The organism is Pseudomonas sp. KD5, assembly GCF_012932895.1.
Classification (GTDB): Bacteria; Pseudomonadota; Gammaproteobacteria; order Pseudomonadales; family Pseudomonadaceae; genus Aquipseudomonas.
The window spans coordinates 343,822-401,492 of the sequence record NZ_JDWJ01000002.1 but is presented as its reverse complement, the minus strand read 5'-3'; the positions used below and the strand labels follow the sequence as shown (position 1 = coordinate 401,492).

Here is a 57,671-nt window from a genome sequence, read left to right as displayed (position 1 = left end):
ATGTGCGCTGCTGTCGGTGGTGTCGCCGAAATGGCTGGACGAAGTGATCAGCCGTTTGATGGATGCCTTTATATCCATCCCGAGCAAGATGCTGGCGTTGATCATGGTCTCGGCGTTCGGTTCTTCGGTGCTGTTGCTGATCTGCACCGCAGTCTTGAGCTTCACCCCAGGCGCGTTCCGCATCGCCCGCAGCATGGCGGTGAACATCGAAGCGCTGGAGTACGTGCAAGTGGCCCGCACCCGTGGCGAGCGTCGGTTGTACATCGCCTGCGTGGAAATCCTGCCGAACATGCTCAACCCGGTGCTGACCGATCTGGGGCTGCGCTTCGGCTTCATCGTGCTGCTGCTCAGTGGCATGAGCTTCCTCGGCCTCGGCGTACAACCGCCGGACGCCGACCTGGGCTCCCTGGTGCGCGAGAACATCGGCGGCCTCAATCAGGGCGCGCCGGCCATCGTGATTCCGGCGCTGGCCATCGGTACCCTGACCATCGGCGTGAATCTGTTCATCGACCGATTGTCGTCACGGCGTAGTCGACGTACGGGAGGTCATTGAAATGAGTGATTTGATTCGAGTCGAAGACCTGCGCGTGGTCGCTTGCGGCGAGCGTGGCGAGGTGGAGATCGTGAAAGGCGTGAGCTTCTCCCTGGCCAAAGGTGAAGTGCTGGCGTTGATCGGTGAGTCCGGCTCCGGCAAGACCACCATAGCGCTGGCGTTGCTCGGCTATGCCCGACGCGGTTGTCGATTGGCGTCCGGCGTGGTGCAAGTCGGCGAACACGACATGCTGGCGTTGAGCGAAAGCGAACTGCAAGGCCTGCGCGGCAATCGGGTGTCGTACATTGCCCAGAGCGCCGCCGCTGCGTTCAACCCGGCGAAAAAACTGATCGATCAAGTGGTGGAGGGCGCATTGATTCACGGCCTGGGTAGCCGGGCCGTGCTGGAAGCCAAAGCCATCGAACTGTTCCGCGATCTGGCCTTGCCGGATCCCGATCACATTGGTCAGCGTTACCCGCACCAAGTATCCGGCGGGCAGTTGCAACGGGTGATGGCGGCCATGGCGCTGATCAGCGATCCGCTGCTGGTGGTGCTCGACGAGCCGACCACCGCCCTCGACGTGACGACGCAGATCGACGTGCTGCGCGCTTTCAAACGGGTGGTGCGCGAGCGAGGCGCGACGGCGGTCTATGTATCCCATGATTTGGCGGTCGTAGCGCAAATGGCCGATCAGATTGTGGTGCTCAACGGCGGACAGATTTTCGAGCAGAGCGCCACCGCGCCGCTGCTCAAGGCCCCGGCCCACGAATACACCCGCAGCCTGCTGCTGGCGGCCCGCCCGGACACGACGATCCACCCACCTTGCGGCATCGCTGAAGAAACACCGCTGCTAACCATCCAGGGGCTGACCGCCGGTTACGGCAACAAGAACCTGCAAGGCATGCCGTCGATTCGCGTGCTGGAAGATATCGACCTGACCGTGCGCCGGGGCCAGGCCATTGGTGTGATCGGTGAGTCGGGCTCCGGCAAGTCGACCCTGGCGCGGGTGGTGGCCGGGTTGCTGACGCCGGCCTTGGGCGGCCTGACCTTCGATGGCCAGCCACTGGGTGGTAGCCTGTCCGAGCGCACCGATGAACAGTTCCGCCGGATTCAGATGGTGTTCCAGAATGCCGACACTGCGCTCAACCCGATGCACAGTGTCAGCACTATTCTGAGCCGTCCGCTGAAAATGTACTTTGGCCTCAAGGGCGCCGCGCTGCGCGAGCGTATCGGCGAACTGCTGGACCTGGTGCGCTTGCCGCGCGCCATGGCCGAACGCCGTCCGAATGAACTCTCCGGCGGGCAAAAGCAGCGGGTCAACCTGGCCCGAGCCCTGGCAGCCAAACCGGACCTGATCCTCTGCGACGAGGTGACCTCGGCGCTGGACACCGTGGTCGGCGCGGCGATTCTCGAACTGCTGCGCGACCTGCGTCAGCAACTGGGCGTGTCCTACCTGTTCATCAGCCATGACATTTCCACGGTGCGCGCGCTGTGCGACGACATTGTGGTGATGTACAGCGGCCACAAGGTTCAGGCCGGCAGCCGGCAGTCGTTTGCCCAGGCACCGTTCCATCCTTACACCGACCTGTTGATCCATTCGGTGCCGGAACTGCGTCAGGGCTGGCTGGAAAACTGCGGCACCACCTGCGGCACGCTGCCGCCGATTGGCGCCAAGGCCAATGTGCCAGAGCTGTGCACCTTTCTCAGTCGCTGCCCGGTGCGGGTCGACGGTCTGTGCAATCGCACCGCGCCGAACCGGCGGATCATCGACGGCGGTAGCGAAATTCTTTGTCATCACGACAGTGCCGAGTTGCTGAAAACACAGCAGGGTTTATCCACCATGAGCCTGGGAGCTTATGCATGAAAGGGCGTTTTGTGAGGCTGGCCGAGCAGGGCCGGCCGACCGTCAAGCTGACGGTGGACGGTTCGCCCATTGAGGCGTTGCAGGGCGACACATTAATGGTCGCGTTGCTGACCCAGGGCTCGGCGCTGCGCCAATCGGAATTCGACTCGGGCCGCCGCGCCGGTTTCTGCCTGATGGGCGCCTGCCAGGATTGTTGGGTCTGGACCCGCAGTGGCGAGCGTTTGCGCGCCTGTTCCAACGAAGTCCGCGAAGGGCTGGACATCGTCACCACACAACCGGAGGCAATATGGCCACTGCACGGCTGAGCGCTCAACGAGTGGTTATTGTCGGCGCCGGACCGGCCGGCATCCGCTGTGCCGAAACGCTGCTGGCGGCTGGCTTGAAACCGATCCTGATCGATGAGAATCGCCGGGATGGCGGGCAGATCTACCGGCGCCAACCCGAAGGTTTTACCCGGGACTACGCCACCCTGTATGGCACCGAAGCGGCCAAGGCCAAGAATCTGCACCAGAGTTTCGACCGATTGCGCGGGCAAATCGACTACCGCCCCGACACGCTGGTGTGGAACCTGACGCCGGGGCAATTGTGCTGCGTCAGCCAGGGCAAGCACTCGACGGTGGATTACGATGCGCTGATCCTCTGCACCGGTGCCACCGACCGCTTGATGCCGATCGAAGGCTGGCAGTTGGCAGGCACCTACAGCCTTGGCGGGGCGCAAATCGCGCTCAAGTCCCAGGCGGTTTCCATCGGCCACCGCGTGGTGTTCATGGGCAGCGGGCCGTTGCTGTATCTGGTCGCCAGCCAATACGTCAAAGCAGGCGCCAATGTGGCGGCGGTGCTCGACACTTCGCCGTTGATCAAACGCATGGGCGCCTTGCCGAAATTGCTGGCTCGGCCTGGCGTGCTGTTCACCGGATTGAAACTACTGGCGCAGTTGTACCGGGCAAAAATCCCGGTGCACTTGGGGATCAACCCTCTGCAAGTGCTGGGTGACGCCGCCAGTGGGGTCAGTGGTGTACGGATCAGCACGGCGAAAGGCGAAACCCTGACGGTCGATTGCGACGCCGTGGCCCTGGGTTATCACTTGCGCCCGGAAACCCAACTGGCCGATCTGGCCGGTTGTCGCATGCGCTTCGATGAGGCCTCCAGCCAGTGGTGGCTGGCCGTCGATGAAGAGGGCCGCACCTCGGTCAACGGTGTGTATGCCGCCGGGGACGGCTCGAAGATTCGCGGTGCCGATGCCGCCGAACATGCCGGGCGCTTGGTGGCGATGGCGTTGATGGAAGATCTGCAGCAACCGGTGAACGCCGGTTTGCGCGACGAACAACGGCACGCGCTGGCGGTGATGGATGAGTTTCGCCTCGGCCTGGCCCAGGCGTTTCCCTGGCCGGCGGCGCAAGCCAAAGCCTTGCCGGACTCAGCCATCGTCTGTCGCTGCGAGATGATCAGCGCCGGCGAGTTGCGCCGTACCGTGAGCGAGAAGGGGGCCTGTGAAGTCAATCGGGCCAAGGCCTTCAGCCGGGTCGGCATGGGCCGCTGCCAGGGGCGTTATTGCTCCCAGGCCGGGGCCGAAGTGATCGCGGCGGCGGCAGGCGTCAGTGTGCAACAGGTCGGTCGGCAGCGTGGACAGGCGCCGGTCAAACCCCTTTCGATGCTCACCGAGGAGGTGTCGCCATGACACTACACAAAGCCGATGTAGTGATTGTCGGCGGCGGCCTGATGGGCTCGGCGGCGGCGTTTTTCCTGCGCCAGCGCGGGCAGTCGGTGATTCTGCTGGAGCGCGACCAGATTGGTCAGTACGCCAGCGGCGTCAATTTCGGCAACGTCCGGCGTCAGGGACGCTTCCTCGGTCAACTGGAATTGGCCAACCGTTCCTGGGCGCTGTGGAAACGCTTGCCAGAGCTGATCGACGACGACCTCGAGTTCATCGCCAGCGGGCACATGCGCGTGTGTTACCGCGAGGATGAAATTCCCGAACTGGAAGCCTATGCGGCAGCACCCGAGGCGGCGCAGCTGGATTTGAAAATCTATCGTGGCGCCGAGCTGCACGAACGTTTTCCGTTCCTCGGACCGGACGTGAAGGGCGGTTCCTATGCGCCCCACGATGGCCACGCCAACCCGCGTCTGGCCGCGCCGGCGTTTGCCCGGGCTGCCCGCCGCCTCGGGGCGCGGATCGAGGAACAGACTGAAGTCGCCGAGGTGCAGAAAATTGCCGGCGAGTTCACGGTGACTACCACCGACGGTCGCCAGTTCAGCGCCGAGCGCTTGTTGATCACCGCCGGCGCCTGGGGCCAGAAACTCTCGGCGCAGTTCGGCGAACCGGTGCCGCTGGATACCAACGGCCCACAAATGGCCGTGACCGAACCGGTGCCGTACGCCTTGCCAACGGTGATCGGCGTGTACACCAAGATCCCCGAAGAAGTGATCTACTTCCGCCAGATCCCGCGCGGCAACATCATCATCGGTGGCGGCTACCGCAGCAAACCGGACATGCTCAACCGCCGCGCCTATGTCGAGCCGCGCAGCATTCTCAATCAGATGGACCAGATGCGTCGCCTGCTGCCGGGCGTCGGCAACCTGAACATCATCCGCGTGTGGAGCGGCATTGAAGGCTACTTGCCCGATTCCCTGCCGGTGATGGGCCCCAGCGGCAACGTTGACGGTTTGTACTATGCGTTCGGCTTCTGCGGTCATGGCTTCCAGCTCGGCCCAGGCGTCGGCGACGTGATGGCCGAACTCATCAGCACCGGCAGCACCAGCACTTCGATTGAGCCGTTCTCGATCCGCCGGTTCACCTCTTCAGCCGAGCAACGGACAACCGAGCAAAGGAGCAGGGCCTCATGAAACCCCGTGTACTGGATATTCTCAAACGCTTGATGGCCTTCGACACCGTGTCTTCGGAGTCGAACATGGCCCTGATCGAGTACGTACGCGACTTGCTGCTGACCAAGGGCATCGAGTCACTGATCGTCAAGGACGAAACGGGTAAAAAGGCCAACCTGTTCGCCAGCACCGGCCCTAAAGAGTTACCAGGCATTCTGTTGTCCGGCCACACCGACGTAGTGCCGGCGGCAGGCCAGGCCTGGACCTTGCCGGCGTTTGAGGCGACGGTGCAGGACGGGCGGATTTACGGGCGCGGCAGTTGCGACATGAAGGGGTTTATCGCGTTGGCCATCGACGCCATGCTCGATGCCGCCGACCATTCGTTGAGCCGACCGCTGCAAATCGCCTTGTCCCATGACGAAGAAACCGGCTGCGTCGGTGTACGACGTTTACTCGACGTGCTGCACCTGGCGCCAGTGCGGCCGTTTTTGTGCCTGATCGGTGAGCCGACCAACATGCAGTTCGTGCTGGGGCACAAGGGCAAGGGGTCTTACCGCACTTACTGCCGTGGCCTGGAAGCGCATTCCTCGTTGGCGCCGCGTTCGGTCAATGCGATTCACGTGGCCTGCGATTTCATCGCGGCTCTGCGCCAGAGCCAGCAGCAACTGCAAGAGCAGGGTGCGCAGGATGCCGATTACGACGTGCCTTACAGCACCGTGCACGTCGGGCAGATTGTCGGCGGCAAGGCGCTGAACATCGTGCCGAACCTGTGCACCCTGGATTTCGAGGTACGTAACTTGCCGGCGGACGATCTGGATCAGTTCCTGGAGCAGATGCGCGAGCGTGCAGAAGTGATCGTGCGCGAGGCGAAAAAGCTGTCCAGCGTGGCAGACATCGAGATCGAAACCCTCAACGTCTATCCGGGCCTCGATACCCACCCGAGCGTTGAAGCGGTGCGCTTCCTGAAAAACTTCGCCGCGCCGGACACCGGCACCGCCAAAGTCTCGTTCGGCACCGAGGGCGGGTTGTTCAAGCAGCGTCTGGATGTACCGGTAGTAGTCTGCGGCCCGGGTTCGATCGAACAGGCGCACAAGCCGGACGAGTTCATCGAGATCAGCCAGATGCAGGCTGGGGAGCGGTTTCTGGAGGGATTGCTGGGCTCCCTGAAACTTTGAGATCGTCAAGATCTTTTGATTTCTGCTTGCCGGTAGAGCCTGCCGTCCCACCGCGAATTTCAGCATCCAACACTGCCCATCAAACGCTTTCAGCATCCTTATCCGTGGCACCTCCCTAGACTGGAAATGTCTCGGATCAGGACTCGACCATGCTCAAGAATCGTTTGAAAGACCCCAGCCTTCTGGCAGAACTCGCTTATGTGGACGGGCAGTGGATCGGCGCCGATAACGCCGCGACCCTGGACGTCATCGACCCGGCCACCGGCCAGTTGCTTGCCCGGGTGCCGGCCATGCAGGGCGCAGAAACCCGACGCGCCATCGAAGCCGCCGAGCGGGCCTGGCCGGCGTGGCGCGCACGGCCTGCGGCAGAACGGGCGGCGCTGTTGGAGCGCTGGTACCAGGCGATGATCGACAACCTCGACGACCTCGCCTTGATCATGACCTGCGAGCAGGGCAAACCGCTGAACGAAGCCAAGGGTGAAATCCGCTACGGTGCCGGGTTCGTCAAATGGTTCGCCGAAGAGGCCCGCCGGGTTTATGGCGAAACCATGCCGGCCCCCAGCGGCGACCGCCGCCTGTTGACCCTCAAGCAACCGGTCGGCGTGTGTGCCGCGATCACCCCCTGGAATTTCCCCAACGCGATGATCACCCGCAAGTGCGCGCCGGCCCTGGCCGCCGGGTGCCCGATCATCGTCAAACCCTCGGACCTGACCCCGCTGTCGGCCCTGGCCCTGGCGGTACTCGCCGAACGCGTCGGCATTCCGGCCGGGGTGTTCAACGTGCTGACCGGCATGCCCGCTGGCATCGGCGAAGAACTGACCGGCAACCCAACGGTGCGCAAGATCTCCTTCACCGGCTCCACTGCGGTCGGTCGACTGCTGATGCGCCAGAGTGCCGAACACATCAAGCGCTTGAGCCTGGAACTGGGCGGCAACGCGCCGTTCATTGTGTTCGACGATGCCGACCTGGAGCAGGCGGTAACCGGGATCATGCTCAGCAAATTCCGCAACGCCGGGCAGACCTGCGTCTGTGCCAACCGCATTCTGGTGCAGGATGGCATCTACGAACGCTTCGCCCAGCGACTGGTGGAGGAGGTGGGCAAACTCAAGGTCGGCAATGGTCTGGACGCCGACGTGACCATCGGCCCGCTGATCAACCCGGCGGCGGTGAGCAAGGTCGCGCGGCACATCGACGATGCCCTGAGCCAGGGTGCGCGTTTGCTCTGTGGCGGCATTCCTGAAGGCGACAACCAGTTCGTTCAGCCGACCGTCCTTGGCGACACCCACGCCGGCATGCTGCTGGCCAACGAAGAAACCTTCGGCCCGGTGGCGCCGTTGATGCGGTTTACCTCTGAGGCCGAAGCGCTGGCCTTGGCCAATGCCACGCCTTTTGGTCTGGGGGCCTACTATTTCACTCAGGATTTACGCCGTTCCTGGCGGTTCGGCGAGGCGCTGGAGTTCGGCATGGTCGGCCTCAACACCGGGCTCATTTCCATGGAAGTCGCGCCGTTCGGCGGCATCAAGCAGTCTGGGCTGGGTCGTGAAGGCAGCAAGTACGGGCTGGATGAATACCTAGAAGTCAAAGCCTTCCATATCGGTGGGCTGTAACCCGGCAACGATTGCACAGCCATTTTGCGAGGCATGATTGATGAGTAAACCATTCAGAATCGCCGCGATTGCCGGCGATGGCATCGGCAAGGAAGTCCTGCCGGAAGGGTTGCGGGTACTGGAGCAAGCCGCGAAGAAGTGGCAGTTGGAGCTGAGCATCGAAGTGCTCGACTGGGCTCACTGCGATTACTACCTGGAACACGGGCAAATGATGCCCGACGATTGGTTCGACCAGCTCAAGGGGTTCGATGCGATCTACTTTGGCGCCGTCGGCTGGCCGGACAAGGTGCCGGACCACATTTCTTTGTGGGGCTCACTGCTGAAGTTTCGTCGCGACTTCGACCAATACGTGAACATTCGCCCGGTACGTCTGTTTCCTGGCGTGCCGTGCCCGCTGGCCGGGCGCAAACCAGGGGACATCGATTTCGTAGTGATCCGCGAGAACACCGAGGGCGAGTATTCCTCGGTCGGCGGCAAGATGTTCGAAGGCACCGAACATGAGTTCGTGCTGCAAGAGTCGGTGTTCACCCGACGCGGCGTGGACCGGATTCTCAAGTTCGCCTTCGACCTGGCCCAGACCCGACCGCGCAAACGCCTGACGGCGGCAACCAAGTCCAACGGGATATCCATCAGCATGCCGTACTGGGACGAACGCACGGCATTGATGGCCGCGCAGTACCCGGACATCACTTGGGACAAACAGCACATCGACATCCTGTGCGCGCGTTTTGTACTGCAACCGGACCGGTTCGATGTGGTGGTGGCGTCGAACCTGTTCGGCGACATCCTGTCCGACCTGGGACCTGCCTGTGCCGGCACCATTGGCATTGCACCATCGGCCAACCTCGATCCCGAGCGGCGTTTTCCATCGCTGTTCGAACCGGTGCACGGTTCGGCCCCGGACATCTACGGGCGCAACATTGCCAACCCGATCGCGATGATCTGGTCCGGCGCGTTAATGCTGGATTTTCTGGGCAACGGCGATGAGCGCTATCGCGCTGCGCACGACGGGATTCTGCAGGCGATCGAACGGGTGATTGCCGAGGGACCGATCACCCCGGACCTGGGCGGGCAGGGCTCGACTCAGGAGGTCGGCAAGGCGATCGCGCAAGCGCTTTAAAGCCTGCGACGCACTCCTTGTGTAGCAGCTGTCGAGCCTGCGAGACTGCGTTCGGCTGCGCAGCAGTCGTGAAATCAGGCACTGCGGTGTTTCAGCTAAACCGTGGGCAGGATTTACGACGACTTCGTCGCCGATCGCAGCCTCGCAGGCTCGACAGCTGCTACGGCCGAACGCAAGGGATCAGTCTTCCTTGCGAATCGTGGCCACGTCATCGGCGCGGACTTTCACTTTCGCCCCGGAAATATCTTCGAACTCGAAGAAGCCATCCTTGCCCTTGGTGTTCGGCATGTCCTTGGTCAAATACTGGGTGCCGTTCTGCAGGGTCACGACTGTTGGCGTCGAGCAACCGGTCAGGGCCAGAAAGGCCGCTACCACCAGGGGCAAACCCAGAGTCTTGATATTCATACACACCTCCATCACTCAATAAAAACAATGTGAACGCCTCATTCGAGATCAATCCTCACTGTGCTTCTAACGCGGTTGGTGCGATGGAATGGCAGAAAGTTCGATGGTCACCCGAAAATTGCCCGATAGCGTCGCCACTTATCCTTTTCCGTTTGCACCGGGTGGGGCATAGCTGGTATCTGTACGCATAACCAGTATTCGCTTGCCATGGCCCGATTGCCCGTGATTGTAAATCCGCTCGATGACCCGTTCTATTACTTGAACAACTTCATGCAAGTGCTTGATTGGCTTGAGCATCGTTATGCCGATGTACTCAGCATCGAAGAGCAGGACTTCATCCGCGACTTCAATCGACTGCCCCGCGAGTCCCAGGCTTTGTTGGTCAGATTGGTGATGCGCAAAGGCGTGCATTTCAGGGTCGGCAAACTGAGTTACGTCGAAATCGGCGACATCGCCAGCGCCGCCGCGCCGCTCCTGGCCCTGGGCTGGATCGACGAGCAGTTGCCGCTGCCTGTCGAGGAGGTGTTCGAGGTGCTGCTCAAGGCCGAGATTCTCCAGTGTTTTGGCGATGCCATCGATCAACCGAAAGGCAAAAAGAGCGATTGGCTGCCGGCCCTGAGCGAGCAGTTTCCTGAAGAGCAAAGTTTTGCCCAGTGGTGCCCGGCACTGGATGACCGGCTGTTCAGCCTGACCGTCATGGGCCTGTGCGATCGGTTGCGCCTGATGTTCTTCGGCAATCTTTACCAGGATTGGTCGGAATTCGTTCTGGCTGACCTGGGCATCTACACCTACGAGAAAGTCGAGTTTTGCGCCGAGTCCCGAGGCTTGCGCAGTCGCGAAGACGTCGACGCCTGCCTGTTCCTGCACAGCTGTCAGCAGCATTTTGAGGCCGGTGAAGAGGTGGCGGTGGTTGTCGAGCAGATCAACAGGCTGGAACTCGCCAACCCCTGGCTGCAAAGACGTCGGGCCAAGCTGCTGTTCCAGATCGCTCAGCACTGCGAACGCATGGCGGATTTTTCCACCGCCCTGGGCCTCTACCGCGATTGCGCCTATCCCGGCGCACGCCTGCGGCTGATTCGCGTGCTGGAGCGCTGTGGTGAATTTCAACTGGCCATGGATTTGGCGAGCCACGCCGAGCAAACCCCGGAAAGCGCCACCGAACATCAGCATTTATTGCGTGTGTTGCCCAGGCTGCGGCGCAAACTGGGCGGGCCGCCGATCAAGCGGCCAGCCCCGCGGGCCATGCAGCGTCTGGACCTGCAATTGCCCAGGCACGACCCGGCATTGTCGGTGGAGTATTACGTTCAGGCGCATCTGGCGGACGAGTCGGCACCGGTGCATTACGTCGAGAACAGCCTGATCAACTCGCTGTTCGGGTTGCTGTGCTGGCCGGCGATCTTCGCCCCGTTGCCGGGGGCGTTTTTTCACCCATTCCAGCGCGGCCCGGTGGACCTGCACAACGAAGACTTTCATGCTAGGCGCGCGGATTTGTTCCAGGCTTGTCTTGCCGAACTCGATGACGGGCGTTACGCCCAGACCATCCGCGAGCGTTACAGCGCCAAGTGGGGCGTGCAGTCGCCGTTCGTATTCTGGGGCGCGCTGAGCGAGGAACTGCTGGAGCAGGCGCTCGACTGTCTGCCCGCCGAACACCTCAAGCACTGGTTCAATCGACTGCTGCTCGACATCAAGGCCAACCGCGCCGGCATGCCGGACTTGATCCAGTTCTGGCCGCAACACAAGACCTACCGAATGATCGAAGTCAAAGGCCCCGGCGATCGCCTGCAAGACAACCAATTGCGGTGGCTGGAGTTCTGTCACGAGCACCAGATGCCGATTGCCGTTTGCTACGTGCAATGGGTGGAGCAGGGCGCTTGAGCTACAGCATCGCGGTGCGGGCGTTGTGTGAATTCACCGCCAAGGTCGGCGACCTCGACCTGCGCTTCACCCCGTCGCCAACCGCGCTGGAAGGCATTGTCGGCCATCGCACCGTGGCGTCACGACGCAGCGAGGGTTACCAGAACGAGGTCGCGCTCGAAGGCCAGTATCGAACCTTGACCGTGAAAGGCCGGGCGGACGGCTACGATCCGGGGCAAAACTGCCTCGAAGAAATCAAAACCTATCGGGGCGACCTGAGCAAGCAACCGGCCAACCACCGGCAGTTGCACTGGGCGCAGGCGAAAGTCTATGGCTGGTTGATGTGTCAGAAACTGGATTTGGCGCAGATCGACCTGGCGCTGGTGTACTTCGACATCGTCAGCGAGAAGGAAACCTGTCTGGTCGAGACCTTCAGCGCCGCCGACTTGCAGCTGTTCTTCGAGCACCACTGCGGGTTGTTCCTGCACTGGGCCGAGCAGGAAATGGCCCATCGCGAAGGGCGCAATCTGGCGGCTCAACAGCTGAGCTTTCCCCATGCCGATTTTCGCCCCGGCCAACGGCATCTGGCCGAATCGGTGTTCAAGGCGGTCAGCACCGGCCGCTGTCTGATGGCCCAGGCGCCGACCGGTATCGGCAAGACGATTGGCACGCTGTTCCCGATGCTCAAGGCCCTGGCGCCGCAGCAACTGGACAAGGTGTTTTTCCTCACGGCGAAAACCCCGGGGCGCAAATTGGCGCTGGACGCCGCTCAGGTGATCCTCGACAGCGCCGATGCGCAGCCGTTGCGAGTCCTCGAGATGATCGCCCGGGACAAGGCTTGCGAGCACCCGGACAAGGCCTGTCATGGCGAATCCTGCCCGTTGGCGCAGGGTTTTTATGATCGTCTGCCGGACGCGCGTCAGGCCGCCAGTCAATTGAGCCTGTTGAACCAGAGTGCCTTGCGTGAGGTTGCCCTGCAGCACGAGGTTTGTCCTTATTACTTAAGCCAGGAAATGGCCCGCTGGGCGGACGTGGTGGTCGCCGACTACAACTACTACTTCGACTTCAGCGCGTTGCTGTTCGGGCTGGCCCAGGCCAATAACTGGAACGTCGCGGTGCTGGTGGACGAGGCCCACAACCTGGTGGAGCGCGGCCGGCAGATGTACAGCGCCAGTCTCGACCAGGCGACTTTGAACGGCGTACGAAAAACCGCGCCCGAGTCGTTAAAGAGATCCTTGCAGCGAGTCAATCGTGAATGGAATGCCTTGCACGATCAGCAACTCGGCCCCTATCAGGCCTACGACAAAGCCCCGGAAAAACTGCTTCAGGCCTTGTCCTTGTGTTGCGCGAGCATCGGCGACTACCTGAATGAACACCCTCAGGGCCTGAACAGCGGGTTGCAGAATTTTTACTTCGACATGCTGCAATTCGGCCGCGTGGCTGAACTGTTCGACGAGCATTTCCTGTTCGACATCAGCAAGCGTGACCTCGAGCGCAAGCGCAATCTGTCGCAGCTGTGCCTGCGCAATGTGGTACCCGCCGGTTTCATCCGCCCGCGCCTGACCGCAGCGCGCAGCACGGTGCTGTTTTCCGCGACCTTGAGCCCTCGGCATTACTACGCCGACCTGCTGGGCACCCCGGCGAACACGGTTTGGATCGATGTGGAATCGCCATTTCACGCCGATCAGCTGCAAGTGCACATCGTCAGCCAGATCTCCACGCGGTTCGTCCACCGTCAAGCGTCCCTTGCGCCCATCGTCGAGCTGATCGCCAAACAGTTCAGCCAACGCCCCGGCAACTACCTGGCGTTTTTCAGCAGTTTCGATTATTTGCAGCAAGTGGCGCAGCTGCTGGCCGAGCGGTATCCGCAGATCACGCTGTGGTCGCAGTCCCGGGGTATGGGGGAAGCGCAGCGTCAGGACTTTCTCGACCAGTTCACCGCCGACGGGCAGGGCATCGGGTTTGCAGTGCTGGGTGGCGCGTTCGGTGAAGGCATCGATTTGCCCGGCGCCCGATTGATTGGCGCCTTCATCGCCACCCTGGGGCTCGCGCAACTCAATCCGGTCAACGAGCAACTGAAACAGCGCATGGCGGCGATTTTCGGTGCCGGTTATGACTACACCTACCTGTTTCCAGGTGTGCAGAAAGTGGTGCAGGCGGCAGGAAGGGTGATCCGTACGCGGGAGGATCAAGGGGTGGTGATGCTGATCGACGACCGGTTTGGCGAGAGTAAGGTCAAGCAATTACTGCCGCGTTGGTGGGCGGTCGAGAAGGCACACAAACCCCCTTGTGGGAGCGAGCCCGAGTAGAGTCAGGCCTTGCGGTTACGCAAACTACGCTCCATCCGCGCAATCCCTTCTTCCAGCAACGCCCGTGGGCAGCCGAAGTTCAGGCGCACGAATTGCTGGGCGTGATCGCCGAAATCCAGCCCGGCGCTCAGCCCGACTTTGGCTTGTTCGAGGAAGAACTGCTGCGGGTTGTCCAGCCCCAGTGCTGTGCAATCAAGCCACGCCAGATAGGTGCCCTGAGGAACGCTCATGGTCACACCCGGCAGCCGCGTGCGAACTGCCTCCACCAGATAGTCCCGATTGCTTTGCAGGTAGGCCATGAGTTCGGTCAGCCAGGGGCGGCCTTCGCTGTAGGCGACGCGGGTGGCTTCCAGGCCCAGCGGGTTGACGCTGTCGACCATGCCGCAGCGGGCATGGTTGACGCGATGGAGCAGCGCTGCGTCTTGAATGATCATGAACGCAGTCTTCAGGCCAGCGATGTTGTAGGCCTTGCTGGCTGACATCAGAGTGATGGTGCGCTTAGCGATCTGCGGGCTGAGCGAGGCGGTCGGAATGTGCACGCGCCCGTCGAAGCACAGCTCGGAGTGGATCTCGTCGGAGATGATCCAGGCATCCTGTTCCAGGCAGATGTCGGCAACCGCTTGCAGTTCTTCCCGGGGGAAGACCTTGCCCAGCGGGTTATGTGGGTTGCTCAGCAACAGCGCGCCGCCTCCTTGCAGTGCCTGGCGCAAGGCATCGAGTGGCGTGGCGTACGTGCCATCGGCCAGCGCGTTGAAGTCCAGTTCGACCTTGTTCAGCTGCCAGTGGCCCGGCGCATGGCGCAGCGGCGGGTAGTTGGGTGTTTGCACGACCACGTTTTGTTGCGGCTGAACCAGTGCATGCAGGGCCATGTTGAAGCCTGATTCGATACCCGGCAGGAACACCAGTTCCTGGGGCTGCACACGCCAAGCGTACTTGTCCCACAGGTCGGCGACGATGGCGTCACGCAAGTCATCCTGGGCCACGCTGTAACCGAGCATCGGGTGTTCCAGGCGTTTTTGCAGAGCCTGAATGATCGCCGGCGGTGCGGCGAAGTCCATGTCGGCGACCCACATCGGCAATACATCGGCCGGGTAACGGCTCCATTTGGTACTGCCGGTGCCATGGCGGTCGAACACCTGATCAAAATCGAAAGTCATGCTCAGTCTCATAAAAGGCAGAGGGGGGTAATCCGGCGGCCATGATAAGCGCCAACCTTCACCGCTGGCGAGTTGTGCAACAGAGCATGACCGGCAAGCCGCCGACGGTCGGTTTTCAGACCGCGCAGCACAACATTGTCTAAAGTTCTAATTGGCGGTAGTTCCGTTGCCGTCACTGTGATCGTCCAGAAAAACCCGGCCAACGCACCGGGTTTCCACCTGATCAGGAGTGCACGATGGACCTCAACCGTCGTCAGTTCTTCAAGGTCGCTGGTCTCGGCCTTGCAGGATCCACCCTTGGCGCGCTGGGCATGGCCCCGACGCCAGCCTTCGCCGAACAAGTGCGTCATTTCAAGCTCGCCCATACCCATGAAACCCGCAACACCTGCCCGTACTGCTCGGTCGGCTGCGGCTTGATCATGTACAGCCAGGGCGACAATGCGAAGAATGTCGCCCAGAGCATCATTCACATCGAAGGCGATGCCGACCACCCGGTCAATCGCGGCACCCTCTGCCCCAAAGGCGCAGGCCTGCTCGACTTCATTCACAGCCCCAGCCGTCTGCAATACCCGCAGGTGCGCAAGCCCGGCACCAAGGAGTGGACGCGGATCTCCTGGGATGAAGCGCTGGACCGCATCGCCGACCTGATGAAGGCCGACCGTGACGCCAACTTCATCGAGAAGAACGCCCAGGGGCAAACGGTGAACCGCTGGCTGACCACCGGTTTCCTCGCGGCCTCGGCCTCGTCCAACGAAGCGGGTTACATCACCCACAAGGTCATTCGCAGTCTGGGCATGCTGGGGTTCGATAACCAGGCACGTGTCTGACATGGCCCGACGGTGGCAAGTCTTGCCCCGACGTATGGCCGTGGTGCCATGACCAACCACTGGACCGATATCGCCAACGCGAATCTGGTTCTGGTGATGGGCGGCAACGCAGCAGAAGCGCACCCTTGCGGTTTCAAATGGGTGACCGAAGCCAAAGCCCACAACAAGGCGCGGCTGATTGTGGTCGACCCGCGTTTCACCCGTACGGCCTCGGTGGCGGACTATTACGCACCGATCCGCACCGGCACCGACATCGCCTTCATGGGCGGGCTGATCAATTACCTGCTGACCGAAGACAAGATCCAGCACGAATACGTGCGGAGCTATACGGACGTGTCGTTCATCGTCAAGGCCGGCTACGGTTTCGAGGATGGCTTGTTCAGCGGTTACGACGCGAGCAAGCGCAGCTACACCGACAAGTCCGGCTGGGGGTATGAGATCGGCGAGGACGGCTTTGCCAAAGTCGACCCGACCTTGCAGGATCCACACTGCGTCTATCAATTGATGAAGCAGCATTACAGCCGCTACACCCTGGAGCTGGCCAGTCAGGTCTGTGGCATGCCCACCGACGCGATGAAGAAAATCTGGGAAGAGATTGCCACGTGTGCGCAACCGGGCAAGACCATGACGATTCTCTATGCCCTGGGCTGGACCCAGCACTCGATCGGCTCGCAGATGATCCGCAGCGCGGCCATGGTGCAACTGCTGCTGGGCAACATCGGCATGCCGGGCGGGGGCGTCAACGCTTTGCGTGGGCACTCCAACATCCAGGGCCTGACCGACCTCGGCTTGCTGTCTAACCTGTTGCCCGGTTACCTGACCCTGCCGTCCGAAGCCGAACAGGACTACAACGCCTACATCGCCAAACGCGCACTCAAACCGCTGCGTCCCGGGCAGATGTCCTACTGGCAGAACTACGGCAAGTTTCACGTCAGCCTGATGAAAGCCTGGTACGGCGCCAATGCCACCGCCGAGAATCACTGGGGCTATGACTGGCTGCCGAAACTGGATATTCCCGGCTACGACATCCTGAAAATGTTCGACATGATGGGCAAGGGCCAGGTCAACGGCTACATGTGCCAGGGCTTCAACCCGATTGCCGCCTTGCCGGACAAGAACCGGGTGATGAAGGCACTGGCCAAACTCAAGTGGCTGGTGGTGATGGACCCGCTGGCCACCGAGACCTCGGAGTTCTGGCGCAACGTCGGGCCTTACAACGATGTGCAAACGGCCGACATCCAGACCGAAGTCATCCGCCTGCCCACCACCTGTTTTGCCGAAGAAAACGGCTCGCTGGTCAACAGCGGCCGCTGGCTGCAATGGCACTGGAAGGGGGCCGACGGCCCGGGACAGGCGCGCACTGACGTGAAGATCATGAGCGAGCTGTTCATGCGTCTGCGCCAGCGTTACCAGGCCAATGGTGGCGCCTGGGCCGAGCCGATCCTCAAGCTCGACTGGCCCTACAAAGTACCGGATGACCCGACACCGGAAGAACTGGCCCGGGAATTCAACGGCTACGCCATCGCCGATGTCACCGACGCTTCGGGCGCGGTGGTCAAGGCCGGTCAGCAGCTGTCCGGTTTCGCCCAGCTCAAGGACGATGGCAGCACGGCCTCCGGTTGCTGGATCTTCTGCGGCAGTTGGACCGAGCAGGGCAACAACATGGCCCGTCGTGACAACAGTGATCCTTACGGCATGAAGCAGAACCTCGGCTGGGCCTGGGCCTGGCCGGCGAACCGACGGATTCTCTATAACCGCGCCTCTTGCGACCCTCAAGGCAAACCGTGGGATGCGAAAAAGCGGCTGGTGTGGTGGAACGGCAAGGTCTGGACCGGCACCGACGTGCCCGACTACAAGGTCGATGTGCCGCCGGAAGCCGGGATGAACCCGTTCATCATGAACCCCGAAGGCGTGGCGCGGTTCTTCGCCCTCGACAAGATGAACGAAGGGCCATTCCCCGAACACTATGAACCGTTCGAGACGCCCATCGGCATCAACCCGATGCACCCCAACAACAAACAGGCGACCAGCAACCCGGCCGGGCGGATCTTCGATTCGGTCTGGGACACCCTGGGCCAGGCCAAGGACTTTCCTTATGCAGCGACCAGCTACCGGCTGACTGAACACTTCCACTTCTGGACCAAGCATTGCCCGATCAACGCCATAACCCAGCCCGAGCAATTCGTCGAAATCGGCGAGGCGCTGGCCAAGGAGAAGGGGATTGCCGCCGGCGACCGGGTGCGGGTCAGTTCCAAGCGCGGGCATATCGAAGCAGTGGCGGTGGTGACCAAGCGGATTCGTCCGCTGCAGGTCAACAATCAGGTGGTGCACCAGATCGGTATCCCGTTGCACTGGGGTTTCACCGGCGCCACCCGTCACGGTTACCTGACCAACACCTTGGTGCCGTTCCTCGGCGATGGCAACACACAGACCCCGGAATCCAAGTCATTCCTGGTCAACGTGGAGAAAATCTAAATGGCCAGCCAAGACATCATCGCCCGTTCGGCCACCACCACCGTGCCGCCCTCGGTGCGTACCCAAGGGGAAGTGGCCAAGCTGATCGACACCACCAAGTGCATTGGCTGCAAGGCTTGCCAGGTCGCCTGCTCGGAATGGAACGAGCTACGTGACGACGTCGGTCACAACCTGGGCACCTACGACAACCCGCACGACCTCAGCGCAGACACCTGGACCCTGATGCGCTTCACCGAGCATGAAACCGACGCCGGCAACCTCGAATGGTTGATCCGCAAGGACGGCTGCATGCACTGCGCCGAGCCCGGCTGCCTGGCGGCATGCCCGAGCCCCGGCGCGATCATCAAGCACGCCAACGGCATCGTCGACTTCGATCAGGACCATTGCATCGGCTGCGGCTATTGCATCACCGGTTGCCCGTTCAACATTCCGCGCATCTCGCAAAAGGACCACAAGGCCTATAAATGCACGCTGTGTTCGGACCGGGTGGCGGTGGGGCTGGAACCGGCCTGCGTGAAAACCTGTCCGACCGGCGCCATCGTGTTCGGCAGCAAGGAAGACATGAAGGAACACGCCGCCGAACGCATCGTCGACCTCAAGAGCCGCGGCTTCGACAACGCCGGTTTGTATGACCCCGCGGGCGTCGGCGGCACCCACGTGATGTACGTGCTGCACCATGCCGACACGCCCAGGTTGTACGCCGGGTTGCCGGATCACCCGGCGATCAGTCCGCTGGTGGACCTGTGGAAAGGCCTGAGCAAACCCCTGGCGCTGTTGGCCATGGGCGCGGCGGTGCTGGCCGGGTTCTTCCACTACGTGCGCGTCGGGCCACAACTGGTCGAGGAGGACGAACATCCGACCACCGTCGACCCTGCCGTGCATGAGTTCGATCCGTCGGTGCACACCTTCGATCCAAGCAAACCCGGCGGGGAGGACAGGCCATGAACGACAAACCGATCGTGCGCTACACCGTCAACCAGCGCACCAACCACTGGCTAGTGGCGATTGTGTTCCTGATGGCTGCGCTGTCGGGGCTGGCCTTGTTCCATCCGGGCTTGTTCTGGCTCAGCAACCTGTTTGGCGGCGGTCCGTGGACGCGCATTCTGCATCCGTACCTGGGCCTGACGATGTTTGTGCTGTTCCTCGGCCTGGTGTGCAGTTTCTGGCGGGCGAACTACTTCATCACCAACGACCGGCTGTGGCTCAGGCGTGTCGGGCTGGTGATCCGTAACGAGGAGGAGGGCGTGCCGCCGATCGGCAAATACAACCCGGGGCAGAAGCTGCTGTTCTGGGTATTGCTGATCTGCATGCTGGTGCTGCTGTTCAGCGGATTGGTGATCTGGCGTGCCTGGTTCAGTGCGTACTTCGGCATCACCAGCATCCGCTGGGCGATGCTGCTGCATGCGTTGGCGGGATTCATCCTGGTGCTGAGCATCATCGTCCATGTCTACGCGGGTATCTGGATTCGCGGTTCGGTCGACGCCATGGTGCATGGCCGGGTCAGCCGCGCCTGGGCGAGAAAACACCATGGGCTCTGGTACCGGGAAGTGACCGGTGACGAGACGCCTGAGCGACCGATCAGCAAAAAAGGATGATCCCTTGGCCACAATCCTCGAGCCCGGGCAAATAGAAGCGGCGGCGAGTTCACCGCCGTTTCTGTACCTGCCGCCGAACAACCTGTTCACCCTGCGCGCGTTGCGCCTGGAACGTTTGGCCGACGGCCATCCCATGGCGGACTATCTGCGTTTGATCGCGGGGTTGTGTCATGTCCAGCAGCAGCTGATGGACGATCCGCCCGTGGCGACCATGCCCGACCCCGAACGCCTGCGATTGTGCGTAGAACATGGCTTGCCGCCGTTCGCTGCCGACAGCCTGGTGCGCGAAAACGTTTGGCTGCCATACCTCGAGGCCTTGTTGCAGCGCTATCAGCCATTGCCACACTCGGCGGTAGAAAACGCCGTGGCGACGTTGCGCAGCGCGAACCCTGGGTTGCTCAAGGCGTGGGCGATTGCCCTGGTCAGCGGCCAGTACTCGATGCTGCCGGCAGCGCTGGTGCCGTTTCTCGGCGCCGCGCTGCAAGTGGCCTGGAGTTATTGGCTGCTGAGCACGCCCAACCTTGAACTGACGCGCGGCGACAGCCTCAGCCAATGCCCATCCTGCGGTTCACCGGCGATGGCCGGGGTGATTCGTCATCGCGGCAAATACAACGGTTTGCGTTATCTGGTGTGCTCGCTGTGCGCCTGCGAATGGCATGTGGTGCGGGTCAAATGCGTGTATTGCGAACAGAGCAAGGGGCTTGAATACGTCAGCTTCGAGGATGATCGCCACGCCGCCAATCAGGCACCGCTGCGGGCGGAGGTCTGTCCCGGCTGCAACAGCTACCTGAAACTGATCTACCTGGAAAACGACGCCGAAGCCGAAGCCCTGTCGGCGGACCTGTCCAGCCTGATGCTGGACATGCGTCTGGAGCAGGAAGGTTACCAGCGGCCAGCGCCCAACTTGATGCTCGCACCCGGAGGCGACTGAGCTTATCGATCCCAGAGGCTACACTCAGACGCGACGGTCACTCGCTTCCGGGAGCCTCTGATGCCCGCAACCCTCGCCGGCCAAACCTTGCGGCTGCCTTCCATCGACAGCCTGCTACGCCATCCTGCCTGCCAACCGCTGGCCGAGCGTTACGGACACGACGCACTGCTGGCCGGCCTGCGGCAATTGCTCGATGACTTGCGCGAGCCGGTGCACAACGGTGAACTCGCCGCCATTGAAATCGCCCCCGACGTATTAGCGGGGAGGGCAGGTGAGCGTCTGGCGATTCAGCATCGCAGCCAGATCCGCCGGGTGTTCAACCTCACCGGTACGGTGCTGCATACCAACCTCGGGCGGGCATTGTTACCGGAGGAGGCCATTGAAGCAGTGCAACTGGCCGCCCGTTATCCGCTCAATCTGGAATTCGACCTGCACAGCGGCAAGCGCGGCGACCGGGACGATTTGATCGAAGGCTTGATCCGCGAACTGACCGGCGCCGAAGCAGTCACCGTGGTCAACAACAATGCCGCCGCTGTGTTGCTGACGCTCAACAGCCTGGGCGCACGCAAGGAAGGGATCATTTCCCGAGGTGAGCTGATCGAAATCGGCGGCGCGTTTCGCATTCCCGACATCATGGCCCGCGCCGGGGTGCGGTTGCATGAAGTGGGCACCACCAACCGCACCCATGCTCGCGATTACGAGGCCGCCATCGGCCCGCGCAGTGGTCTGCTGATGCGCGTACACGCGAGCAATTACAGCATCGAAGGCTTCACCGCGAGAGTGCCGACGGCGGAATTGGCGCAGCTGGCTCACCGCCACGGACTGCCCTTGCTCGAAGACCTCGGCAGCGGCAGCCTGCTGGACCTGACACGCTGGGGGTTGCCCGCCGAACCGACGGTGCGCCAGGCGTTGCTCGACGGCGCGGACATCGTCACCTTCAGCGGCGACAAACTGCTCGGCGGGCCTCAGGCCGGATTGATCGTCGGCCGCAAAGACCTGATCGCCAGGATCAAGAAAAATCCGCTCAAGCGTGCCCTGCGGGTCGACAAATTGACCCTGGCGGCCCTCGAAGCCGTCTTGGCGCTGTACCGCGATCCCGATCGTCTGGCCGAACGACTGCCGAGTCTGCGTCTATTGACCCGGCCCCAAGCCGACATCCTCGCCCAGGCCGAACGCCTGCAACCGTCATTGGCGCAGGTGCTGGGCGATGGCTGGAGCGTCAGCGCGATTCCGGCGTTAGGCATGATCGGCAGCGGCAGCCAACCCGTGGCCCGGTTGCCCAGCGCGGCGTTATGCCTGCGGCCAAACGTTTCGAAACGCCTGCGTGGGCGACGGTTGCTAGGGCTGGAGGCAGCATTGCGGCAACTGCCCATTCCGGTGCTCGGCCGCATTGACGATGACGCCTTGTGGCTCGACGTGCGTCAACTCGATGACGAAGCGGCATGGCTGGCGCAGCTCAATCAGCTGGCGCAATTCGATCAACTGCAGGAGGAGGGCCGGGACGGGTGATTGTCGGCACGGCGGGGCATATCGATCACGGCAAGACTTCCTTGCTGCAGGCACTGACCGGGCAGGCCGGTGATCGTCGCCGCGAAGAACGCGAACGCGGCATGACCATCGACCTGGGCTATGTCTATGCGGCGCTGGAGCCGGGCGCCGCCCTGACCGGTTTTATCGACGTGCCCGGCCATGAGCGCTTCACCCACAACATGTTGGCCGGCGCTCAAGGGATTGATCTGGTGTTGCTGGTGGTAGCGGCCGATGACGGCGTCATGCCGCAAACCCGTGAACACTTGGCGATTGTCGAGTTGCTGGGCATCCCTCGGGCTCTGATTGCAATCAGCAAGTGCGACCGGGTTGACTCGGCTCGGGTGCAGGCTGTTCGTGAGCAGATCGAAGCATTACTGGCGCCCGGACCGTATGCAGGCGCGCCGCAAATCGCACTGTCGAGTGTGACCGGCGAGGGCATCGAGACTCTGCGTCAGGCTTTGCTGGAGGCACAGCATGAGGTTGTTCAACGCAGCGCCAGCGGCGGTTTTCGTCTGGCGATTGATCGGGCCTTCAGCGTGGCCGGCGCCGGCATCGTGGTGACCGGTACGGCGTTGTCCGGCCAGGTGGCGGTGGGCGATACGCTGATGTTGAGCCCGCAGGGCAAACTGGTGCGAGTACGTGGCCTGCATGCGCAAAACCAGGCCGCTGACAACGCAATGGCCGGGCAGCGCGTCGCGCTGAACCTGAGTGCCGAGCGTCTGGCCCTGGAGCAGATCCACCGTGGCCACTGGCTGGTGGCCGAATGGCTGCATGCGCCGACCCAGCGTCTGGATGTCCAGATGAGCGTGTTGGCCAGCGAAGCGCGAAGCTTCGAACACTTTCAACCGGTGCATGTGCATCTCGGCACTCAGGACGTGACGGGGCGGGTGGCCTTGCTGGAAGGTTCCAGCCTGGCACCGGGCGGGCAGATGTTCGCGCAACTGCTGGTCAATGCGCCGGTGTTGGCGGTGAAGGGCGACCGCTTGATCCTGCGCGACCAAAGCGCCCAACGCACCCTTGGCGGTGGCCGAGTGCTGGACCCGTTCGCCCCGGCCCGACATCGTCGCAGCCCTGCGCGATTGGCGCAGCTACAAGCGCTGTCCACTACCATTAGCCTGGAAGCGGCGCTGCCGGCGCTGCTGGCCAACAGCGACACCGGGCTCGATCCGCTGCGCCTGGAGCGTCAGTTCAACCGTCCGCGCGAGACTTGGGAATTGCCCGATGACGTGCGTCTCATCGATACGCGGCAGGGGCCATTTTTGTTCAGCGCGGTGCGTTGGGAAGCGCTGAAAGCGCCGCTGCTGGAACACCTCGCACGCTTTCATCAACTCGAACCGGACCAGATGGGACCGGACCGCGATCGCCTGCGTCGTTTCGCCGGCAGCGTGCTGGAACGGTCGACCTTTATCAGCCTGCTCGACGAATTACTGGCCAGTGGTGCAATGGCGGCCAGCGGTCCGTGGCTGCATTTACCCGATCACCAGGTGCGCTTGAGCGAGGACGACGAAACCCTCTGGCAACAATTGCAGCCGTTGTTCGAACAGGCGGGTTTCGATCCGCCGTGGGTGCGTGATCTGGCCAAAGCCACTGGCCATGACGAGGCTGCCGTGCGCCTGCTGCTGCGCAAGATGGCCCGGTTGGGACTGCTGCATCAAATCGTCCGTGACCTGTTTTACACCGAAACACTGGTGCGCCGATTGGCGGCTATGCTGGTGCAACTGGCCAGCGAAAACCCGGTGATTCAGGTCGCCGCATTTCGCGATGCCGTGGGCCTGGGGCGCAAGCGCAGTATTCAGATTCTTGAATACTTCGACCGGCTCGGCCTGACCCGCCGCTTTGGCGATCGACGCCATATCCGGCTCGACAATGCACTGGCCCAACAAACCGCAGTCTGACTTCAAGGAAGGCAATCGCGCCCGGTGGCGCGGCCGGGCTTCAAACCCGGTTGGGGACGGCATCCGTTCCCGGGCAGGTTCGACTCCGGCTGCCTTCCGCCATTTCCACGGTGACGTCGATCACAGGTGCCCGAAGGTCAGCGGGTACTGGATGACGACGTAAACCCTGTCGATGTCATCGCCCGCCTGAGCGGTGTTGGCCCGATGAGACACATGGGACAGTTGCAGTGACAAACCTTTCGCGGAACCTGACTGCACGATGTAGCGCAGGTCGATATCGCGCTCCCAATGCCGCCCGCCATCGCCCTGTTGAGGTACGTACTCGCCGATGGTCGGGTCGAACGGGTTGTAGGCCCCACCCTTGGGCGCACGGGTGCCGTCGATGTCGCTGCCCCGGACATAACGCGTCATGAAGCTCAGGCCGGGGATGCCATAAGCGCCGAGGTCGAGGTCGTAGCGTGCCTGCCAGGAGCGTTCATGGGCGCCGTTGAAGTCGGCGTACTTGATCGAGTTGGCCAGGTAAATCGAGTCGCCACCGACGAAGTCGAACGGTGTGTCGCCATTGATGCGTTGCCAGGCCAGGGTAAAGGCATGGGCATCAAGGGTGTATTTGCCCGAGAGGCTGTAGGCGGTGTTGTCGATGGCACCGGCCAGTGCCTTGCCGGTGTCCTGCGTGCGGTACAGGTTGGCGTCGAGGAACACGGCGGACTGTTTCAGGTGCAGGTTGGCGTAATACTGGCGCCAGGTGTCGCTCAGCTCGGAGGCGTACAACGCGCCGCCGACAGGACTGTTTGTGAACAGGTCGGTGCCCAGAAACGTGATGCCACCGGCTTCGGTGTTGGCACCGTAGCCATAAAAGTTGCCCTTGCTTGTTGTGTTGTCCTGATTCTTGAACGCCGTGAAATGACCAGCCACCAGTTTCATGTTGTCGATTTCGTTGCTGTTCAACAGAAAGCCCGTGGCGTATTCCGGTTGCAGGCGTTTGTCGGAGGTGTCGAACACCGGGGTTTCCACGGTCATTTCACCGAAGGCCAGGGTGGTTCGGGAGGCCCTGATTTTCAGCGCGCCACCGGCACTGGAATAGTTGTCTTCGCTGCGACCGTCACTGTCCAGCGGCAGTAACCCGGTTCCCGAATGCCCTTTGCCGCCGTCGAGCTTCAGCCCCATAAAAGCGTGGCTGTCGACGCCGAAACCTAGCGTGCCGGGAGTGAATCCGGATTCAAATGAGCCGATAAAGCCTTGAGCCCACTCTTGTTTGTAGTTCTTGCCCGAAGGCTGGGGTGAGCGGTAGTCGCTGTTGAGGAAGAAATTTCGACTGAGCACCTCAAGCTTCCCGCCCTCGAGAAATCCTTGCGCGGAATCCGGTGCCTCATCCGCCAGGGCTGTTCCGGCAAAAAACACGCAGAGCCAGAAGGACGCCCTGGGTACGTCCTTCCGCCCGGAAATGCGCGGGAGGGTTTGTAAAGAAAACATGATTGATCTCCCGCTTGAAACAGCGACTCCGAAGAGTCGCTATTTATTCTCAATGGCCTTCAGAGGCATGGAACATGGTCTTGGCGTAGATCAGGCCCAGACCATAGGCACCACCGTTGGCGATGGAGGTTTTCACCGTCTCGTCGTAAGTCTCGGTGCGTGCCCAGTCGCGCTGCAGTTCAAGCAGGTATTGCAGCGAAGTCATTGGGCGGGCACCGAGCTGGATCATGCGTTGCACGGCCATTTCATGGGCTTCGATGGAGACATCGCCACAGGCATCGGCGATGAAGTACACCTCGAAGCCTTGGTCGAGGGCCGACAGTGCCGGGCCAACGATGCACACGGAGGTCCACAGGCCGGCCAGGACGATTTTTTGTTTGCCGATGGCGTTGACTTCAACGGCAATGCGCTCGTCTTCCCAGGTGTTCATGCTGGTACGGTCGATCACTTTGTGTTCCGGGAACACCGATTTGATTTCGTCGAAAATCGGGCCGGAGAAGCTTTTCTCGGCAACGGTGGTGAGGATGGTCGACACCTTGAAGCCCCGGGCTGCCTTGGCCACCAGTGCGGCGTTATTGCGCAGGGTGACGGCATCGATCGACTTGGTCGCAAAGGACATTTGCGACTGGTGATCGATCATGATCAGGGTGTGGTCGGTTGGGTTCAGCAGGGTTTTGCCAGGTGCTGCTTTTGCGATGGCCATGATGATGTCCTTGCAAGTGGATTGTGGGTGGTTCACAGGGCCTATGGTTGCGTAGATTTCGATGCGGATATTGAGTCGATGTGCTGTCTTTGATTAACGGCGCATCAGCACAAAGGCCGTCAACAAACACATCTATGACCTACGCTTGTTTCCAGACGCATGCTCACCGAACAGGGGCTCTCCCTGATCGAAAACAACAAGAACGGCTATCCGGAGACGTCTCATGTTTGCACTGGCCCGTCGATTCAGCAGCAACCTCGCCGCTTTCATTACCGCCGCCGCACTCGCATCACCCGTTTTTGCCCTGGACACCGTCAAGTTCATGGCCCCAGGTTCCGTGGGTGGCGGTTATGACCAGACCGCGCGAGTCCTGGGCAAAGCCATGGTCGAGGCCCAAACGGCCAAAGCCGCCACCTTCGAGAACAAGGGTGGCGCCGGCGGGACCCTGGGGTTGGCGCAATTTGCCAACGCCACCAAGGGCGACCCCGATGCGCTGATCGTGGTCGGCGCGATCATGGTCGCGTCCATCGAGCAGAACAAACCGCAAATCACCTTGAAGGACGTAACCCCGATCGCCCGGCTGTTTACCGAATACAACGTGATCGCCGTACGCGACGACTCGCCGTACAAAAACCTGGAGGACTTGCTCAAGGACTTCAAAGCCAACCCGTCCAGCATCAAATGGGGCGGTGGCTCCAAGGGGTCGATCGACCACATAGGCATCGCCGAACTGGCGAGCAAAATGGACATCCCCGTCAACAAGGTCAATTACGTTGCCTTCGCCGGTGGCGGCGAAGTCGTCGCCGCGGTGTTGGGAGGCCACATCACGGTGATCACCGGCGGCTACGCCGAACTGGCCAAATACGTGCAGTCCAAGCAGTTCCGCTTACTGGCCGTCGGCGCGCCCAACCGCGTTGAAGGCATCGACGCACCGACCCTCAAAGAGTCTGGCTACGACGTGACGATCGGCAACTGGCGGGGTGTTTACGGCGCGGCGGGCCTGACGCCTGAACAGCGCAAGGCACTGACGGAAGCCGTCCTGACCGCCACCAAAAGCGCCGTCTGGCAGGAAAACGTAAAAGCCAATGCGTGGTCGCCGAGCATTCTGACCGGGGATGATTTCGGCAAATTCGTCGATGAGGAGCACGGACGCCTGCGCGCGATGCTGGTCAAGGTCGGGCTGCTTTGAGATGGCCGGGCGCTGGAGCGTAAGGCCGGCTCAACTGGCGATTGGCGTCGGCATTGTCGTGATCAGTGCGGTATTGGCGGTCGGCGCCTCGCGGTTTCCCCCTGAGATGGGCTTCGTCATCATGCCGGCCTATGTCTACCCCTATGCCGTCGCGGCATTTCTGGGCGCCGTTGGTCTGTTGATGGGCTATCAGGCGCTCACCGGTGGTTTTCGCAACCTCGCCGATGATCATGAAGTTTCCGGGGCCGAGCCCGGCGGCAAGTCCGGGGCGACCTGGGTTACGGCAGGGCTGGTGGGCGTGGCGTTGCTCATTTCCTACATCGGCTTCGTATTGGCTGCTGCATTGCTGTTTGCCTGTTCGGCGCGGGGCTTTGGCAGTCGCAGCCCGGTGCGAGACCTGGCCATCGGCATTGCCCTGACGCTGCCGATCTACTGGCTTTTCACCGCCGGGCTAGGGGTTTCCCTTCCGCCCTTGATCAACGCCTGGATCTGATTCAGGCCGTAGGAGGTCGACAAGGTGGATATTCTCTCGAATCTGGCCGTCGGCTTCGCTGGCGCGCTGACGCCGATCAATCTGATGTGGGGTTTTATCGGTTGTCTGCTGGGCACTGCAATTGGCGTATTGCCGGGGATCGGCCCGGCGCTGACCGTCGCCTTGCTGCTGCCGATTACCGCCAAGGTCGATCCGACCGGGGCACTGATCATGTTCGCCGGCATCTATTACGGCGCTCAGTTTGGCGGCTCCACCACCTCGATCCTGCTCAACACGCCAGGGGAGTCATCCTCGATGGTCACGGCCCTGGAAGGCAACCTCATGGCCCGCAACGGACGGGCAGGCCCGGCGCTGGCAACGGCCGCCATCGGTTCATTCGTGGCTGGCACCATCGCAACGATCTTGCTGACGTTGTTCGCGCCCCTGGTGGCCACGCTGGCGCTGAAATTCGGGCCGGCGGAGTATTTCGCGATTCTGGTGCTGGCCTTCACCACCGTGTCGGCAGTGCTCGGCGCGTCGATGCTGCGCGGCTTTGCGTCATTGGGCATCGGGCTGACCATCGGTTTGATCGGCCTCGACTCGACGTCAGGCATTGCCCGCTACACCTTGGGGGTTCCCGAATTGGTCGATGGCATCGAAGTGGTGCTGGTCGCGGTGGGGTTGTTTGCAGTCGGTGAGGCCTTGTACGGCGTGCTTTACCAAAAGGAAGAAACGGCCGGCCGACACCGCTTGACCTCGTTATGGATGACTCGCGCCGACTGGAAACGCTCGGTCCCGGCGTGGTTACGGGGCACCTTGATCGGTTTTCCCTTCGGATCGATTCCGGCCGGTGGCGCGGAAATCCCGACGTTCCTGTCCTATTCCACTGAACGCAAACTCAGCAAGTACCCGAAAGAATTCGCCGCCAGCAAGGGCGTAGGCGCCATCGAAGGCGTCGCAGGTCCCGAGGCGGCGAACAACGCGAGCGCCACCGGCTCACTGGTGCCGCTGCTGACCCTGGGCATACCGACCTCCGCCACGGCGGCGATTCTGTTGGCGGCGTTCCAGAACTACAACCTGCAACCGGGGCCGCTGCTGTTCCAGACCTCGGGCGAGTTGGTCTGGACCCTGGTGGCCTCTTTGTATATCGGCAACGTCATCCTGCTGGTGCTGAACCTGCCGCTGGTGGGGCTGTGGGTCAAACTCTTGCAAATCCCTCGGCCGTACCTGAACGCCGGGATCCTGGTATTCGCCACCATTGGCGTGTACGGCATGCGCCACTCATCCTTCGACTTGTTCCTGATGCTGGGTATCGGCTGGGCCGGGGTATTGATGCGCCGCTTCGACTTCCCCGTCGCCCCGGTGATCGTCGGCATGCTGCTGGGGCCGATGGCGGAAAAACAGCTGCGTAATGCTTTATCCATCAGCCAGGGCGACTGGATGATATTTGTGACGCAACCGATTGCGGCGTCGGTGCTGGCGTTGACGTTGTTGGTGTTGCTGGTGCCGTATCTGCTGCATAAGCGTGGGATCAAGTTGCATGAGGATGATTAAGCATTCTGGGCAAACACGCGTTTGGCGGGCAGTCCACAACGGTCCACGTTGTGGCGCACAACTTTCCAAGACGTTTCCTACAACGTACCCTGTTGCCGCGTTTTGGTATCGACCCCTATAGTTCGGGCTCGCGGAAAACACCGCGAACGACCTTGGCCGGTCGATACAGGAACGTTCAGCTACCGAACACCTTTGTGTTATGGCGGCTGTGCGTGGGACACCCTCGGGTGTGCCGGTCTCCTGTCCGGTCGGCCAACCCGCGTACGGCTGCCACCTTCTTCGTTTGGCCGCGAAGGGTGGTAGCTCTAATTACAGGAGTTACATCGATGTCCGACCAAGTCATGCCGCGTTACCTCCCCATCGACACCTACGACGCCGAATCCCCGGTGCTCTTCATCAACACCCACAAAGAACTCAGCGACCTGGCCGCCTGCGCCATGCATCGCTTCACCGTGGTTCGCGATCTGATGGACACCTTGTCCAGTCTCAACCTCAAAGGTATTTCCGACTGCGACCTGACCCGCGTCACCCGGGCGGTGCATCTGCTGACGCGTGAAGGCTGTGCCTTGCTGGATGTGATTCAGGCTCGGGCGTTGCAGCGGGAGGAGGGGTTCAAGGCTGCTGTTTAGTGGTAGCGACGGACGCCATCGCGAGCAGGCTCCCACATGTGATCGCTGGCGTGCACAAATACTGTGCTCACAGAAAATCCAGTGTGGGAGCGGGCTTGCTCGCGAAGAGACCGGCACATCCAGCATTGCAACTGCCTGACACCCCTCGCCAGGTCAGAGCCGAAACGCTTGTCGTCCTACCAGTAACCATTTTCCTTGCTGCTTTTGCCAGATCTGAAAGTTCTCGATTTCTGTGGGAACAATCTCGGTGCCCTTGATGGCTTGCGCCGAAAAATGATGGCGGACCAACGCCACATCACCCGAGACGGTGATTTTCTGGTTCTGCATCTCCAGCGTTTTGAAAGCGCTTTTTCCGGTTTCGATGTCGGCGATGAATTCTTTCTTGTCCTGGATTTTCCCGCTGGAATGCCCGTAGGACAGGTTTTCAGCGGTGAGCGCATTCAGTTGAGGGACGTTTTTGGTCAGCATCGCTTGAGTCAGATGGTCTACCGCAGCGGCAACATCCTTCTCGCTCGATGCGGGGGAGGCCGCCACGTAGCCACTGAACAGGCATAAAAAACCGATAATCAGCTTCACTTTTTTCATGGGTAATTCCTTGTTGTTATAGGTGCGAGGATGACAGATGAATTACGCAAACTCATCTGTCATCGTACAACATATCAGGTTTTTACCAAGTGATGCAGATATGGCATTAGCGAGTGCTAGGCCAGCCGTCCCTCATGAAACAGACGCGCGCCAATACGCTGAATTTCAGCTTCGCCCTGCGCCAGTGCCGCTCGGCTGGTGTGTACTGAATAACGCCCCATCACCAAATCATGTGGGTGCTTCACCGCCGAGCCCAGCACGAAAGACGTGTCGCCGTGCGCCACGAAATCGATGGGTTGGTCTGACTCCTCGAACACCGCCAACTCGCCAGTATTGACCGGGCCACCAACGCCCAGCCGACCGGCATTGACCGCCAGCCACGCCACGTTGTGGCCGGCGGGAGGTGTGTAGCGCCAGCGTTCTCCATCTTTCAAGCACACGACGAGGTAGTTCATGTCCGAAGGTGCTGCAATCGCGCTTTGCGCTGCGCCATAGCGTCCGAGCAGCACACGCGCCGGGCCTGCTTGCGGGATCTGCGAGGGCGCCAGGTAGAGGCTTTCCGCCGGTGTGTTTTCGTGTGAAGCGGGCAGGGCGACCCAGAGTTGGAAGCCCGATATTGAGCTGTCGCCGACTGGTTTAGCGTCGTGCCACACGCCATTACCGGCGCGCATCCACTCCACACCTTCGGTGGGCAGCACGCCCGTCTTGCCCGTGGTGTCTTCGTACTCCACGCCGCCCTCAATCATGTAGGTCAGTGTTGCGATCCCTGAATGCGGGTGCATGCCGAAACCTTTCTGCCCGCCTTGGGGCTTGAAGCCGAAGAGATCAAGAAACACAAAAGGCTTCAACAACTGGCCCAGGTCGCCAGGGCTCATGAGTCGCGTGATCGGCCCGTGAGTGCTGCCGGATGTGCGGTGAACGATGGCGCGCGTTGGTGTTGCGATGATGCTGTTCATAGGTTTTCCTCAAGTCTTGAGCCGATCGCCTTGGGATGGATCAGCGCGCTGCACCGAGCAAGGCCGCGGGCTTCTGCCGCCAGGCCACGAAGGCAGACATCGCCAACAGCACCAGGGCAGGGGCGGGATTGCCGCCAATCACGAACAGATGCGTGACCACTGCGCCGGTCATGGTCGCCGTCAGCAGCAGCCCGGCGAAAAAGCTCGTGACCGGGATGAGCAGCAACACAGCGCCAGCCACTTCAATGGCACCGGTGAGGTAGCGGAACCATTGCCCAAGGCCGACGGCATCGAACACCTGAACCATCTGCGGAGCGCTGGCCAGCTTGGCGATGCCGGCCGCAGCGAACGCCAAGGCCAGAAAGATGCGAACACCCCAAAGGATGCGGTTTTGAATAGGGGAGAGGGATGAAGTTTGAGTCATGGGGAACGATGTCCTTGCCTGTGGTTTACGCAGTTAGAGGGCTAACTGCCGCGATGCAAGAAGGATAAGCGTGCCCGGATTGGTTGATTAGATGGCACAATTGGATTGAGCTCGTCCATTTTTTGCTGGAATTATCGCCTTATGCTCGACTTGAATGACATTGCCTTGTTTGTCCAAGTGGTCCGCAGCGGCAGCTTTGCCGAAGCGGCGCGGCGACTGGGCATGCCGCCCAACACCGTCAGCCGGCGTGTCCAGCAGCTCGAGGCACAACTCGACACACGACTGCTGCAACGCTCCACGCGCAAGTTGACGCTGACCCATGCCGGGCAGGCTTTTCACGAGCGCTGCGTGGGCGCCGTGGACGGGCTGATCGAGGCGGGGCACGAGTTGATGACGGGCAGCCAGGAACCCAGCGGCTTGGTGCGCATTGCCGCGACGGCGGATTTCTTCGACTTCTTCCCCATGGAATGGGTGGCTGACTTTCTTGCCGCGCATCCGCGGGTGCGGCTTGACTTCGTGCTCAGTGACGCCCGTGCCGACTTGATTGCCGAGCGTATCGACATCGCGTTTCGCGGCGGTCCGCTGCAAGACTCAGGTTACGTCGGGCGCCAGCTCTTCAGTGCAGGCAGCGAGGGCTTGGTGGCGAGTCCGGCTTACATCGCTGCTCGCGGTATGCCCGGTACGCTGCAGGACCTGGTGAACCATGACTGCGTGAGTTTCGCCCATCCCAGCGGCTTCACCACCTGGCGTCTGACCGGACCAGAGGGCGTGGAGGAGGAGGTGCAAATCGCCAGCCGTTTTTCCGGTAACACGGCCCAGGCACTGCGCAAGGCTACGGTGGCCGGCCTGGGCATCGCACTGCTGCCGCCGACGCTCGCCATACTCGATCTTCAGGCGGGCCGACTTGTACGTGTGTTGCCGCACTTCCAGCGCGCGGGCTTTGGTCTGCACGTGCTTTACCCGAGCCGGCAGCATCTGCCGTTGGCGGTATCGGCTTTCATTGAACTGGTGATGGAGAAACTAAGAGTGGAAGCATTCCCGGCGCAGGGCTGAACTATCCAAATGCATCAGCAATGCTGGCCAAAAGCCTTCTATAATGCACAGCCTTTGACGCCAGTGTACTCAACAGCCCGGTACTTCCTTGAAACGCGATCTTCGACTTGCCACTTTTCTGATCTTTCTGGTGTGTGTCTCCGTGGTGCTGCTGACGGCCTGGCAGACATGGACAGCCCGACAGAACACCTTGAGCGACATCAATACCGATACATTGAACCTGACTCAGGCGCTCAACACTTACACCGAGGGCACCTTCAAGCAAAGTGAAGTGCTGTTGCTGGGCCTGACAGAAAGGATCGAGAAAGACGGCACCGGCCCGGAGCAACTCGAACGGCTGAGCAAGTTGGTTGCCCAGCAGATGGATGCGCTCCCCCAATTGAATAGCGTGGTGCTGTACGACGCCCAGGGGGACTGGCTATTTTCGACCGACACACTGATCTCATCCAATAGCAACAACGCAGATCGGGCGTTCTTCAAGCATCACCGAGACGTTGCGGATCGCGGTATCTATATCGGCCCGGCGATTCTCAGCCGTGTCACTTGCACCTGGGTGATTTCCGTCAGCCGACGCATCGATCACCCTGATGGAAGTTTTGCGGGGGTGATCGCTGCGACCATCAGCCTTGAACATTTCCTCAAACTTTATCGAAGCATCCACGTGGGGCAATTCGGCGCGATCAGCCTGACCTCATCCGAAGGGAGCCTGCTGGTGCGGTATCCCTTTCAAGTGGAAGACATCGGTCGTGATCTGTCGCGCGCGCCCATATTCTCCGAATACTTGCGCAATACCTCATCGGGCACCGTGGATTTTGCGTCGAATGTCGATGGCATCCATCGCCTCTACGCGTTCAAGAGAAGCGATCAATATCCTGTCGTCACGACGGTTGCGGTGGGGCAGGCCGAGGCAACGCAAGCGTGGCTCAGTCAGACAAAGCAATCTGTCGCTGTGGTGCTGCTGTTGTTGGGGCTCCTGGTCGCACTGGGGCGCAGGCTGATTTCCCACATCAGTCGGCGTATTCGGGCGGAGGAAAAATTGCTCGCCACCCAAACCGCACTGATCGAGCTTAACCAGACGCTGGAAGTTCTCGCCAGCGAGGACAAACTCACCGGCCTCGCCAACCGCCGGCATTTCGATCAGTTTCTGGATGTCGAATTCAAACGTGCCAAGCGACTTGCAAGCCCGTTGTCACTGATTTTGATCGATGTGGACTTTTTCAAACGCTACAACGATCACTACGGCCATCTCGCTGGAGACGAATGTCTGCGGATCATAGGTCAGGCGATCAAGCACTGTGTCCGTCGCCCAGGTGACATGACAGCTCGCTATGGCGGGGAAGAAATCGCCGTGGTGATGCCCAATACGGACGAATCAGGAGCGCGAACGGTTGCCGAGGCGATCCTGTCGTGTATTGCGGCCGAGCAACTTGCGCATTTGTCGAGCCCGTTAGGTATCGTGACCGTCAGCCTGGGGTTGGCGACATATGTCGCCGACGGCAGCGACCCTGATGAAAAGGCACTGATCGGTCGTGCAGATCGCGCGCTTTACGCGGCGAAATCGCAGGGGAGAAATCAGCTGAGCGTCGCTTGACCGAAGAGGCACTTGAAGGAAAGAGCAAATAATCGGCACGCGGCGCAACTATCGGTTCAAGTGATAGTGACAATCAAGAAACGCAAGTTCTGCTGGGTCGGGTAAAGGCGGAAAATCGCCTCCATCGAAGACGCAGCTCAAGGAATTTGCGCGATGAAGACATTGACCCGACTGGCAATTGTCGCCCTGTTGATGGGCGGGGTTGCTACTGCTGCAACCGCCTACGCAGACGACGCCCAATCGTGCCATTTTCTGCCCATCGCCGGCGCCAGTACCGGGTTGCAGCATTCGCAAACCGTCGGTGTGCTGTACAGCGAAAACACCCTGGACAACCTGCAATACCTCGAGCGTTACCACGATGTGGCGGTGAACGGCGCGCGCGATGCGCTGGATGCGCGGATTCGCGACGCGTTCATCAACAGCTCCGACCCAGAGTTGGCAATCGACTGGCTGATGAGTTCGTTACAGCAGCAGTTCCTATCGGTGACCGTCTACGACAACCTCGATGCGTTGTTGCAGGCCCATCCGGATGTGGTGGTGATGCTCGATACCCATAACCGTCTGCTGACCCAACGCAACAGTCAGGTCGAAGCGCGTTTCGCCGCACGGTTCTACGACGCCAACCTGCAATACATCGGCAAGGCCGAAGGCGCCGTCGAGAAACAAATGCCTTCGGTCTGGGTACACCGTAAAGCTGCAGCCGAGATTGCCGCCCAGATCGATCAGCAACGCGACCTGCAACTCAGCGCCTTGAAGCAGTTCGATGACTCGCTCAAAACCCTGGTGACTGCTGGCTGAACACCCGGACCATAACCGCAACGACAGTGACCCGTTGCGCAACGAAACAGATTTTTTACTTCAGGACTGCACCGATGCGCCCTTTATTTGTTCCTGCCATGGCTGTTGCCACCTTGCTGCTGGCCGGTTGTGCCTCTGCGCCGAACGACCCGACGCTGACCTTGCAGACGAAAAAAACGCCTGCCGAGTACGCCGATTGCGTGGTGCCGAAGTTGCAGGGCAACGCACTGAACCCGACGGTCTCGCAAACCCAGCGCAGCTACCGGATCGTGGTGCCGAGCAAAGTCGCCGCGGACAACGTTCTGGAAGCCTACAAAGCCCCGAACGGCGGCAAGGTGTTTTTGTATGAGCGCCACTTGCTGGCGTCGAACTTCATGCCTTCGAGTTTCGAACGTGCCGCGCAGGATTGCCTGTAACCCGTAACCGCTTTGAAAAATGCTCCTTTGGTTGGCCGCAACCAACCAATTTTTAGCCCCGTACCTTATGTGGTTTCGGGGCTTTTTTTTGCGTGCAGGTTTTGGGGTAGGGAGTAGGGCGCCGGACTTGCGCCAGAGACATCAACCGACCGGCTCGGCCTTGCAACTCATTGACCCTGAGCCTGGCTTCTGGAATAGCACCACGTCGCCGTCTTGCCAGAAACTGTAATTTCCCTGGGAGTCCTTGCCTGTGTATCGGGTTCCCGAATCACTCGGCTCCTGGTTCAGGACGATCGAGGTGTTCGCCCATTTCAGGTACACGACACCCGGCTGCGTGGTGAAGAAGGTGGCGGCAACCAGCGGGTTAAGCCCTGTACAACGAAAAGCCAGGGGGCCCTCGGTGAGTCTGTATGGGTCCTTGGTTCTCACAATGGCCGAGCCTTGGCGCAGCTGGTGCGCGCGCTCGGCATAACTGCGGACTGTGCACGTCTTGGGTACAGGTGTGGAGGCGCACTGATTACGGGCATCGATCCAGAACTGCTGGTCGATCATGATTTTGTCCGGACGCGGCACTGAATGTTCATCCGTGAGCGCCAGGCGATAAAGACGCGTCAGTTCGATATCCATCTGCGCCAGTTGCGGATCGCGACAGATAAGTTTTTCGACAGGCGCCTTTGCCTCGCCACAGTCGAAGCTGGTCTTGTAGGTTGGCGCAGCCATTACACAGGTGCTCGCCGCCGTGCATACGCTGGCAGCGAGTAGACAGGTGAAAAGGGTCGTGACCGTTTTCATGTTGGCTTCACCCAGATCATTACGTGATGCCCGGATTGCCGTGGGATGTATCGATGCATTGAACAGTGATTCGTTCGCATTGGTGTATCGCAGTGTAAGTCAGTGCTCAGAACTTGCCATACCGCTCGGCGGTGGTTGGGTTGTAGGAAGGGGCTCGCCGAGAAGCGCGATCTCTTGGTTTCAAGTAGCGCCCGTGGCGAGGGAACTTGCTCCCGTTGGGCAGTGAAGCAGCCCCAAAACCCGTTGGATGCGCCGCATCAGGCCGACCGAGTCCATCGGCTCACGGCTGCTTCGCAGCCGAACGGGAGCAAGCTCCCTCGCCACTAAATTCGTCTATACCCCGACATTGTCTGTGTTGTTTTCAATCTTTCGAGCACTGCAAATCCCCTCTCGGCTTGACTCAGGCTGTGAAGTCGCTGGCGTGCAACTCCGTGACGCCCACCAGTGTGATTTCGAACTCGGGGGCGGCGTCGGCATCGACACTGCCGTAGAGAATGCCATCGGCAAAGCGCAGTTGGCCGGTGGCGTCGGCAGGGTCGAAGGCGTTGGCGCCGATGAAGGTGAAGGCGTCGATAGCGGTGGTCAGCGGGTTGGCGTCCAGGCCGGTGAAGTCCAGATGATCGCCCTCGGTGCTCTTGAAGCCGTTGATCACATCGCGTAAAGCGCCGGCGCCCATGTCCGACAGCGCATCAAACACGTAGGTATCCGCGCCAGTGCCTCCGGTGAGGTTGTCGGTGCCGGCACCGCCGATCAACCGGTCATCGCCCGAACCGCCCACCAACGTATCGTTGCCCGCGCCACCGTTCAGAACGTTCGCGCCGCTGTTACCCGACAGCGTGTCGGCGTAGGCGCTTCCCGTGAGGTTTTCGAAGAGCTTCACGGTGTCGAGCCCGGAACCCACGGTGTTTTGCTGCGCTGACGTCGAGAGGTTGACGGTAACGCCAGACGCGGCGCGTTCAAAAGACACCGTGTCATTGCCCTCGCGTCCGTCCAGCACGTTGTTGCCGGCTCCGGCGAATAGCGTGTTGTCCAACGCGTTGCCCGTGCCATTGGCGGCGCCAGTGCTATCGATATACAGATGCTCGACGTTGTTGCCGAGGGTATAGGCCGCCAGGCTGCTGTGCACACTGTCGATCCCACCGGACAGCGCATTGCTGTTGATCTCGATCACGATGTCGTCGGCGTTGTCGACATAGTAAGTGTCGCTGCCATCGCCGCCGCTCATGCTGTCGCCCCCTGCGGCACCATCGAGCACATTATTGCCGGCATTGCCGGTGATGAAGTTGTGCTGCTCATTGCCGGTGCCGTTGATGCCCGACACGCCGGTGAGCACCAGGTTCTCGAGATTGGCGCCCAGGGTCCAACTGACCGAGGCCTGTACCGTATCGATCTGCGAGGTCGAGGTGTTGCTTTCCACCACGCGGTCGAGCACGTTATTGACCACATAGATGTCATTGCCATCGCCACCGGTCATGGTGTCGGCGCCCAGTCCGCCATCCAGCGTGTCGTTGCCCGAGCTGCCCACCAGGGTATCTGCCTGGTCGGTACCGGAAATCATCTTCCGGTTGTTGTCGAAAATGTCCTGCACGCTGTTGTTGTCGTTGGGGTTGCCCAGGAAGCCAAGGTCATTGGCGATGTAGTCGGCCAGGCGCTGGCCGACGATTTCCGCCGATTCCTCGTGCAGGTGCCAGACGTCGTCGGGATACGTCAGCGGATCGACTTCGTGTCGCAAGGGGAGGTCGTTGTAGTCCACCGCCAGCTTGACGTCGGCGCGCTCGGCGGCAATGGCTTCCTGGGCGGCGTGAACATAGTCAGCCCCCTCGACGATGGAGGCAATCTTCTCTTCCGAATAGCCACGAGCGCGCGCCGCGTCCTGCTCGTAATGACCGGTTTCCATCATGTACACGTTGAAGTTGCCGAACTGGGCATGCAGGTAATCAAACACCTTCAGAGTCGCAGCCTTGTAGGCCGCTGCTGCCGCTGCTTTGTCCGTGGCCTGGGCGATCTCCTGAGCGGCTTCCTCACCCTGGCCCCAAATGATGCCCATGGTGACGTTATTGATCGATTGCAGTTCGGAGCGCTGTTCGCTCAGCAGCGTCACCGCGCGCAACAGAGCAGCCCCGGGTTGGTCGGTGTCGGTCAGCCACCAGCACAGCTTGAGTTCCTCGGCGCTGAGCGTCGACAGGCCGGTGACCGTGCTGCCGCCCACCGCGATGTCGATGCCGTTGCCATTGGCATCGGTGAACTGGCTGCGCACGTCATAGGGGGTGTAGCGGTCCAGGTCGTTGACCAGCATCGAGGTGCCGGACTGATTGTCGTCCTCCGTCATGCGCAGCAGGCGCGCATTGGATTGGCCGAGGGTGGGCAGGTAGAGGATGTCCTGCTGGGCGTGCTGGCCAAACACGAAGTCACTGGCGGTCAGGGTGTTGAGGTAGTTGCCGCTGAGGGCGATTTCAAAACGATTGCCATCGGCATCCGCTTCGGCGGACTTGATGTAGGTCTTGTCGCCGGCCGTGTTGAGGGTGATGTACAACGTGCCATTGTGGCCATCGCCAAGGCCGACAAAGCCCAGGCCCGACACATCGATCTTGTCGACGCCCGCAGTGAAGTCATAAATCGTGTCGGTGGCCGTGACACCACCCGTGTCGTAGTCGCGGTAGCTGTCGAGCAGGTTGGTATAGCGGAAGGTGTCGGCACCGTCGCCACCATACAGCGAGTCGCGTCCGGCACCGCCGTCGACGGTGTCGGCGCCAGCGCCGGCCTTGATCGTGTCGTTGCCACCGAGGCCGAGGATTAGGTCGGCACCCGCCGTGCCGTTGAGGGTTTCGGCATTGTTGGTGCCGGTGACGGTGTTGGCCACTACCAGATCGAAGCTATCGCTGGCCGATGCACCGGCCAGGTCCATGGCCTTTATCAGCACGTTGTAATTGCCGGATGCGGTGCTGGTCGGCGTGCCGCTGAAGGTCAGGTTGGTGGAATTGAAGCTCAGCCACGCGGGCAGGGCGCTGCCATCGGACAGGGTGGCGGTGTAGTTGAGGTTGTCATTATCCGCATCGGTGAAGCTGGTGGCTGGCACCACGTAGCTAAACGGGGCGTTTTCGGTTGCGTTCTGATCCAGCAGCGGCGTGGCCAGAACCGGCGCGTGGTTGGTCGGTGACGACGTGGCGAAGACGAAGTTGGCGCTGGTCAGCTTGTCGAGGTAGTTACCGCTCAGTGCCACTTCGAAGCGGTTGCCATCGGCGTCGGCAGTCAGGGACTTGATGTAAGTCTTGGTGCCGGCACTGTTGAGCACCACGTACACGGTGTTGTTCTTGCCATCCCCCAGGCCGGTGAACCCCATGGCCGAGAGGTCGATCTTGTCGGCGGTGATATCGAAATCGGTGATCAGGTCGCCAAGGTTGGCACCGCCGGTATTGTAGTTACGGTAACTGTCCAGGCGATTGGAAAACACAAAGGTGTCCGCTCCGGCGCCACCGGTGAGGGTGTCCATACCGGCGCCGCCGTCGAGCTTGTCGTCGCCCGCGCCGCCATTGAGGCTATCGTTACCCGCCAGGCCGAGCAGGGTGTCGGACGAATCACTGCCCAGCAGCGAGTCGTTGCCGTTGGTGCCGGTGAGCACACGATTGAAGATGAAATTGCTCGCAGTCAGGGTGCTGGCGAGGTTGCCCGAGAGAGTCAACTCGAAGCGATTGCCACTGGCGTCGGCATCGTAGTCCTTGATGTAGGTGCGGTTACTGCTGGCGCTGTAGCTGACTTGCAGGGTACCGCCATGGCCATTGCCCAGGCCGGTGAAACCGAGGCCGGCGAGGTCGATCTTGTCCTGGGTGACGTCGAAGTCGGTGATGGTGTCATCGAAGCTTGCGGTTGCGTTGCGATAACTGTCGGACTGAGTGGTGAAACGGAACGTATCGGCGCCGGTACCGCCGGTGAGTTTATCGATGCCTGCACCGCCTACCAGAATGTCGTCACCGGCCCCGCCATTGATGGTGTCGTTGCCGGCCACACCATAGAAAATCTCGCTGCCGGCGCTGCCCAGCAGGATGTCATTGCCAGCTGTGCCTTGCACGGTGATCATCGGCACCGTGTCGCTGACGTAGCTGCCGTCGCCATAGACCAGCGTCGCACCGTTGCTGGTGTGGCTGATGGTGTTGCCGATGATGGCGTTGCGATCGGTGCCGTCTTCATTGCGTTCCGCAACACCGTAGGTCGACAGGTTGCTGCCGGTGATGATGTTGCTCTGGATGGTGTTATCGCTGCCGTTGTAGTACTTGCCGGACACACCCAGGGTGTCGTTGTAGGACTGGATGATGATCTCCGGTACGGGGTTGCCCAGGGAATTGCTGTTGAGCGTGTTGTCGATAAGCTCGACGTGGTTGCTGCCGTAGATGCGGACCCCGGCGCTGATGTTGTCGTGAATGTCGACGCCGCTGACTGTCACCTCGCTGGACATTTTGATCAGCACCCCTTCGGCGCCGTTGCCATACACTTCGCCACCGGTGATGGTGATGTTGCTGGGGGAGGGGATGTTCTCGCTGCCGCGCTGCACCACGATGCCATTGCCGCCGTTGTTGTAGGCAACGTTATTGGTGAGCGTGAAGTCGTGGGTGCTGGTCACGATATTGAAACCGTGCCGGTCGTTGTCGTAGGCGACGTTGTTTTCGAAGGTGCTGTTGCTCAGGAAGTCAGCGACGAAACCGTCCAGGCCGTTGCCGTGGGACACGCTGTTCTTGATGACCATGTTGACGGTCTGCTCGTGGGGGTCGAAACCGTACCCGGAGCAGTCCTTGATCTCGACGCTGTCGAGGGTGACGTTGGAGTCGTAGCCTGCTTGCCCGGGAATGTAGCCGTTGAACCAACCGTCGATCTTGCCCGTGGTGTTGTCACGGTTGCCGTCGATGGTGAGGTTGCTGACGCCGAAGTCGTGGGTTTCCTCGCCATAGGCGGAGCGGATGACTCCGGTGATCTTGGTGTCGGAGCCGTCAGCCACCTTGACGGTGGTTGCGCCCATGCCGTCGCCGTACAGGTAGACGTTGCTCTTGAGCATTAGGCAACCGTCGGAAGGTTCCACTCCTCCCGAAACGATATAGGTTCCGGTCGGCACGTAAACCTGCCCCCCGCCTGCGGCGGCCGCCGCATCAATTGCACGTTGTATCGCCGCTGTGTCGTCAGTGATGCCATCTCCTTTGGCGCCAAAATTTTGTACATTGAAAATCATGAGCTTATCTCCGTATCAGGCAAGAACCTCGGAAGATGCCAATATTCCATCGACAGCCAACGGTTATGACCGAGCGGAGAGCAAAAGTGTGTGACCACATATCGGGGATGTGTCAAAAAACCGGACTAACTGATTAGCGGTTGAGAAGGTGTTTCAAAAAAGTAACAGATTGTTGACGCTCGCTCCGGTAGCGAGCGATGGCTCTGTGGAAGCGGGTTTTCATCATTGAGGTGTATTACGAGATGCTATCGATAGCCCGCAGGTGCGCTTCAGCAATGTTGTATGCGCGATGCTTGAGCTGGAGGTGTATGAGAGCGGTATGGGTAATGAGGAGCGACCTCACTGGAACGTCGCTCCTCTGAATCCAAAAACGCTTACGTCGTCTTCAATGACTCCCGACGCGCAAGGCTTTCTCTAGAATCGCCAAGCCACCCGCGAGTATCAGCGGCGCGGTGGTGAAGTCCGCCCCGGCGTTACACAGGCTAGCTCCTGTCCTGCAACACGCGCCCATTCAGGTGCTTGCGTTAACCCGCGATCTTTATTGCAAGCTCAGCGACGTGTTTACCCTGGAAACGCGCAATATCCAGTTCATTTTGTGACGGTTGCCGTTTACCGTCAGCGCCTGCCAGGGTGGTCGCGCCATAGGGCGTACCGCCGGTGATCTCGCTCATGTTGGTCAGCCCCGCGCAGGTGTAAGGCACACCCACGATGACCATTCCTTGATGCAGGAGTGTGCTGTGAAACGACGTAATCGTGGTTTCCTGGCCACCGTGCTGGGTGCCGGTCGATGCAAAGACACTGCCGATTTTCCCGACCAGCGCGCCGCTCATCCACAGTCCGCCGGTCTGGTCGAGAAACGTGCGCATCTGTCCCGCCATATTGCCGAAGCGAGTCGGTGTACCAAAGATGATTGCATCGTAATTGCCCAGCTCGTCAGGTGTCGCCACCGGTGCCTTCTGGTCAAGTTTGACGCCGATGGCTGCTGCCTGTTCGGCCGGGATGGTTTCAGCGACACGCTTGAGCGTCACGTCTGCGCCGGGTACGGATCGTGCGCCTTCGGCCACTGCGCCAGCCATCGTTTCGAGGTGACCGTACATTGAGTAATAGAGAACCAGTACCTTCGCCATGATTTTTCTCCTGGATTAAGCGCCATTCGATGGGTTAGGAAGATCTTGGGTTACACCACTGCCAACGAACTGCAGCGGCAGGCGTAGCACTCGGTCACGAACAAAACGGCGGCTCACACCCACCCGACTGCAGGGACTTTGACGGCATGCGGATTAACACTAGCAGCTCCGTATGCTGCCTGCCCGGTACCCAGCCATTAAAAAAAGCCCCCCTTACTCCCGGATATCATGATTTTTCACAAGCATGAGCTTTCCATATAGTCCTCCCAAGCCCACTTGGAACACGGTTGTGTTTCCCTTGATGCGAGACAACTTTATGGAAAATAAGAAACACGCCGTTCAAGCTTCAGAGGTTGGGATGGGGACTCGAGCCGTATGGGGAGGTGAGCAAGTTCAACATCCTTACAATGCGACCCAGACACCCATCGTGGTCAGTGCCGCCTATGGCTATGACGATATCGATAAGTGGTACGACGTGGCATTGGGAAAGGAGCCCGGCTTCATTTACAGCCGGATGAGCAATCCCACTGTCTGCGTCTTGGAAGATAAACTCTGTGAGCTAGAAAACGCAGAGTCGGCTGTAGCTTTCAGTACCGGAATGGCTGCAATTAGCGGTGTATTACACACCTTCCTGTCCTGTGGGCAGCGCGTGATATCTACGCGTGACAGCTACGGCGGTACGAACAAGATTTTCGAGGAGTTTCTTCCACGCATGGGTGTGGAGGTAACTCTTTGCGATACGCTCGACACTGTGGCACTTGAGCAGGAGATCGCTAAAGGCTGCAGCGTCCTGTATCTGGAAACACCCTCGAACCCAACGCTGAAAATCGTTGATATTCGGCGCCTTGTGGCAGCAGCGAAGCGAGTGGGCGCTTTGGTTGTTGCAGACAATACATTCGCGACACCTCTGAATCAGAATCCGCTCGCTTTAGGCGTTGATGTGGTTGTGCACAGCGCGACCAAATTCCTGTCCGGTCATGGTGATGTACTTGGCGGCGTGGTTTGCGGTGCCGAGCATTTGATGTCTCAAGTTCGCCACTACCGCGAAATCAATGGTGCCTCGCTGGATCCTTTTTCGGCGTATCTAATCATCCGAGGCATCAAGACACTGGCTCTGCGTCTTCGCCAGCAACAGGCGAGCGCGAAGCTTTTGGCCGAGTACCTCTGTACCGAACCGCTGGTTGAGTCGGCGAACTATCCGGGGTTGCCTCAACATCCAGGTCATGACATCGCTCGTTCGCAAATGAACGGATTCGGGGCCATCGTCAGCTTCGTACTGAAAGGAGGCATGGACACAGTGACTCGTTTGCTACCGCTGCTCAGATATGCGCATCGGGCGGGTAATTTGGGCGCTGTCGAGACCATCTATGGGCCGGCTCGGACGACCAGTCACGTGGAAAATACCTTGGAAGAACGTCAGGCACTTGGAATCTCCGAAGGTTTGGTTCGAATATCCGTAGGTATTGAAGATTCAGCAGATTTATTGGCTGACCTAAAACAAGCTTTCGCTTTAGTGCGAGGTAAACATGGTGATACGAGCTTTAACACTGATAGTGCCCAACGTTTCATTGAAGTAGAAACCTGAATACGGGCAGGACGCTCGAGATTCATCTTAAGCCCTTCATGAAGAATGAAAATAATAAAATCCAGCGACGACAAATTTGTACTGCCCAACAGCCAGTTATAAGGCGTTTGTCCGAACATTTCATGAGAATAAAACTATGTCCACGCATATTGAAGATCATCAGTCCGACCCAAACTCGCGTTTCAAAAAGGAAATGCAAACACGCCACATCGTTATGTTGGCACTGGGCGGTGTGATCGGTACGGGGTTATTCCTTACCTCCGGTTACACGGTTAATCAGGCAGGGCCGCTCGGTGCAGTGATTGCTTACATCATCGGGGCAGTGATGGTGTATTTAGTCATGGTCTGTCTCGGTGAATTGGCTGTACAGATGCCAGAAACCGGATCTTTCAGTAGTTATGCAACGCGATACCTGGGACCAGGCACAGGCTATACGGTGGCTTGGCTTTACTGGCTCACTTGGGCAGTAGCTATCGGTTCAGAGTTCACAGCTGCGGGCATACTGATGGTTCGGTGGTTTCCTGATACACCGGTCTGGATTTGGAGCGCGCTGTTTGCCATCGCTGTTTTCTTAAGCAATGTTGTTTCTGTTCGGTGGTTTGCGGAGACTGAATTTTGGCTTTCGCTGATTAAGGTGCTGACCGTTATCACATTCATTGCGATTGGCGGAGCGGCAATTTTCGGTCTTATTCAAGTACAGAGTTTGCAGGGGGCGGGACTTTCCAACTTCACACGTGAGGGGCTTTTTCCTACTGGGTTTTTACCCATTGCAATGACCCTCCTGGCTGTTTCATTCGCATTTTCCGGAACTGAGCTGATCGGGATTGCGGCAGGTGAAGCGCAAGATCCACAAACTAGCGTGCCCAAGGCAATCCGCACGACAGTGGTACGTTTGGCGCTGTTCTTCGTTGGGACCATTTTCGTCCTTGCGACGTTACTGCCACGAGAGCAAGCGGGGCTCGTAGAAAGTCCGTTCGTGATGGTGTTTGAGCTGATTGGCATCCCATACTCTGCCGACATTATGAACTTCGTCATTCTCACGGCACTGATTTCCGCCGCTAACTCGGGGCTGTATGCAGCGTCCCGAATGCTGTGGACATTGAGCGATCAAGGACATATGCCTAAGCGCTACGCCAGGCTCTCCAGTCGGGGTGCACCGGTGAACGCCATCGTTCTTAGTATGGCGGGTGCAGTGGCTTCTCTGCTCAGCAGTGTGTTTGCCCCTGATACGGTTTACTTGGCCTTGGTGTCCATCTCCGGTCTGGCGGTCGTGGTCGTGTGGATGAGCATTGCTGCCAGCCAGATCGCGTTCCGTCGTCAATACGTTGCTAATGGCGGACGAGTTGAAGACCTGCATTTCCGTGTACGCGGCTATCCATGGGTGCCTATCGGTGCACTGTTGTGTTGTCTGCTGGCCTGTGTGGGTATCGCTTTTGATCCTGAGCAGCGAGTGGCGCTTTACTTCGGCCTTCCCTTTATCGCGTGGTGTTACTTCGTTTACTGGATCACTCGAAACAAGAGAGCAGAGCGGTTGGCTTTAGCCGCAGCAGTTCATTCCTCTGGCACCGCGTGAGTTTTTCAGGCAATGATCGAGCATAGATAAAGCCCTGATGAGGTTGCGCCGATGAGTCAAAAGTCACTACCACCCTTGAACTGGTTGAGGGCATTCGAAGTATCGGCGCGTTGTTTAAACTTTACCCACGCGGCGCAAGAGCTCCATTTGACTCAAGGGGCTGTGAGTCAGCAGATCCGTCAGTTAGAAAGTCACCTCGGTGTGGCGCTGTTCAAGCGCTTACCTCGAGGACTTGGCTTGACCGAGGAAGGGCAGTCGTACCTGCCTGTCGTACAAGACGCGATCAGTCGCCTTGCAGTCGGCACGAACGAGATTTTCGGCCAGCGCAATCGAAGACATTTGAAGGTGCGTGGCAGCCTTTCCTTTCTTCACTATTGGTTGGCCCCCAGGCTCGCGGATTTTTCTCGGGAGTATCCCCAGATTGATATTCGATACATCAGCAATATTTGGGTGAAAGAACCGGACGGCGAGGATGACCTGGAGATTCGCTGGGGATGCGGTGAGTGGTCGGGTTTGCACGCTCAGCGGTTGACTTGGGACATCCTTCAGCCTGTTTGCTCCCCAACGCTCATGGCCAGATCACCCATACATGAGCCACGCGACTTGATGAACCATTCTCTGCTTCATGTGTTGGGGTACGAAGAAGGTTGGGGTTACTGGTTGAAGCGAGTTGGTGCAGATGACGTCGACTACTCCCGTGGCCCTCAGTTTGACACGCTGATTTCCACGATCCGCATGGCCGAATTGGGGCAGGGCGTTGCGCTGGCACGGTCTTCCGTGGTCGAGGATTTGCTTAAGAGTGGGCAATTGGTTGCGCCATTCAATTACCGAATCGAGGCAAGCGAATCCTTTTATCTGGTGCACGAACAGAACGAAGTGCTATCGCCTGATGCCGCACATTTTTCTACCTGGCTGGTGGCGCAAGCCCATCGCCTTTTGTAAAACTGATTTGGAGTTGCCATGGATTATGTAAGCACTCGCGGCGGCGACATGCGTGCTGATTTTCGCAGTGTGGTTCTGTCGGGGCTCGCCGAAAATGGTGGTCTCTATGTCCCAGCCAGTTTGCCTGTCTTTACCGAGAAACAGATTGCCAGCTGGTCGTGGCTGCCGTTTGATGAGTTGGTTTGGCGAGTGATTTCGCCTTTTGTCGGCTCTTCCATAGACGAAAGCACCCTGCGTGCCTTGCTCAGTGACAGCTATCAACAATTCAAGCACCGCGCTATTACGCCGCTTGAGCAAATCGGGCACAACGAGTGGATACTCCAGCTGTTTCATGGCCCGACCGGTTCTTCCAAGGATTTCGCCGCGCAATTGCAGTCGCGCCTGGTTGAGCATTTTCTGGAAGAGGTCGGTAAAGAAGCGTTGGTAGTCGGTGCAACTAACGGTGATACCGGCGTCGCGGCGCTTGAAGCCTTTGCTAACTGCCCGGCCGCCCGCATGGCGATACTGTATCCGCGCGACGGGCTTGCACCTGAGCAACTCAGTGCCTTGCAGGCAGCCGACCCGCAGCGGGTTCAGCTGTTTCCGGTTGACGGTAATTTCGATGATTGCCAGACGCTGGTCTCCCGACTCTTGCGCGAGTGGCCGTTGGATAAAGTGTTGCCGATCTGTTTCAACTCGACCAATTGGATCGGCGTCCTGGCCCAGATCGTTTTTTACTTCCACGCAGCCTTGCAACTGGGCGGTGGCTCGCGTCCCGTTGGCTTTAGCGTTCCAGCTGCCAGCTCGGCCGAAATCTACGCTGGTTACATTGCGCAGAAAATGGGATTACCGATCAATCAGGTGATCATTTCCACCAACAGCAATGATGCCCTGCACCAGTTTTTTCATTGCAATCGCTACTCCACCCGGATGACTAATCGAACCGTGTCGCCGGCGATGGACTTCTCGTTGTTTTCCAACCTGGAGCGGTTTATCTGGGAGATTTACGAGCACGATGGCTGCTCAACAAAGACACTGATGGAGCATTTTGAAAGTTGCGGAGAAATGAGCATCGGCAACCAGCAATGGCTACGTGCTCGAGTACTCTTCGATTCCTATGCCGTACACGAATCCCAAGTGCGCGATGAAGTAGTCGAACTGTTCCGAGAGACAGGCTCGGCCATCGATCCTCACACCGCTGTCGGTGTACTGGCCGGCAGGCTTCATCGACGCAGCCTGGGCGCGCCGATGGTCACCTTCGGGCAAATTGCACCGGCCAAGTCAGCAGCGCTGTTGGCCGAACTGGGCGTCTGGCAAGCAAGCGTTCCGAGCACTGTCGAGGTGCGCGCGCAACCACCGTACCTGGCCAAGGGCGATCTGGACGGTCTGTGCCAGGCTCTTCGTCTGGTGCAGTCGAGGCTTGCATGAAGCGCATTCTAGATCCGTTGGACGAACGCATACTGGCCGAACTTACCGCCAATGCGCGAATTGCCCATATCGAACTGGGTGCCAAGATCAACTTGTCGCGCAATGCGGTGCGCCAGCGTATCGAGCGTCTTGAGCGCGACGGTGCGATCCAGGGCTATACGGTACTTCTCGGTGAGTCCCGGCGGCCTACGTCGCTTATCAGCGCGGTGATCTTTGTCTACCGCTACGACCGCATGCGTGGCGAAGAAGTACTGACTGCGCTGCGCTCCATTCCCGAAGTCGTGCAATGTGAAGTACTCAGTGGTGAGTTCGATTTAATGCTGCGTGTGAATGCCGCCACACCTGAACGAGTCCATCTCGTGTGGAAGGAAATCGCGGCCATGCCAGGGGTGGAAAACACCGTGACATCGTTCGTCCTTTCTGCGGTGTTTTGACAACTTCGTGCTTGGGCAAAACGCTCAACTAATACAGCACTCTGCCATATTCAACTGCCAAAGCCCGCCTCTTAGGATGTTCCTATCGAACAACATCAATATAGGAACAGCGGTTATGACTGAGTACAAAATTGCCTTGGTAGGGTTTGGTGGCGTGAACCGTGGCTTCGCCCAATTGGTCGCCGATCGTAATGCCGAGTGGAAAGAGACCCTGGGCTTCACCATTAAAATTGTCGGGGTCACCGATCTGTTCCTCGGCTCAATCGTTGCCAAAGACGGTCTGGATGCAAAGCAGTTGGTGGCACTGCCGGTTGAGAAGGGCGCATTCGCTCAACTGCCCGGCGGCAATGCCGAGGCCTTCAACGAAACCGTGATCAAGCATTCCGGTGCAGACATCATCGCTGAGGCCACTTTCACCAATCCGGTGGATGGCGAGCCCGCCACTACCTTTTGCCGCTGGGCCTTGGAAAGCGGCATTCATGTAGTGACCACCAATAAGGGACCTATTGCGCTGCACGGTGCCGAGCTCAAGGCGTTGGCCCGTCGCAACCAGGTCGCCTTCGAATACGAGGGGGCGGTGATGAGTGGCACCCCCGTGATTCGTCTGGCCAAACAGGCCCTGGCGGGTGCCAACGTGCAAGGCTTCGAAGGCATCCTGAACGGCACTTCCAACTACGTGCTCACCCGGATGAAAGACGGCCTGGCGTTCAACGATGCCGTCGTCCAAGCGCAACAGCTCGGCTACGCCGAGGCAGATCCAACTGCCGATGTGGAAGGATTTGACGTACGCCTCAAGGTGGTGATCCTGGCCAACGAACTGCTCAATGCACGACTGAATGTCAGCGATGTAGCGTGCTCGGGTATCAGCAATATCAGCGCGCAAGATATTGCCCAGGCAAGTGCCAATGGCGCGAGCTGGAAACTGATCGGCTCAGCCGATCGTGCAGCAGATGGCTCGGTTCGAGCGAGTGTGGAAGCTCGCTTACTGTCGAACTCACATCCTCTTGCCGGAATCAGCGGTGCTACGAATGCAGTGTCATTCAAGACCGAACTGCTGGGAGCTGTCACGGTGTCCGGGCCTGGGGCAGGGCGCATCGAAACAGCCTTCGCATTGCTGTCGGACATCGTCGCCATCCACACCGCCCACGGCAAATAACAGGAGATAGTCATGAGCGTATCCAGCATGGCCAGTATCCAGCTTGTTGAAGCCAAACAGATTGATGTGTTCAGTCCATTCGATGGTCGCCTGGTGGGCAGTGTCCCTTGCCTCGATGCCGCCGCCGTTCCCGGCTTGCTGGAACGTGCGCGAATTGGCGTGCGCGAGAGTGCAGCAATGCCCCGTCACCTGCGTGCGCGCATTCTTGAGGAGGCGGCCCGGCGTGTAGAGCTTGAGGCTGAAGCGTTTGCCAAACTCATTGTTGCAGAGGCGGGGAAGACGCTGCGACAAGCGGAGAAGGAAGTGAAGCGTTGTGTGAACACGCTGAAGCTATCGGCAGAAGAGGCTCGTCGTAACGCCGGGGAAGTGATTCCATTTGGGGCTTATGAAGGATCGGAGTCGCGTCAAGGTTGGTTCACGCGGGAACCGTTGGGGCTTATTGTCGCGATCACTCCCTACAACGATCCGCTGAACCTGGTCGCCCATAAACTTGGCCCGGCCATCGCCGGTGGTAATGCTGTGATCCTGAAGCCCTCAGAGCTCGCACCGTTCTCTGCTCTCAAGCTGGTTGAGTGCCTGGTGGAAGCGGGTCTGCCTCCGTCTGTGGTAACCCCGGCGACCGGTGGCGTCGATCTGGGTAAAGCATTGGTGGAGGTTCGTGAAGTTCGGATGATTTCCTTTACGGGCGGTTTTGCCACGGGGGAGGCCATTGCTCGTAGTGCAGGGTTGAAGAAGCTAGCGATGGATCTGGGAGGAAATGCCCCGGTTCTCGTGCTTGAAGATTGCGATATCGAACCGACTGTTGAGTCCTGCGTGTCTGGCGCCTTTTGGGCAGCAGGGCAGAATTGCATCGGCACTCAACGCATCCTTGTACATCGTTCAATTTATGAGGACTTCCGTGAGCGTTTTGTCAGCCAAACGCGTGCCTTGGTAGTGGGTGATCCTGACCAGCGAACAACGGATGTAGGCCCGATGATTACGGAACAGGCGGCCCGTCGTACCGAACAATTGGTGAATGAAGCACTGGCCGAGGGGGCCGTTCTTCTGTGTGGGCACCATCGCGAAGTGGGAAGCTATGCGCCGACCGTGCTGGAGCGTGTAAGCCATAACAGTCGGATCTGGCAGCAGGAAGTCTTCGCGCCGGTTGTCATCCTGGAGCCTTTTGACCAGTTGGATGATGCTGTTGCTCTGGCCAATGCTCCGGAGTACAGCTTGCATGCGGGACTCTTCACACGTGATCTTTCCAAGGCCTTGAAATTGGCGCGGCAGATTGAAGCGGGTGGCGTGATGATCAATGATTCTTCCGATTATCGTTTCGATGCCATGCCTTTCGGTGGCTTCAAGTACGGAAGTTTGGGGCGCGAAGGTGTTCGATTTGCCTATGAGGACATGACGCAGCCTAAAGTGGTCTGCATCAGCGAGTTGGATTAAACCTACGACGTAAATTCGTCTTCGCAGACAGTCATTTACGAGGTTAACGATGTCCAGACTCGCAGAATTCCGGCAACCTTGAGAAACACTCTGATGCCGTGGAGTCCTGGCTGACCAGTTGATCTTGGTTTGAGTACAAAAGGGGCATTTAGCAGCCCATATGAAAACACTCGAGCGATGGCTCCAACAAGCGCCCCAATATGTTCGGGGCGTTTGTTTTGTGCTGAAAAAAGCCTTACAGCCCATCCATCCGGTGCCCCCCAAATGCCACGTCGCTCAAGGGCGTTTCACTGCATCGGCACCCAAAGGCTCCAGGTAGTACGGACTTATCGATCCAGCTACGGGTTTGGGCCTCCAGGCATTCGCAAGACCGCTGTTAACCGTTAATAGTTCCATTTGTGGGACCTGCAAATGGGAAAATCATGCCTTTTAAGCAATTTGAGGCAAAAAGCACGATCCGTTTCTGGGACGATGTGGGTAATTTATAAATGCACTAAAATTACTCCATGCGGGAACGTTATGCTGCCACTTAATTATTTATGTTGGTTGCCGGATCGTATTTCATTAGAGCCCTTGAGCACGCTTGAGCAATCCCATGATTTAAAATCGGGTGCTTGCAAGGTATTACAGCGTTATTACTCTTTGCACACCATTGGGATGTCTTCCAGAACACACGCAGAGATGCTTGTGGATACGCTGTGCGCGCTGATTATTGCAAACCCTCATGTAAAAGAAGTCAAAGGGTGCCTGGTGTATGCCAAAACACAGACGCATAACACCTTCTTTGATAATCATTGGCTAGAGGATGTTGCCGAGGCGTGCGGGATAGGGCACTGGGAAGTACTCAGCGTCAGCTTGAACCATTGCTCGTCTGCCTTATCGGCGATTCACCTATTAAAAAACAGATTGATTAAGCGCAGAGAGCCAATGCTCCTTCTTACGGGGGAGAAGGCTTTTCATAGTGCTGTTAATCGACTGGATAATAGCGTGTTGGCCGAGATACCGGCGGCGATGCTGCTCAATGCGGGGCCTGCCCAATGGAATTTGAAGCATACAGCCGTAAGGCACCTGTCCTCTTTTTATGACAATCACCGGCATGAGTCTGCTGTGCGCCGGCGCGAGTTATATGCGTCGTTGGAGCGGGAGTATCATGATTTCTATCTGTACGCGCTGGATAGATTCAATGTTCCCGCTGAGAGCATCGACGCAATCGTTCCATGCAATCTGGATCTGCCGATGCTTAAAAGAGTCGCCGATAAATTAAATTTCAAAGGCATCATGTTTGCCGAGCATATTGCCGAGTATGGGCACGCTTATTGTTCGGACGTTTTATTTAACTTGTCTGCCCTGTTGAAAAATTTCACAGGCAAAAGAATCCTCTGCCTCACCATGGGCATGGGCGTTACGCTTTCATGCGTATTAATTGAAAAAATAGAAAATAGCGAGGTTGTACATGTCAAGTCTTCTGTCGGCGGTTAATGAAGCGCTCAACGATATTATGTCTTCGGCCGTGTCGGTCAGTCTGGAAACAGATTTCAACGAAGACCTAGATTTGGATTCGGTGTTGTTTGTGCAGTTTTTATTGACACTCGAAGAAAAAGTCCCTGGGTTAATGTTTGAGCCTGATCAAATCGATCAGGATGCATTCACCACGGTCGGTAAGTTGATCAGTTGGATTGAGCAGCACCTGCAGTTGGAGAACTCATATGCCTGATGGCCCGTTTAACAGAATTTATCGGCTGTTTTCGGGCAATGAGCCCGCAGAAGCCGTGCGGCTATTGCGTCTTGAATTGCCCGATCATACCAGGCGGGTGTTCAGCCAAGGTTATCAACTCGTGCCGGACGAGCGAGAGGTCACGGCCGGTCAATCACCGCAGGCGGATCGGGTACTTGCCTCTCTTGGCCTGGATCTCCAATACCTGGGAGGGGAGCAGGCGATAGCCGCCGATGACACCCCACTCATTGTCTCTGTCGCCGCCCGTTTGGGGCTGTTGATGCGCATGTTGGGCATGAGCTGGACGCATTTGTCCGCACGCTGGAGCTTTGGTGTGAAAACTACCCGGCATCAGTTGATTAAAGCCGAGTTTGCGGATGTGACCAGTCAGTGCAGCCAACTGGTGTTGCAATGGGAAATGCGCATCGCGGCGCAGGATTTTCAGGACGCTGAAGAAGACCATTGGCAGATCACCCTGCTGACCAACAGAGCGGAAAAATTGATGGGAGGCCATGGCTATCTGCTTGGCGCGACGCACACGCTGTCTTATCTCTCGATGATGATTTATAGCCTGCATGGCAAAACGACGGGGCATTACGCCATGCCACAGCGCGATAGTGTGGGGGAGGTTGTGTGAACACATCACCGGGCTTGGCTCTGTCGCAACGCCAGGGGGCAGGCCGGGATATTGCGGACCTACTGAAGCTTGCCTGGCCAATGATTGTCGTTGCCGTCGCGGTGTCTTTTTCACAAAACACCCAGACCGCTATTTTGGGACATGGTGCTGAGACAACGTCGATTTACTGGTTGTCGATGATCCAGCCGTTCAGTTTTTTGTTCCTGGCGATTCTCGAATGCCTGGCTATCAGTAACCAGGTATTCAGCGCCAGGTCTTTGAACCTTTGGTCAAAGCAGAAAGTGCTGACGGCAACGACCATTTTATCTGTGCTGGGCGTGATGGTTGTGGCCTCGCTCAGTGGGACGATCGCACTCTCTTCGCCTTGGCTGGAGAAGCTGCTTCCCGTGTCTGGTGAGCGCTTTTATCAAGAGGCACTTCCGCTCTACTTCCTTTCGATGCTGCCGTTCATTCACCTGGAAATGTGTAACAGCGCCCTGCGAGGGCAGGGCAAGAGCGCGTTGAGCATGTTTCTTGTGATTGCCTATATCGTCCTGAACGCAGGTATTTGCTACACCAGCTACCACGTCTACGGTTTGGGCTTCTATTCCATTATCGTGGCAAATGCCTTGGCGTCCGGCCTGCTGATCCCGGTTGCGACATGGCTGGTATGGCGTGTCGGTCGCCAGCAGCAGGACGACCGTCCGCAAGCGTTCATTGCGCGATTAAAAGGCCTTCTCCAGCAGGTTGGCTTACCGATCTTTGCATCTTTTATCGTGGTGTTTTTCAGCTCGCTGCTGGTGTTTCCCTTGATTGGAACGCTGGGTGAACAATATGTCGCCGCGTTCCTGATCATTACCAAGATCAGGATGTTTATCGTTATTCCCGCCGTGGCCTGCGGCTCTGCACTGGCGATATTGATAAACCAACGTTTGACGATCAGTCGCGGTGAGGAATTGAAGCGGCTCCTGCATCGTGGGCTGATGTTTATTGGTGGGCTTTATCTTGCGCTCACCGTTGGGGTCTACTTTAGTGAAGAAGCGCTGATCGGCATTCTTTCAGGTGACGGGACGATCAGGGAAGCCAGTAGACAGATGATGCTGATTTTACTACCGACGTTCTTCCTCACGGCGTTTGTAGCGTCTCTGCAAGCTTTACTTGAACAACTTGATCAGGCGCGCCGTGTATTGATTTTGACGGTGATCATCGAGTTGCTCATGGTGATCGTTTTATTGGTCGGCTGGGATCGGTTCTCTAGCGTGAACGCGATCATGAGTATCATCATTATGTTCAGTGCGATTAACTTCTTGGCCTTTGCCAACGAGTACTGGCGGCTCGCGAATAAAATTGGGAGTGAGCATGTTCTTTAGTGTTATCTATCCCCTGTTGCTGATCGTTTCGCTGATCCACCAAAATTACCTTCGCGTGCTGGTGGTGATGCGGCTCCGGCCTACATTGTTAATGAAGGCCAGAGTCAGGCCAACGACTCACTATGTCCGCGCGTGCCGTTTAATAAGGATGTTCGACCTCTATTCGCTGGACATGCTGTCCTCCTATCTTTCAGCGCTGTATGCATTGCACCTGTTTGAAAAAACCCGACCATTACCCTATAAGCCGGCTGAGATGATGCTACTCAGCCAATGCCTGCAGGAAAATTTCACCTGGAGGCACACCTTCGTGAAGATGTTTATTTACTCTCAATCAGCGCAGCAAACAGAGAAAGTATTGCTGCTGCATGGCTGGGATGGGCGAAGCATCATGCTCAGGCACCTTGCCCAGCGTTTGCAGGCAAAGGGCTACACCGTTTTTGCACCTGACCTGCCGGCACATGGTGTGTCCCCGGGTAAGGGCGTGTCTTTTTACGATCTTTCCAGGGCCGTCATCGATGTCGAGCGACAATACGGTCCCTTCTCAGTGGTTATCGGGCACTCGTCCGGCGGGTTGGTAGGCTGTATGGCCGCATTACAAGGGCTGTTGTTCAAGAGAATGATCCTGATCAGCAGTCCTTGCAGCTTCGGCGAAGTACTGGATAATTATGTGCTCAGCAATAAACTACCCCGACATATTGCAACGACGATGAAAAAGCTCTATCAGCTACGTTATGGCGTGCACCCTGATAAAATCGGACCTGAATTAATCTCAAAAATAAAACAGCCAGTACTGATATTGCATGACAAGGGAGACGTGAGTATCGATATGGAAGAGGCCATGGTACTTAACCATGTTCTGGGTAAAAGCAAACTGATTGTAACTGAAGGTAAGGGGCACAATGGTGCATTGCGCGATGCCACTGTGTTCAACCGTATTTCTACTTTTCTGGCCCCTGCAGCGCAGGAAGATTATGTCGCTATTGTTGATCCCGCATTGCGCTGGCGCGCCACCATTAACATAGGTGTCAAGCGTTCAAAGTGTTAGCTGTATGTTCGCTGATCGCGAGTGTTAACTAAGATAACTGAGTGTCACCTCTGCACTTTCCTGCCTTCCCCTCAAGCGCTCGTCACTCTTTTTTAGCCGAGTTTGACTGTCGCTTCAACTGTTGTCCCTCTGCTTTTTCCCGGTAATAGGGAGCAGCCGTTGCACAGTGACGCTGATTCTTTCGTGCCTTATCGATTGTACGAGCGACCTGAGGTTCGTGCGTGTTCAGCTGGATTTTATTAATTATAATGAGTTGATGTTGTTGAGCAGCATGTTGCGTGAGAAACCATTTCTTTGCACGCCAAAGATAAAATCATACTCAGAAGATTCTTTCTTTGCTTTCTGCCTGGTCGACTTCATTACATATTGTTTGAGTTTTAGTGGTGTTTCATTATAGGTTTTACTGAAGCTTCGAGAGAAATGCGGCAGGGAGGAAAAACCGCAGGCGTAACTGATATCAGTTAATGACCATTCCGGTGCCAGATGAATAAATTCCTTTGCCAGCGCCAGTCGGACTCTCCACATCCACTTGATCGGTGTTACGTCGTAAAACAGGTTGAACATTCGACAAATATCAAACCGGGTTTTACCACAGATTTTTTCCAGGTCGTCCAAGGTAATCTCCTCTGAAATATTCTCTATGATGTAGTTTATCACTGTGGCAATGCACAGCGCTTTTTCTGTATGTGCATGTTTTCCATAGATCTCAAAATGACGTTTATACAGGTCGTCCATTATTTTTTGTGTAAAGAGGGTCTTTTCAGCATTCGAGATTTTAAGATCCCACATACAGACTCCGTTCTGCAGCGCTCAATGGCGAAGATTTTTTATTGTTGAGGTAGGCTTTTGACTCACTCATGAATAGGCAATTGCTATGCCAGATTTTTAGCGGCTTCAAGTGGCTGTTTGTTAAGTGTTTTTTTAGCGTTTCTCGATTTAGGGAAAATGAAATCCCATTTTCGAAAAGTTTTTTCGCAGACTGTTATCTTGCGTCCCATTATTGGGATTGCTAATTTCGTGCAGTTTGCCCATGGACATCAGCTAATAAGAAATGCACGTTTTCTGTCGTTCCGAAAATGAGATGCCCCGTCACTGACATCAAATAATTCACGTGTTGTCTTTATTTTTATTGCTTAAATATCATGCAGTTATATGTATGTTTTTATTTTGGCATGGAATGTGCTTTGGATTATTCAAATTGTTAGCGTTGGTACTATCATGGATATCTCGATCCCGCAGCCGGGAAATAAGCTCCTACTGAAAAAGCACAGTAAAGCGATTGCTGGCGGCGTCTTTCTGCTGGTGCTGTTGCTGATTATTTA

The 57,671-nt window shown here is 58.7% G+C and carries 48 protein-coding genes and 1 tRNA gene (2 of these 49 only partly in view); 38 read left to right on the top strand and 11 right to left on the bottom strand.

Annotated features, from left to right (window positions below; all coding sequences use genetic code 11):
- The 8 genes from AF70_RS05535 to AF70_RS05500 all read left to right on the top strand — a co-directional run.
- A protein-coding gene (locus tag AF70_RS05535) for an ABC transporter permease (RefSeq protein ID WP_019578991.1) crosses the window boundary here: on the top strand, nucleotides 1–553 show its 3' portion. It extends 323 nt beyond the left edge of the window; only the last 553 of its 876 coding nucleotides appear in the window; its start codon lies off the left edge, out of view; its stop codon occupies nucleotides 551–553.
- Nucleotide 554: 1 nt separating this feature from the next.
- Nucleotides 555–2,396: an ABC transporter ATP-binding protein gene (locus AF70_RS05530; RefSeq protein WP_028940567.1), complete on the top strand. Its 1,842-nt coding sequence runs from the start codon at nucleotides 555–557 to the stop codon at nucleotides 2,394–2,396.
- A complete protein-coding gene (locus tag AF70_RS05525; protein ID WP_018925981.1) occupies nucleotides 2,393–2,701 on the top strand; it encodes a (2Fe-2S)-binding protein in 309 nt (102 codons plus the stop codon). Before AF70_RS05530 ends, AF70_RS05525 begins: the two co-directional genes overlap by 4 nt.
- The gene (locus tag AF70_RS05520) at nucleotides 2,683–4,074 is read left to right on the top strand and encodes an NAD(P)/FAD-dependent oxidoreductase (RefSeq protein WP_028940568.1); all 1,392 of its coding nucleotides are present in this window, start codon (nucleotides 2,683–2,685) and stop codon (nucleotides 4,072–4,074) included. Before AF70_RS05525 ends, AF70_RS05520 begins: the two co-directional genes overlap by 19 nt.
- Complete coding sequence (locus AF70_RS05515) at nucleotides 4,071–5,240, top strand: FAD-binding oxidoreductase (RefSeq protein ID WP_028940569.1); 1,170 nt, start codon at nucleotides 4,071–4,073, stop codon at nucleotides 5,238–5,240. Before AF70_RS05520 ends, AF70_RS05515 begins: the two co-directional genes overlap by 4 nt.
- Complete coding sequence (argE, locus tag AF70_RS05510; protein ID WP_019578987.1) at nucleotides 5,237–6,394, top strand: acetylornithine deacetylase; 1,158 nt, start codon at nucleotides 5,237–5,239, stop codon at nucleotides 6,392–6,394. Before AF70_RS05515 ends, argE begins: the two co-directional genes overlap by 4 nt.
- 149 nt (nucleotides 6,395–6,543) lie before the next feature.
- The gene (locus tag AF70_RS05505; protein WP_019578986.1) at nucleotides 6,544–8,001 is read left to right on the top strand and encodes an NAD-dependent succinate-semialdehyde dehydrogenase; all 1,458 of its coding nucleotides are present in this window, start codon (nucleotides 6,544–6,546) and stop codon (nucleotides 7,999–8,001) included.
- A gap of 40 nt (nucleotides 8,002–8,041) precedes the next feature.
- Nucleotides 8,042–9,121, top strand: coding sequence for a tartrate dehydrogenase (locus AF70_RS05500; RefSeq protein ID WP_019649861.1), 1,080 nt, complete (start codon nucleotides 8,042–8,044; stop codon nucleotides 9,119–9,121).
- Between the two features lie 180 nt (nucleotides 9,122–9,301).
- Here the strand turns inward: AF70_RS05500 and AF70_RS05495 are convergent, their stop codons facing one another.
- Nucleotides 9,302–9,526 (bottom strand): YgdI/YgdR family lipoprotein, encoded by a 225-nt coding sequence (locus tag AF70_RS05495; RefSeq protein WP_028940570.1) that lies wholly within the window; start codon nucleotides 9,524–9,526, stop codon nucleotides 9,302–9,304.
- Nucleotides 9,527–9,733: 207 nt separating this feature from the next.
- Here AF70_RS05495 and AF70_RS05490 point away from each other — a divergent pair, with 207 nt between their 5' ends.
- Both AF70_RS05490 and AF70_RS05485 read left to right on the top strand, forming a co-directional pair.
- Entirely contained in the window at nucleotides 9,734–11,401 is a 1,668-nt protein-coding gene (locus tag AF70_RS05490) for a VRR-NUC domain-containing protein (RefSeq protein ID WP_028940571.1), read from the top strand.
- Nucleotides 11,398–13,689: an ATP-dependent DNA helicase gene (locus AF70_RS05485; protein WP_028940572.1), complete on the top strand. Its 2,292-nt coding sequence runs from the start codon at nucleotides 11,398–11,400 to the stop codon at nucleotides 13,687–13,689. Before AF70_RS05490 ends, AF70_RS05485 begins: the two co-directional genes overlap by 4 nt.
- Before the next feature lie 2 nt (nucleotides 13,690–13,691).
- Here AF70_RS05485 and AF70_RS05480 read toward each other — a convergent pair whose 3' ends face one another.
- Nucleotides 13,692–14,846 (bottom strand): MalY/PatB family protein, encoded by a 1,155-nt coding sequence (locus AF70_RS05480; RefSeq protein WP_028940573.1) that lies wholly within the window; start codon nucleotides 14,844–14,846, stop codon nucleotides 13,692–13,694.
- Between the two features lie 236 nt (nucleotides 14,847–15,082).
- Here AF70_RS05480 and fdnG point away from each other — a divergent pair, with 236 nt between their 5' ends.
- From fdnG to AF70_RS05445, 7 genes are all read left to right on the top strand, one after another.
- Complete coding sequence (gene fdnG, locus AF70_RS05475) at nucleotides 15,083–18,148, top strand: formate dehydrogenase-N subunit alpha (protein WP_155954653.1); 3,066 nt, start codon at nucleotides 15,083–15,085, stop codon at nucleotides 18,146–18,148.
- On the top strand, nucleotides 18,149–19,093 hold the full coding sequence (gene fdxH / locus AF70_RS05470) for a formate dehydrogenase subunit beta (protein ID WP_019578978.1): 945 nt from the start codon (nucleotides 18,149–18,151) through the stop codon (nucleotides 19,091–19,093). It begins immediately after the preceding gene.
- Nucleotides 19,090–19,743 (top strand): formate dehydrogenase subunit gamma, encoded by a 654-nt coding sequence (locus AF70_RS05465; RefSeq protein WP_019578977.1) that lies wholly within the window; start codon nucleotides 19,090–19,092, stop codon nucleotides 19,741–19,743. Before fdxH ends, AF70_RS05465 begins: the two co-directional genes overlap by 4 nt.
- A gap of 4 nt (nucleotides 19,744–19,747) precedes the next feature.
- Entirely contained in the window at nucleotides 19,748–20,674 is a 927-nt protein-coding gene (gene fdhE / locus AF70_RS05460; protein WP_028940575.1) for a formate dehydrogenase accessory protein FdhE, read from the top strand.
- A 60-nt stretch (nucleotides 20,675–20,734) separates the two neighbouring features.
- Nucleotides 20,735–22,183, top strand: a complete 1,449-nt coding sequence (selA, locus tag AF70_RS05455) for an L-seryl-tRNA(Sec) selenium transferase (RefSeq protein WP_028940576.1) — start codon at nucleotides 20,735–20,737, stop codon at nucleotides 22,181–22,183.
- Nucleotides 22,180–24,099 (top strand): selenocysteine-specific translation elongation factor, encoded by a 1,920-nt coding sequence (selB, locus tag AF70_RS05450; protein ID WP_028940577.1) that lies wholly within the window; start codon nucleotides 22,180–22,182, stop codon nucleotides 24,097–24,099. Before selA ends, selB begins: the two co-directional genes overlap by 4 nt.
- Nucleotides 24,100–24,105: 6 nt before the next feature.
- Nucleotides 24,106–24,201, top strand: a tRNA-Sec gene (locus tag AF70_RS05445).
- Nucleotides 24,202–24,219: 18 nt separating this feature from the next.
- On the opposite strand, the gene AF70_RS05440 is transcribed toward AF70_RS05445, so the two are convergent.
- A complete protein-coding gene (locus AF70_RS05440) occupies nucleotides 24,220–25,572 on the bottom strand; it encodes an OprD family porin (RefSeq protein ID WP_026331657.1) in 1,353 nt (450 codons plus the stop codon).
- A gap of 49 nt (nucleotides 25,573–25,621) precedes the next feature.
- On the bottom strand, nucleotides 25,622–26,275 hold the full coding sequence (locus AF70_RS05435) for a hydrolase (protein WP_028940578.1): 654 nt from the start codon (nucleotides 26,273–26,275) through the stop codon (nucleotides 25,622–25,624).
- A 223-nt stretch (nucleotides 26,276–26,498) separates the two neighbouring features.
- Between AF70_RS05435 and AF70_RS05430 the strand changes: the two genes are divergently transcribed.
- From AF70_RS05430 to AF70_RS05415, 4 genes are all read left to right on the top strand, one after another.
- Nucleotides 26,499–27,464 carry a tripartite tricarboxylate transporter substrate binding protein gene (locus AF70_RS05430; protein ID WP_028940579.1) on the top strand — a complete coding sequence of 322 codons (966 nt, stop codon included), beginning with the start codon at nucleotides 26,499–26,501 and terminating at the stop codon, nucleotides 27,462–27,464.
- A 1-nt stretch (nucleotide 27,465) separates the two neighbouring features.
- Nucleotides 27,466–27,957 carry a tripartite tricarboxylate transporter TctB family protein gene (locus AF70_RS05425; protein ID WP_018925960.1) on the top strand — a complete coding sequence of 164 codons (492 nt, stop codon included), beginning with the start codon at nucleotides 27,466–27,468 and terminating at the stop codon, nucleotides 27,955–27,957.
- Between the two features lie 24 nt (nucleotides 27,958–27,981).
- Nucleotides 27,982–29,490: a tripartite tricarboxylate transporter permease gene (locus AF70_RS05420; protein ID WP_018925959.1), complete on the top strand. Its 1,509-nt coding sequence runs from the start codon at nucleotides 27,982–27,984 to the stop codon at nucleotides 29,488–29,490.
- Between the two features lie 326 nt (nucleotides 29,491–29,816).
- Nucleotides 29,817–30,119, top strand: a complete 303-nt coding sequence (locus AF70_RS05415) for a hypothetical protein (protein ID WP_018925958.1) — start codon at nucleotides 29,817–29,819, stop codon at nucleotides 30,117–30,119.
- A 153-nt stretch (nucleotides 30,120–30,272) separates the two neighbouring features.
- Here the strand turns inward: AF70_RS05415 and AF70_RS05410 are convergent, their stop codons facing one another.
- From AF70_RS05410 to AF70_RS05400, 3 genes are all read right to left on the bottom strand, one after another.
- Entirely contained in the window at nucleotides 30,273–30,704 is a 432-nt protein-coding gene (locus AF70_RS05410) for a nuclear transport factor 2 family protein (RefSeq protein WP_018925957.1), read from the bottom strand.
- A gap of 116 nt (nucleotides 30,705–30,820) precedes the next feature.
- Entirely contained in the window at nucleotides 30,821–31,660 is an 840-nt protein-coding gene (locus AF70_RS05405) for a pirin family protein (protein WP_018925956.1), read from the bottom strand.
- 40 nt (nucleotides 31,661–31,700) lie between these two features.
- Nucleotides 31,701–32,084: a DoxX family protein gene (locus AF70_RS05400; protein WP_019578966.1), complete on the bottom strand. Its 384-nt coding sequence runs from the start codon at nucleotides 32,082–32,084 to the stop codon at nucleotides 31,701–31,703.
- 141 nt (nucleotides 32,085–32,225) lie between these two features.
- Between AF70_RS05400 and AF70_RS05395 the strand changes: the two genes are divergently transcribed.
- The 4 genes from AF70_RS05395 (at nucleotide 32,226) to AF70_RS05380 (ending at nucleotide 35,942) form a co-directional block, all read left to right on the top strand.
- Nucleotides 32,226–33,137 (top strand): LysR family transcriptional regulator, encoded by a 912-nt coding sequence (locus AF70_RS05395; protein WP_019578965.1) that lies wholly within the window; start codon nucleotides 32,226–32,228, stop codon nucleotides 33,135–33,137.
- 88 nt (nucleotides 33,138–33,225) lie between these two features.
- Nucleotides 33,226–34,728, top strand: coding sequence for a sensor domain-containing diguanylate cyclase (locus AF70_RS05390; RefSeq protein ID WP_032831129.1), 1,503 nt, complete (start codon nucleotides 33,226–33,228; stop codon nucleotides 34,726–34,728).
- Between the two features lie 153 nt (nucleotides 34,729–34,881).
- Nucleotides 34,882–35,526 (top strand): hypothetical protein, encoded by a 645-nt coding sequence (locus tag AF70_RS05385; protein ID WP_019578963.1) that lies wholly within the window; start codon nucleotides 34,882–34,884, stop codon nucleotides 35,524–35,526.
- A 74-nt stretch (nucleotides 35,527–35,600) separates the two neighbouring features.
- Nucleotides 35,601–35,942 carry a hypothetical protein gene (locus AF70_RS05380; RefSeq protein WP_028940580.1) on the top strand — a complete coding sequence of 114 codons (342 nt, stop codon included), beginning with the start codon at nucleotides 35,601–35,603 and terminating at the stop codon, nucleotides 35,940–35,942.
- A 141-nt stretch (nucleotides 35,943–36,083) separates the two neighbouring features.
- Here the strand turns inward: AF70_RS05380 and AF70_RS05375 are convergent, their stop codons facing one another.
- The 3 genes from AF70_RS05375 to wrbA form a co-directional block, all read right to left on the bottom strand.
- A complete protein-coding gene (locus AF70_RS05375; protein WP_028940581.1) occupies nucleotides 36,084–36,734 on the bottom strand; it encodes an MliC family protein in 651 nt (216 codons plus the stop codon).
- A gap of 400 nt (nucleotides 36,735–37,134) precedes the next feature.
- Nucleotides 37,135–41,949 carry a M10 family metallopeptidase C-terminal domain-containing protein gene (locus AF70_RS05370; RefSeq protein ID WP_028940582.1) on the bottom strand — a complete coding sequence of 1,605 codons (4,815 nt, stop codon included), beginning with the start codon at nucleotides 41,947–41,949 and terminating at the stop codon, nucleotides 37,135–37,137.
- Between the two features lie 524 nt (nucleotides 41,950–42,473).
- Nucleotides 42,474–43,076 carry an NAD(P)H:quinone oxidoreductase gene (wrbA, locus tag AF70_RS05365; RefSeq protein WP_007938311.1) on the bottom strand — a complete coding sequence of 201 codons (603 nt, stop codon included), beginning with the start codon at nucleotides 43,074–43,076 and terminating at the stop codon, nucleotides 42,474–42,476.
- A gap of 316 nt (nucleotides 43,077–43,392) precedes the next feature.
- Between wrbA and AF70_RS05360 the strand changes: the two genes are divergently transcribed.
- From AF70_RS05360 to AF70_RS05305, 12 genes are all read left to right on the top strand, one after another.
- The gene (locus tag AF70_RS05360) at nucleotides 43,393–44,661 is read left to right on the top strand and encodes a cystathionine gamma-synthase family protein (RefSeq protein WP_032831170.1); all 1,269 of its coding nucleotides are present in this window, start codon (nucleotides 43,393–43,395) and stop codon (nucleotides 44,659–44,661) included.
- A gap of 136 nt (nucleotides 44,662–44,797) precedes the next feature.
- Complete coding sequence (locus tag AF70_RS05355; protein WP_019578958.1) at nucleotides 44,798–46,234, top strand: amino acid permease; 1,437 nt, start codon at nucleotides 44,798–44,800, stop codon at nucleotides 46,232–46,234.
- Nucleotides 46,235–46,285: 51 nt separating this feature from the next.
- Nucleotides 46,286–47,176, top strand: coding sequence for a LysR substrate-binding domain-containing protein (locus AF70_RS05350; protein ID WP_019578957.1), 891 nt, complete (start codon nucleotides 46,286–46,288; stop codon nucleotides 47,174–47,176).
- 18 nt (nucleotides 47,177–47,194) lie between these two features.
- Complete coding sequence (gene thrC / locus AF70_RS05345; RefSeq protein WP_028940584.1) at nucleotides 47,195–48,583, top strand: threonine synthase; 1,389 nt, start codon at nucleotides 47,195–47,197, stop codon at nucleotides 48,581–48,583.
- Nucleotides 48,580–49,017, top strand: coding sequence for an Lrp/AsnC family transcriptional regulator (locus tag AF70_RS05340; RefSeq protein WP_018925939.1), 438 nt, complete (start codon nucleotides 48,580–48,582; stop codon nucleotides 49,015–49,017). The genes thrC and AF70_RS05340 overlap by 4 nt, the downstream gene beginning before the upstream one ends.
- Nucleotides 49,018–49,132: 115 nt before the next feature.
- Nucleotides 49,133–50,173 carry a homoserine dehydrogenase gene (locus AF70_RS05335; protein WP_019578955.1) on the top strand — a complete coding sequence of 347 codons (1,041 nt, stop codon included), beginning with the start codon at nucleotides 49,133–49,135 and terminating at the stop codon, nucleotides 50,171–50,173.
- 12 nt (nucleotides 50,174–50,185) lie between these two features.
- A complete protein-coding gene (locus AF70_RS05330; protein ID WP_028940585.1) occupies nucleotides 50,186–51,604 on the top strand; it encodes an aldehyde dehydrogenase family protein in 1,419 nt (472 codons plus the stop codon).
- A 519-nt stretch (nucleotides 51,605–52,123) separates the two neighbouring features.
- Nucleotides 52,124–53,083, top strand: a complete 960-nt coding sequence (locus AF70_RS05325; RefSeq protein WP_028940586.1) for a 3-oxoacyl-[acyl-carrier-protein] synthase III C-terminal domain-containing protein — start codon at nucleotides 52,124–52,126, stop codon at nucleotides 53,081–53,083.
- Entirely contained in the window at nucleotides 53,058–53,318 is a 261-nt protein-coding gene (locus AF70_RS05320; protein WP_026331654.1) for an acyl carrier protein, read from the top strand. Before AF70_RS05325 ends, AF70_RS05320 begins: the two co-directional genes overlap by 26 nt.
- On the top strand, nucleotides 53,311–53,955 hold the full coding sequence (locus AF70_RS05315; protein WP_028940587.1) for a hypothetical protein: 645 nt from the start codon (nucleotides 53,311–53,313) through the stop codon (nucleotides 53,953–53,955). The genes AF70_RS05320 and AF70_RS05315 overlap by 8 nt, the downstream gene beginning before the upstream one ends.
- Nucleotides 53,952–55,304 carry an MATE family efflux transporter gene (locus tag AF70_RS05310; RefSeq protein ID WP_028940588.1) on the top strand — a complete coding sequence of 451 codons (1,353 nt, stop codon included), beginning with the start codon at nucleotides 53,952–53,954 and terminating at the stop codon, nucleotides 55,302–55,304. Before AF70_RS05315 ends, AF70_RS05310 begins: the two co-directional genes overlap by 4 nt.
- Nucleotides 55,294–56,349, top strand: a complete 1,056-nt coding sequence (locus AF70_RS05305) for an alpha/beta fold hydrolase (RefSeq protein WP_028940589.1) — start codon at nucleotides 55,294–55,296, stop codon at nucleotides 56,347–56,349. Before AF70_RS05310 ends, AF70_RS05305 begins: the two co-directional genes overlap by 11 nt.
- A gap of 243 nt (nucleotides 56,350–56,592) precedes the next feature.
- On the opposite strand, the gene AF70_RS05300 is transcribed toward AF70_RS05305, so the two are convergent.
- Entirely contained in the window at nucleotides 56,593–57,138 is a 546-nt protein-coding gene (locus AF70_RS05300) for a helix-turn-helix transcriptional regulator (RefSeq protein WP_019578948.1), read from the bottom strand.
- A 429-nt stretch (nucleotides 57,139–57,567) separates the two neighbouring features.
- Between AF70_RS05300 and AF70_RS05295 the strand changes: the two genes are divergently transcribed.
- Nucleotides 57,568–57,671 carry the beginning of an efflux RND transporter periplasmic adaptor subunit gene (locus AF70_RS05295; protein WP_028940590.1) on the top strand. The gene runs 1,147 nt beyond the window's last position, so the window shows 104 of its 1,251 coding nt (coding positions 1–104); its start codon is at nucleotides 57,568–57,570; its stop codon lies beyond the right edge, outside the window.

Excerpts from the sequence above, each read along its gene's own strand:
- AF70_RS05520 (WP_028940568.1), top strand. The coding sequence starts at position 2,683 with ATGGCCACTGCACGGCTGAGCGCTCAACGAGTGGTTATTGTCGGCGCC.
- AF70_RS05375 (WP_028940581.1), bottom strand. The coding sequence starts at position 36,734 with ATGAAAACGGTCACGACCCTTTTCACCTGTCTACTCGCTGCCAGCGTA.
- AF70_RS05320 (WP_026331654.1), top strand. The coding sequence starts at position 53,058 with ATGTCAAGTCTTCTGTCGGCGGTTAATGAAGCGCTCAACGATATTATG.
- AF70_RS05415 (WP_018925958.1), top strand. The coding sequence starts at position 29,817 with ATGTCCGACCAAGTCATGCCGCGTTACCTCCCCATCGACACCTACGAC.
- AF70_RS05405 (WP_018925956.1), bottom strand. The coding sequence starts at position 31,660 with ATGAACAGCATCATCGCAACACCAACGCGCGCCATCGTTCACCGCACA.
- AF70_RS05325 (WP_028940586.1), top strand. The coding sequence starts at position 52,124 with ATGCTGCCACTTAATTATTTATGTTGGTTGCCGGATCGTATTTCATTA.
- AF70_RS05435 (WP_028940578.1), bottom strand. The coding sequence starts at position 26,275 with ATGGCCATCGCAAAAGCAGCACCTGGCAAAACCCTGCTGAACCCAACC.
- AF70_RS05505 (WP_019578986.1), top strand. The coding sequence starts at position 6,544 with ATGCTCAAGAATCGTTTGAAAGACCCCAGCCTTCTGGCAGAACTCGCT.
- AF70_RS05430 (WP_028940579.1), top strand. The coding sequence starts at position 26,499 with ATGTTTGCACTGGCCCGTCGATTCAGCAGCAACCTCGCCGCTTTCATT.
- AF70_RS05305 (WP_028940589.1), top strand. The coding sequence starts at position 55,294 with ATGTTCTTTAGTGTTATCTATCCCCTGTTGCTGATCGTTTCGCTGATC.
- AF70_RS05395 (WP_019578965.1), top strand. The coding sequence starts at position 32,226 with ATGCTCGACTTGAATGACATTGCCTTGTTTGTCCAAGTGGTCCGCAGC.
- AF70_RS05525 (WP_018925981.1), top strand. The coding sequence starts at position 2,393 with ATGAAAGGGCGTTTTGTGAGGCTGGCCGAGCAGGGCCGGCCGACCGTC.
- AF70_RS05385 (WP_019578963.1), top strand. The coding sequence starts at position 34,882 with ATGAAGACATTGACCCGACTGGCAATTGTCGCCCTGTTGATGGGCGGG.
- AF70_RS05370 (WP_028940582.1), bottom strand. The coding sequence starts at position 41,949 with ATGATTTTCAATGTACAAAATTTTGGCGCCAAAGGAGATGGCATCACT.
- AF70_RS05340 (WP_018925939.1), top strand. The coding sequence starts at position 48,580 with ATGAAGCGCATTCTAGATCCGTTGGACGAACGCATACTGGCCGAACTT.
- AF70_RS05400 (WP_019578966.1), bottom strand. The coding sequence starts at position 32,084 with ATGACTCAAACTTCATCCCTCTCCCCTATTCAAAACCGCATCCTTTGG.
- AF70_RS05315 (WP_028940587.1), top strand. The coding sequence starts at position 53,311 with ATGCCTGATGGCCCGTTTAACAGAATTTATCGGCTGTTTTCGGGCAAT.
- AF70_RS05410 (WP_018925957.1), bottom strand. The coding sequence starts at position 30,704 with ATGAAAAAAGTGAAGCTGATTATCGGTTTTTTATGCCTGTTCAGTGGC.
- AF70_RS05500 (WP_019649861.1), top strand. The coding sequence starts at position 8,042 with ATGAGTAAACCATTCAGAATCGCCGCGATTGCCGGCGATGGCATCGGC.
- argE (WP_019578987.1), top strand. The coding sequence starts at position 5,237 with ATGAAACCCCGTGTACTGGATATTCTCAAACGCTTGATGGCCTTCGAC.
- AF70_RS05380 (WP_028940580.1), top strand. The coding sequence starts at position 35,601 with ATGCGCCCTTTATTTGTTCCTGCCATGGCTGTTGCCACCTTGCTGCTG.
- AF70_RS05360 (WP_032831170.1), top strand. The coding sequence starts at position 43,393 with ATGGAAAATAAGAAACACGCCGTTCAAGCTTCAGAGGTTGGGATGGGG.
- AF70_RS05515 (WP_028940569.1), top strand. The coding sequence starts at position 4,071 with ATGACACTACACAAAGCCGATGTAGTGATTGTCGGCGGCGGCCTGATG.
- AF70_RS05440 (WP_026331657.1), bottom strand. The coding sequence starts at position 25,572 with ATGTTTTCTTTACAAACCCTCCCGCGCATTTCCGGGCGGAAGGACGTA.
- AF70_RS05530 (WP_028940567.1), top strand. The coding sequence starts at position 555 with ATGAGTGATTTGATTCGAGTCGAAGACCTGCGCGTGGTCGCTTGCGGC.
- AF70_RS05480 (WP_028940573.1), bottom strand. The coding sequence starts at position 14,846 with ATGACTTTCGATTTTGATCAGGTGTTCGACCGCCATGGCACCGGCAGT.
- AF70_RS05330 (WP_028940585.1), top strand. The coding sequence starts at position 50,186 with ATGAGCGTATCCAGCATGGCCAGTATCCAGCTTGTTGAAGCCAAACAG.
- wrbA (WP_007938311.1), bottom strand. The coding sequence starts at position 43,076 with ATGGCGAAGGTACTGGTTCTCTATTACTCAATGTACGGTCACCTCGAA.
- AF70_RS05465 (WP_019578977.1), top strand. The coding sequence starts at position 19,090 with ATGAACGACAAACCGATCGTGCGCTACACCGTCAACCAGCGCACCAAC.
- AF70_RS05300 (WP_019578948.1), bottom strand. The coding sequence starts at position 57,138 with ATGTGGGATCTTAAAATCTCGAATGCTGAAAAGACCCTCTTTACACAA.
- AF70_RS05490 (WP_028940571.1), top strand. The coding sequence starts at position 9,734 with ATGGCCCGATTGCCCGTGATTGTAAATCCGCTCGATGACCCGTTCTAT.
- fdxH (WP_019578978.1), top strand. The coding sequence starts at position 18,149 with ATGGCCAGCCAAGACATCATCGCCCGTTCGGCCACCACCACCGTGCCG.
- AF70_RS05425 (WP_018925960.1), top strand. The coding sequence starts at position 27,466 with ATGGCCGGGCGCTGGAGCGTAAGGCCGGCTCAACTGGCGATTGGCGTC.
- AF70_RS05350 (WP_019578957.1), top strand. The coding sequence starts at position 46,286 with ATGAGTCAAAAGTCACTACCACCCTTGAACTGGTTGAGGGCATTCGAA.
- thrC (WP_028940584.1), top strand. The coding sequence starts at position 47,195 with ATGGATTATGTAAGCACTCGCGGCGGCGACATGCGTGCTGATTTTCGC.
- selA (WP_028940576.1), top strand. The coding sequence starts at position 20,735 with ATGCCCGCAACCCTCGCCGGCCAAACCTTGCGGCTGCCTTCCATCGAC.
- AF70_RS05495 (WP_028940570.1), bottom strand. The coding sequence starts at position 9,526 with ATGAATATCAAGACTCTGGGTTTGCCCCTGGTGGTAGCGGCCTTTCTG.
- AF70_RS05355 (WP_019578958.1), top strand. The coding sequence starts at position 44,798 with ATGTCCACGCATATTGAAGATCATCAGTCCGACCCAAACTCGCGTTTC.
- AF70_RS05335 (WP_019578955.1), top strand. The coding sequence starts at position 49,133 with ATGACTGAGTACAAAATTGCCTTGGTAGGGTTTGGTGGCGTGAACCGT.